This window comes from Cellulomonas sp. plas2 (genome assembly GCF_057221735.1).
Genome location: NZ_CM170155.1, coordinates 1 through 56864 on the forward strand (window position 1 = coordinate 1; position 56864 = coordinate 56864).

Consider the following 56864-nt stretch of genomic DNA (forward strand, 5'->3'; position numbering starts at 1 on the left):
TTGGCACAGGCGGACGAGAGCACGGCGGTGTGGCGGCAGGCCGTCGACCTGCTGGAACGCAGCCAGGACGTCACCCAGCGGCAGCTGGCCTTCGTCCGCCTCGCGCGGCCCCTCGGGCTCCTCGACGGCACCATGCTGCTCGCCGTCCCCAACGAGCTGACGAAGGACTTCCTCGAGACGCGCACCCGCGGCGAGGTGGTCGCGGCGCTCGTGGACGTGCTCGGCCGCGAGGCCCGGATCGCCGTCACGGTCGACGACTCCATGCCCGACGACCCCGCGCCCACCCCCACGCAGACCACCGCCCCCCTCGACGGCGACGACGGCGGTGCGTACGGGAACGGGCGGGCGGACGGCTACGGCGGCGACCGCTACGCGGACGGCTACGACCTGCGCCGGGGCGACGGCTCCCGACCCGACGGTGCCCGTGGCGACGGACCCCGCGCGGACGGACGGGTCGGCACGCGACCCGGTGGGCGGACCGAGACCTACCCCGACGGCCGGACCGCGCTCGACGGCTACGGAAGTCCCGACGGCGACGGCTACCGGGAGCACGACGCGTACCGCGGCGACGCCGCCTTCGACCCCGCCCCCCGCGCGCGTCCGCCGGCGCTGGCCGCCGGGCCCGGCCGGCCCGCGGACAACGGCCGGCTCAACCCCAAGTACACGTTCGAGACGTTCGTGCCGGGGTCGTCCAACCGCTTCGCCCACGCGGCCGCCGTCGCGGTCGCGGAGGCGCCCGCCAAGGCCTACAACCCGCTGTTCATCTACGGGGACTCGGGCCTGGGCAAGACGCACCTGCTGCACGCCATCGGCCACTACGCCCAGGCGCTCTACCCCAGCGTCCGCGTGCGGTTCGTCAACTCCGAGGAGTTCACGAACGACTTCATCAACTCCATCGGCGAGGGCAAGGCCGGCGCGTTCCAGCGCCGCTACCGCGAGGTGGACGTCCTCCTCATCGACGACATCCAGTTCCTGCAGGGCAAGGAACAGACGATGGAGGAGTTCTTCCACACGTTCAACACCCTGCACAACGCGAACAAGCAGGTCGTCATCACCTCCGACCTGCCGCCGAAGCAGCTCAACGGCTTCGAGGACCGCATGCGCTCCCGCTTCGAGTGGGGGCTCATCACGGACGTGCAGCCGCCGGACCTCGAGACGCGCATCGCCATCCTGCGCAAGAAGGCGACGAGCGAGTCCCTGCAGTCGCCCGACGACGTCGTCGAGTACATCGCCTCGCGCATCTCCACCAACATCCGCGAGCTCGAGGGCGCGCTCATCCGGGTGACCGCGTTCGCCAACCTCAACCGCCAGCAGGTGGACCTGTCGCTCGCGGAGATCGTCCTGCGGGACCTCATCAGCGACGAGCAGACGCCGGAGATCACCGCGGCGACGGTCATCGGCCAGACGGCGGCGTACTTCAGCCTGTCCATCGACGAGCTGTGCGGGACCTCCCGCTCGCGGGTCCTCGTCAACGCCCGTCAGATCGCCATGTACCTGTGCCGCGAGCTCACGGACATGTCCCTGCCGAAGATCGGGCAGGCGTTCGGCGGTCGGGACCACACCACGGTCATGCACGCCAACCGCAAGATCCGCGAGCTCATGGCGGAGCGTCGGTCCATCTACAACCAGGTGACCGAGCTGACGAACCGCATCAAGCAGCAGCAGCGCGCCTGAGGCGCGCGCCTCCCCACCCCCGTTGTCCACACCTGTCCACAGGCTCCTGTGGATAGGAGCGACGTATCCGACGACGGCCCGCGTGCCCTCCCCGTGTCGAGCCCTCCTCGTCGACCCCCCGGCCCCGCCGGTGCTCCGGCCTCCGGATCACGCTCTGATCACGGGCGACACCCGACGCCGGCCCTCGACCGGGTGTCCACGCAGGACAGGTCCGACGATCCGGGCACACCGGACAGCCGTCCACAGGTCACCTGCCGGTCACGCGACGTTCGTCCACCGGTCGAAGGACGCATGGGACGACTGCCCACACCTGTGCACCGTGCTGTGGACAGAGGTGGACGACACGCGACGGCCCTGTGGACAGCGCGGTCGGCCGTCGTGGACGCACCAGGACGGCACGAGCGCCGTCCACACCCGTCCACCGCTGCACCCAGGCCGCGCACACCGGCGAACCACACGTCCGCGGCCACTCCGACCTGCACCGACGCCTCGTCGCCCACAAGGTGCACACCCGCGATGACGACGAAGAGACCTCTCTCCACGGGGCGATGGGACACCGGCGAAGGGCGGACGGCGGCAGGGTCGGGGCCGACCGGCGGAGGTCCCGGCTCGCGTAAGGTTCGCCCGGACGACGGCCGGTCTGGCGGAGGGGTGTGGCATGAGGTTCCGGGTGGAACGAGACGTCCTGGCCGAGGCCGTGACGTGGACGGCGCGCAGCCTCCCCACGCGCCCGCCCGTCCCGGTGCTGGCGGGCGTCCGCATCGAGGCCGACACGACCGGCACGTTGCAGCTCTCGTCGTTCGACTACGAGGTCTCCGCCCGCTCCCAGGTGCCCGCCGACGTCAGCGAGGCGGGCACGGTCCTGGTCTCCGGCCGGCTCCTGGCCGAGATCAGCCGCGCGTTGCCCGGCAAGCCCGTCGACGTGGTGCTCGAGGGCACGAAGGTGACGCTCACCTGCGGCGCCTCGCGGTTCACCCTCCTGACGATGCCCGTCGAGGACTACCCCGCGCTGCCGGCCCTGCCCGCGACGAGCGGCACGGTCGACGGCGACGAGCTCACGCACGCGGTGGCCCAGGTCTCCGTCGCGGCGAGCCGGGACGACACGCTGCCGCTGCTCACCGGGGTCCGGGTCGAGATCGAGGGCGAGCGCGTGACGCTGCTGGCCACCGACCGGTACCGCCTGGCCCTGCGCGAGATGACGTGGAAGCCCGCGCGGCCCGACCTGTCGACGGTCGCGCTCGTGCGCGCCCGCACCCTGTCGGACGCGGCGAAGTCCCTCGGCGGCGGCGGGACCGTCACGATCGGACTCTCGTCGGGCGCGGGGGTGGACCTCATCGGCTTCGAGGCCGGCGGCCGGCAGACGACCAGCCTCCTCGTCGACGGCGACTACCCCGCCGTGCGGCGCCTCTTCCCCGACGAGACGCCCATCCACGCGGTGGTGGCGACGCACGCCCTGGCGGAGGCCGCCCGGCGCGTGGCCCTCGTCGCCGAGCGCAACACGCCCATCCGCCTCGCGTTCAGCCAGGGCCAGGTCGTCCTCGACGCCGGCCAGGGCGACGTCGCGCAGGCCTCTGAGGCGCTCGAGGCCACGCTGGTCGGCGACGACATCACCGTGGCGTTCAACCCGCAGTTCCTGCAGGACGGCCTCGGCGCCCTGAGCACGCCCTTCGTGCGGCTCTCCTTCACGCACCCGAACAAGCCCGTGGAGTTCACGGGCCAGGACAGCATCGACGGCGAGGACTCCCAGGAGTACCGGTACCTGCTGGTGCCGATCCGCTTCGCCGGCTGAGCCGCTCGACCCGTCCCGCACGCCCCCCACGGACGCGCCGCCCGCTCGCCGGGCGCCGCACCGCGCGGCACAGTGGGACGGCCACCCACCACTGGAGGACGAACGAGCATGCACATCGGTCTGGTCGGCCTGGGCAAGATGGGCGCGAACATGCGCACGCGCCTGCGCAACGCGGGCATCGAGGTGACGGGGTACGACCGCAACCCCGACGTCACGGACGTGCCCTCCCTCGAGGAGCTCGTCGCGGCTCTGCCGGCCGGTGAGCGCGTCGTCTGGGTGATGGTCCCGGCCGGCAAGGTGACCCACGCCGTGATCGAGGACCTCGCCGGCCTGCTCACCGCGGGCGACGTCGTCGTCGACGGCGGCAACTCCTACTACGTCGACGACGCCCCGCACGCCGAGCTGCTCGGCCGCACGGGTGTCGGCTTCATCGACGCCGGCGTGTCCGGCGGCGTGTGGGGCCTGGAGAACGGGTACGGCCTCATGGTCGGCGGCGAGCCGGAGCTCGTGGAGAAGGCCATGCCGGTCTTCGACGCCCTGCGCCCCGAGGGCCCGCGCGCGGAGGGCTTCGTGCACGCGGGGACCGTCGGCGCCGGCCACTTCGCCAAGATGGTCCACAACGGCATCGAGTACGGCCTCATGCAGGCGTACGCCGAGGGCTACGAGCTGCTGGCGGCGAAGGACCTGGTCACGGACGTGACCGGCACGATGAAGGCCTGGACGCGCGGGACCGTCGTGCGGTCCTGGCTGCTCGACCTCCTGGTCCAGGCGCTCGAGTCCGACCCGGGCCTGGGCGAGATCGACGACTGGGTCGAGGACTCCGGCGAGGGGCGCTGGACCGTGGACGAGGCGATCGACGCCGCCGTGCCGGTCCCCGTCATCTCCGCCGCCCTGTTCGCCCGCTTCTCCTCGCGCCAGGAGCAGTCGCCGGCGATGAAGGCCGTCGCCGCGCTGCGCCAGCAGTTCGGTGGCCACGCCGTGCACGCCGCCAAGCCCGGCGTCACCATGCCGCCGGAGTGACGGCGCCCCGCACGCGCTGAGCCCGCGCACCCGCCCGCACCCCACCCGACCGCCCTCCCCGAGATGTACGTCGCGCACCTGTCCGTCACCGACTTCCGCTCCTGGCCCTCCGTCGAGCTGCCGCTCGACCCCGGGGTGACGGCGCTGGTCGGGCCCAACGGCCAGGGCAAGACGAACCTCGTGGAGGCGGTCGGGTACGTCGCGACGCTCGGCAGCCACCGGGTGCCGACCGACGCCGCGCTGGTCCGGCACGGGACGAGCCGCGCCGTGGTGCGCACCCGCGTGGTGCGGGAGATCGACCCCGGGCAGCCCCGGGCCTCGCTGCTCGAGGTCGAGGTCACGCCGGGCAGGGCGAACCGCGCCCGCATCAACGGCGGGTCGCCGGGCCGCGCGCGCGAGGTGCTCGGCATCCTGCGCTCGGTCCTCTTCGCGCCGGAGGACCTGGCGCTCGTCAAGGGGGACCCGGACGGGCGGCGGCGGTTCCTCGACGAGCTGTCGGTGCAGCTCACGCCGCGGCTGGCCGGCACGGTCACGGACTACGAGCGGGTGCTGCGCCAGCGCTCGGCGCTCCTGAAGTCGGCGGCCGCCGCGTCGCGGTCCTCCCGCGCCGCCCCCGACCTGCGCACCCTCGACGTGTGGGACGCGAAGCTGGCCGCGGCGGGGGCGCAGCTCGTCGTCGCGCGGCGGCGGCTGGTCCGTGCGCTGCAGCCGCTCGCCGCGCACGCCTACGAGCAGGTCAGCTCGGGTCAGGGGGCGTTGGTGCTCGAGTACCGGGCCTCGGTGGACGCCGCGCTCGAGGACGCGGACCAGGGTCGCGACCCCCGGGACGCGGCCGGTGGCGGGAGGGCGGACGGCCCCTCGGGACGGGGCGACGACGCGCCGGGGCTCGACCCCGTGCTCGTCGAGGGCCGGCTGCTCGAGGCCATGGCGCGGCTGCGCGCGAAGGAGGTCGAGCGGGGCGTGTCCCTCGTCGGGCCGCACCGCGACGACCTCGTCCTCACCCTCGGCGGGCTGCCTGCGAAGGGGTACGCCAGCCACGGCGAGTCCTGGTCCGTCGCGCTCGCGCTGCGGCTGGCGTCCTGGCGGCTGCTGTCCGGGCCGGGCTCCGTGCACCGGGAGGGCGTGCCCGTGCCCGACGACGAGGAGGGCTGGGTCTTCGACGACCGGCCCGACGGCGAGCCCGTGCTCGTCCTCGACGACGTCTTCGCCGAGCTCGACGCCCGCCGGCGTGCACGGCTGGCGGCCCTCGTCGCGCCGGCGCGGCAGGTGCTCATCACCGCGGCGGTGGCCGAGGACGTGCCGGCGCCCCTCGTCGGGGCGCGAGTGGACGTCCGCGACGGGACGGTCACGCGTGCCGGGGCGTGACCCGGATCCGGGAGCAGGATCGTCGCCCGGCTCGGCCGCCGGCCCGGCACCGACGTCGGCGGGACGCCCGGTCGCCGGGCCCGGGGCGCCGGTGGGGCTGCTCGTCGAGCTGACGCCGCCCGCCACCGTGGCAGCGGCCGCGCTCAACCGTGCCCGGGCCGCCGCGCGCGCCCGCGGCCTGCGGCCCGGGGACCCGCCGCGCCGCACCGCGCTGGCGATCGCCGAGCGGCAGGCGGAGGCCGCGGCGGGCGGCAGCGGGGCCCACCCCTCGGCCCGCGACCCGCAACCGGTCGCCGCCACGCTCGGGCGTCTGCTCGACGAGGCCGGCTGGCGGCAGGACGTCCTCGTCGGCGGGGTCGTCGGACGCTGGGCGGACATCGTCGGGCCGCAGGTCGCCGAGCACTGCGTGGTCGAGCGGTTCGGCGGCGGGGAGCTCGTCGTGCGGACCGACTCCACCGCCTGGGCCGCGCAGATGCGGCTGCTGGCACCCACGCTGCTGGGCCGGCTGGCGCAGACCGTCGGGGAGGGCGTCGTCGTGGAGGTGACGGTGCTGGGGCCGACCGGACCGGGCTTCGGCCGGGGCCCCCGGTCCGTGCGCGGGCGTGGCCCCCGGGACACCTGGGGCTAGGCCCCGTCCCCAGGCGGCCCCGCAGCCGGGAAAACGCGTACGGGGGGAGTAGACTTCAGAGGTTCACAGCCGCGCGCTGGCACCCTGCCAGAGCCGCGAACACGGACGTCCCGGGGTGATCCGCTCTCCTGATCGACGAGCGGGCCGTCACGGGGCGGACACAACGTCGAGGAGACCCTCCGCCCGTGGCCGACGAGACCACCCCCGCCGACGCGACCGTACCGCAGCCGGCGCCCCCGGTCCCCGGCAGCGACGCCGCCCCCGCCAGCCCCGCCGCCGACGGCGTCGCCGAGGCCGCCCCGGCCGCCCGCGCCCCCCACGACGGCTCCTACGGCGCCGACGCCATCACGGTCCTCGAGGGCCTCGAGGCCGTGCGCAAGCGGCCCGGCATGTACATCGGCTCCACCGGTGAGCGCGGGCTGCACCACCTCGTCTACGAGGTGGTCGACAACTCCGTCGACGAGGCGCTGGCCGGCTACTGCGACACGATCGACGTGACGCTGCTCCCCGACGGCGGCGTGCGCGTGTCCGACAACGGCCGCGGCATCCCCGTCGCGATCCACCCCACCGAGGGCCGGCCGACGGTCGAGGTGGTCATGACGATCCTGCACGCGGGCGGCAAGTTCGGCGGCAGCGGGTACGCCGTCTCCGGCGGCCTGCACGGCGTGGGCATCTCCGTCGTCAACGCGCTGTCGACGAAGGTGCAGACCGTCGTCAGGCGCGACGGCTTCACCTGGGAGCAGGACTTCCGCGACGGCGGGCGCCCCGACGGGGAGCTGCGCCAGGGTGCGGCCACGGAGGAGACGGGCACCACCCAGACGTTCTGGGCCGACCCCGCGATCTTCGAGACCACCGAGTACGACTTCGAGACGCTGCGCTCGCGGTTCCAGCAGATGGCCTTCCTCAACAAGGGCCTGCGCATCACGCTCACGGACGAGCGGCCGGAGCACGCGGACACGGGCGACGAGGTCACGGAGGCGACGGACGAGCAGGAGGCGTCGACCAAGGCCCACACCGTCTCCTACAAGTACGACGGCGGCCTGACGGACTACGTCAAGCACCTCAACTCCGCCAAGAAGGTCGAGGTCGTCCACCCCGACGTCATCGACATCGAGGCGGAGGACACCGCACGCCGCATCTCGGCCGAGATCGCGCTGCAGTGGACCAACGCCTACTCCGAGTCCGTGCACACCTACGCCAACACCATCTCCACCACGGAGGGCGGCACGCACGAGGAGGGCTTCCGCGCGGCCATGACGCGTCTGGTCAACGACTACGCGCGCACGAAGGGCCTGCTCAAGGAGAAGGACGAGAACCTCACGGGCGACGACATCCGCGAGGGGCTCACCGCCGTCATCTCCGTCAAGCTCGGCGAGCCGCAGTTCGAGGGCCAGACGAAGACGAAGCTCGGCAACACGATCGCCAAGACGTTCGTCCAGCGCGTCGTCACCGAGCGGCTCACGGACTGGTTCGACGCCCACCCCACCGAGGCCCGCGACATCATCCGCAAGGCGATCGGCGCGGCGGCCGCACGCATGGCGGCCCGCAAGGCCCGCGAGGCCACGCGCCGCAAGGGCCTCATGGACTCCGCCGGCCTGCCTGGCAAGCTCAAGGACTGCCAGTCCAACAACCCCGCCGAGTGCGAGGTGTTCATCGTCGAGGGCGACTCCGCCGGCGGCTCCGCCGTCCGGGGCCGCAACCCGCGCACGCAGGCGATCCTGGCCATCCGCGGCAAGATCCTCAACGTCGAGCGCGCCCGCCTCGACCGCGCCCTGGGCAACCAGGAGGTCCAGGCGCTCATCGCGGCGTTCGGCACCGGCATCGGCGAGGACTTCGACATCGCCAAGCTGCGGTACCACAAGGTCGTCATCATGGCCGACGCCGACGTCGACGGGAAGCACATCAACACGCTCCTGCTGACGCTGCTGTTCCGCTACATGCCGGGGCTCATCACGGGCGGGTACGTCTACCTCGCGCAGCCGCCGCTGTACCGGATCAAGTGGTCGAACGCGCCGCACGACTACGTGTACTCCGACCGGGAGCGCGACGCGGTGCTGGCCGACGGGCAGGCCAACGGCAAGCGGATCCCCAAGGACAACGCCATCCAGCGCTACAAGGGCCTCGGGGAGATGGACTACTCCGAGCTGTGGGAGACCACGATGGACCCGGAGCGCCGCACCCTGCTGCAGGTGACGCTCGACGAGGCGGCCGCCGCCGACGAGATCTTCTCGGTGCTCATGGGCGAGGACGTCGACTCCCGGCGCTCCTTCATCCAGCGCAACGCCAAGGACGTCCGCTTCCTCGACATCTAGGCGGGCCGCCGGCGGGTGCGGCAGCACCCGGGCGCCGGCCCCGACGACATCCCCCTCGACCCTGACGAAGGACTCCCGTGACGGACACCCCCGACGGCCCCGGCGGCGGCACCCCCGAGAACCCGCTCTGGCAGGTCGGCGCCGACGGCATCGCGCACGGCCGCATCGACCAGGTGGACCTGCAGCTCGAGATGCAGCGGTCCTACCTGGACTACGCGATGTCGGTCATCGTCGGGCGCGCGCTGCCCGACGTGCGCGACGGCCTCAAGCCCGTCCACCGCCGCGTCCTGTACGCGATGTACGACGGCGGGTACCGCCCCGACCGGCAGTTCTCCAAGTGCAGCCGCGTCGTCGGCGACGTCATGGGCAAGTTCCACCCGCACGGCGACGGCGCGATCTACGACGCGCTCGTCCGCCTCGTGCAGGACTGGTCGCTGCGCTACCCGCTCGTCGCCGGCCAGGGGAACTTCGGCTCCCCCGGCGACGACCCGGCCGCCGCCCCGCGGTACACCGAGTGCCGCATGGCGCCGCTGGCCATGGAGATGGTCCGGAACATCGACGAGGACACCGTCGACTTCCAGGACAACTACGACGGCCGCGAGCAGGAGCCCGTCGTCCTGCCGTCCCGGTTCCCGAACCTGCTCGTCAACGGCTCGGCCGGCATCGCCGTCGGCATGGCGACGAACATCCCGCCGCACAACCTGCGCGAGGTCGCCGCGGGCGTGCAGTGGCACCTGGACCACCCGGACGCGAGCAAGGAGGAGCTCCTCGAGGCGCTGCTCGAGCGCATCAAGGGCCCGGACTTCCCCACCGCGGCGACGATCCTCGGCCACCGCGGCATCGAGGAGGCGTACCGCACCGGGCGCGGCTCCATCACCATGCGCGCGGTCGTCGAGGTCGAGGAGATCCAGAACCGGATCTGCCTGGTGGCCACCGAGCTGCCGTACCAGGTCAACCCCGACCGCCTCGCGGAGAAGATCGTCGAGCTCGCGCGCGACGGCCGCGTCCAGGGCATCGCCGACGTGCGCGACGAGACCTCGGGCCGCACCGGTCAGCGTCTCGTCATCGTCCTCAAGCGGGACGCGGTCGCCAAGGTCGTCCTCAACAACCTCTACAAGCACACGCAGCTGCAGGACACCTTCGGCGCCAACATGCTGGCGCTCGTCGACGGCGTGCCGCGCACGCTGAGCATCGACGCGTTCGTGCGGCACTGGGTCACGCACCAGATCGAGGTCATCCGCCGGCGCACGCAGTACCGGCTGGCCGACGCCGAGCGGCGCATCCACATCTACCGCGGCTACCTCAAGGCGCTCGACGCGCTCGACGAGGTCATCGCCCTCATCCGGGCGTCCGCGTCCGCCGACGCCGCGCGCACGGGGCTCATGGAGCTGCTCGACATCGACGAGGAGCAGGCCAACGCCATCCTCCAGATGCAGCTGCGCCAGCTCGCGGCCCTCGAGCGGCAGAACATCCTCGAGCGCTACCAGGAGCTGGAGCGGCTCATCGCGGAGTACAACGCGATCCTCGCCAGCGAGCAGCGCCAGCGGGACATCGTGTCGGAGGAGCTGGCCGAGGTCGTCGACCGCTACGGCGACGAGCGGCGCACCCGCGTGCTCCCCCACGACGGCGAGGTCTCCATCGAGGACCTCATCGCCGAGGAGGAGGTCGTCGTCACCATCACGCGCGGCGGCTACGCCAAGCGCACGCGCACCGACGCCTACCGGGCCCAGCGCCGTGGCGGGAAGGGCGTGCGCGGGGCGCAGCTGCGCCAGGACGACCTCGTCGACCACTTCTTCACCACGACGACCCACCACTGGCTGCTGTTCTTCACCAACCTCGGCCGGGTGTACCGCGCCAAGGCGTACGAGCTGCCCGAGGGCGGCCGCGACGCCAAGGGCCAGCACGTGGCCAACCTCCTGGCGTTCCAGCCGGGCGAGAAGATCGCCCAGGTGCTGGACCTGCGCGGCTACGACCAGGCGCAGTACCTGCTGCTGGCCACGCAGCGCGGCCTGGTGAAGAAGACCCGCCTGTCCGACTACGACACGAACCGCACGGGCGGCGTCATCGCGATCAACCTGCGCGAGGACGAGGAGGGCCGCGCCGACGCGCTCGTCGCCGCCCGCCTGGCCGACCCCGAGCAGGACGTCATCCTCGTCTCCCGCAAGGGCCAGTCCGTGCGCTTCACCGCCTCCGACGAGGCGCTGCGTCCCATGGGCCGCGCCACGTCCGGCGTCACCGGCATGAAGTTCCGGGGCGACGACGAGCTGCTGGCGATGGACGTCGTGCGCGAGGACGCGGACCTGTTCACGGTGACCCAGGGCGGCATCGCCAAGCGGACCGCGCTGACGGTGGAGAACTACCGCCAGCAGGGTCGTGGCGGGCTCGGCGTGCGCGTGGCGAACCTGCCGGAGGCGAACGGCGACCTCGTCGGCGCGCTCGTCGTCGACCCGGAGGACGAGGTCCTCGTCATCATGGAGCACGGCAAGATCGTCCGGTCGGCGGCCGCCGAGGTGAACGCCACGGGCCGCACCACGCAGGGCGTCATCTTCGCGAAGCCCGACCCCGGCGACCGCATCATCGCGGTGGCGCGCAACCCCGAGCGACAGGCGGCCGAGGAGGTCGTCGTCGCGGAGGACCTGGTGCCGGCGGTCGACGTCGAGGTCGTGGAGGCGGACGTCACGCGGGTCGAGGCTGACGGGACCGAGCCTGCCGGTAGCGTGGAGGACGACGGCACGACCGGGCCGGACGCCGCTGACGGGAGGGACGCGTGAGCACACCCACGCCCCCGCAGGGACGTCCGCTGCGCACCTCGGTGGTGCCGCGCCCCGGGACGACCGACGACGCCGGACGGGCCGGCGCCGGTGACGCGAAGGACGGGCCCATGAGCCAGACCAGCACGGGCCCGCGCACGGCCAGCTCCGGCAGCTCGGCGGTCCCGCCGGCCGAGGTGCCCGTCGGCGGGTCGCCGGCCGCGGGTGCCGCGCAGGCCACGGGTCGTCCGGCTGCCGCCTCCGCGCCGCGGCAGGCCGTGCCCGGTCCCCGGCGCGTGCGGCTGGCGATCTCGCGGGTCGACCCGTGGTCCGTCATGAAGCTGTCGTTCCTGCTGTCCTTCGCGGTGGGCATCATCATCGTCGTCGCGACGGCGGTGCTGTGGCTGACGCTGGACGGGCTGGGCGTCTTCGCGCAGGTCGACGAGCTCATCACCACGGTCGTGGGCGACGCGACGACCATCAACGTCCTGGACTACCTGCGCTTCCCGCGGGTGGTGTCGGCGGCGATGCTGGTCGCGGTGATCGACGTCGTGCTGCTGACGGCCATCGCGACGATCGGCGCGTTCCTGTACAACCTCGTGGCGGCGCTCGTCGGCGGGCTGCACGTCACGATGACGGACGACTGACTTCGTCGTCGGCGGCACGGCGCCGGTTTGGGGCGCGTGCACGGGCTGGGGTACTCTCGTCCGGCGCACGCGGCCCCCGGGTCGGACCGTGCCACGGGCCTATAGCTCAGACGGTTAGAGCGCTTCCCTGATAAGGAAGAGGTCACAGGTTCAAGTCCTGTTAGGCCCACGCACTCCCCCCTCCAGGAGGTCCGGTGAAGAGGCTGCTCCTCGTGGCGGCGCTGGGCGCCGTCGCGTACGGCGCGTACCAGCGGTACGCCCAGGACCGCGACGAGCGCGAGCTCTGGGCCGAGGTCACCGACGACGTGTCCTGACGGTCCCGCACACGCGGGACCCCCGGGGCCATGGCGCAATTGGTAGCGCACCTGCTTTGCAAGCAGGGGGTTAGGGGTTCGAGTCCCCTTGGCTCCACTCCTGCCCGTTCTTCAGGCCCGGGCGACCGGTCGTACGCGCCTTGCCGCGTGCCTCCCGCCACGACGGCCCACCCTGGCGTCACGTCCGGGGCGGCGGTCGTCTCCCGGTGACGAGCGGTGCGCCTACACGATCGGGTGGCAGGCGAGTGCACCCGCCTGTCCTGCAGGCGGCGCAGCGCTGCTCCTCCGAGACTGACGGCGATGACTCCTGATGACTGCGACCCTCGACCCGACGACGTCCCGCCCGCGGTGCCATCGATCGACGACGCCGCGCTCGCCGCGTGCGTGGCGGCGATGCGCAGTGCGGTGCTGGTGGCCGACGCCCGTGACGCCGACCTGCCGCTGGTGTTCGTCAACGACGGCTTCGAGCAGCTGACGGGCTACGCCCGCGCATCGGCGCTCGGGCGCAACTGCCGGTTCCTGCAGGGTCCGGGCACGGACCAGGCCGTCGTCGACGCCCTCCGGGTCGGCCTGGCCGAGAGTCGGTACACCCGGGCGCGGCTCCTGAACTACCGCGCGGACGGGTCGACGTTCTGGAACGACCTGCACCTGTCCCCGGTGCACCACGACGACGGGACGCTCCGCTACTGGGTGGGGGTGCAGCACGACGTCACCGCGCAGGTGGCACAGGAGACGGCTCTCGCACGGGCCGCGACGCAGGACCCGCTCACCGGGCTGGCCAACCGGACCGTGCTGGCGGAGCACCTGCGGGGGGAGGTCGCGCGCGCGTCGGCCGCAGGGCGCGCGGTGGCGGTCCTCTTCCTCGACCTCGACGACGACAAGCAGGTCAACGACAGCAGGGGGCACCTGGCCGGCGACCAGCTCCTCGTCGAGATCGGGCGCAGGATGCGCGCGGTGCTGCGGCCGGGCGACCTCGTGGCCCGGTTCGGCGGGGACGAGCTCGTCGTCGTCGTGGGTGACCTCCCGCTGGAGAGCGGCGGGCGCGTGCGCGAGCTGGTCGAGGGGCTGCGGCAGGCGGTGGAGCGACCCGTCCCGCTGCCGGACGGCGACGTGCGCGTCGGCGTCAGCATCGGCGTGGCCGTCCACCCGCACGACGCGGCCGACGGCGACACGCTCCTGGCGGTGGCCGACGCGGCCATGTTCCGCGACAAGCGCAGCCGCTGACGGGTCGCGGACCGGCGTGGCCCGTCCGCAGCCGTCGCCGATCCGCTACGCCTCGCCGGCGTCGTGGACGTACCGCGCGATCTGCACGCGGTTCGTCGCGTCGAGCTTCTCGAACAGGTGCCCCACGTGCGTCTTCACCGTCGCGGTGCCCAGGTGGAGATCGGCGGCGATCTCGGCGTTGGTCAGGCCGCGGGCCACGGCGGAGGCGACCTCGCGCTCACGGGCGGTGAGGGTGTCGAGACGGCGGACCGCCTGCCGGCGCCGCACGTCGTCGCCGCGGGTCTCCGTCGCAGCGGCGATCACCCGCGCCGTCACGGTCGGCGACAGCATCGGGTCGCCCGCCGCGACGCGTCGGACCGCCTCGACGAGGGCCGCCGGGGGCGTGTCCTTGAGCAGGAACCCCGCCGCGCCGTGGCGCAGGGCCGTCAGGACCATCTCGTCCGTGTCGAAGGTCGTCAGGACCAGGACGCGCGTCGGCAGGCCCTCCTCGACGACCCGACGGGTGGCCGCGAGGCCGTCCAGGCGCGGCATCCGGATGTCCATGAGCGCGACGTGCGGGACGAGCCGCCGGACCAGGGCCAGTCCTTCCTGCCCGTCGCCGGCCTCGCCGACGACCTCGATCGTCGGGTCGCCGCCGAGCAGGAGGCGCAGCCCCGTCCGGACGAGAGCGTCGTCGTCGACGACGACGACCCGGACGGTGCCGCCCGGGACGGCGTCCGCGGTCGCGTCCGTGACCCGGCCGGGCACCGGCGGCGTCACGCCGCACCGCCGGGCAGGTGCAGGGCGAGCACGAAGAGGCCGTGCTCGTCGCGGCCCGCCTCCAGCCGGCCGCCGGCGAGCGCCGCGCGCTCCCGCAGGCCCGTGAGGCCCCACCCGGTCGGTGCTGGGAGGTCGGCACCGTGTGCGCCTGCGGTGACGGGTGCCGGGTTGCCGACCCGCACCTCGAGCGCCCCGGAGGGCGTCGTGGTGACGAGCACGTCCACGGGTGCACCGGGCGCGTGCCGACGCGCGTTGGTCAGGCCCTCCTGCACGACGCGGAAGGCGGTCCGGGACGCCGTCACCTGCACCCTCCGAAGGTCGGTGCCCGGGGCGAGGTCCGCGTGCCACGTGACGACCTGCCCGGCGTCCCGCGCGTCCGCCACGAGCGCCGGGAGCTCGGCGAGCGTCGGCTGGGGAGGCTCGGCCGCCTCGTCGGCGCGGCCCGGCTCGACACCTCCCGCCGGCTCGGTGCCACCGCCGCTGCGCAGCACGCCGAGCACCTCGCGCAGCTCCTCCAGCGCGACGTGCGCGTTCTCCTGCACGACCGTGGCGACCTGGGCGGTCTCCTCGCGGCTGAGGTCCGTGCGGTAGGCGAGCGCGCCGGCGTGCAGCCCGACGAGGGAGATGCGGTGCGCGAGCACGTCGTGCATCTCGCGCGCGATCCGGAGGCGCTCGGCCTCGCGCGCCGCCTCCGTCTCGACAGCACGCTGCCGCTCGGCGGTCTCCGCCCGTTCCCGCAGCCGGACGAGCAGCTCGCGGCGCGCCCCGACGAACGATCCGGTCGCCACGAGCGCGCCGACGACGATCAGCGCCAGGCCGGCCGACCCCGCAGCCCCGACCACCGACGCCGCAGGCCCGGTGGTCGCCGGCCGGTACAGGAGCTCGTAGGCCAGGGTCGCGCCCAGGAGCACGGCCGCGACAGCCACGACCTCGCGCCACCGCCGACGGGTCGCCAAGGACACGATCGCGAGCGCCGCCGCGGCGACCGCGGCGCCCGAGACGGCCGTGACCGCGGTGGTCACGCCGGCGACGAGCACCGGGTGGCTGCGCCGCAGCGGGAGCAGCGCCACCATGCCGAGCCCGAGCAGTCCGTCGAGGGCCAGGACGACCCCGACGACGAGGTCGTCCCCGGCCGGCGGCACCTCCCGCGTCCCCCCGGCGGTGATCGTGTCCCAGGCGACCACGACCCAGACGAGCAGGGCGACGAGGACCACCACGACGTACCGCCACGTGCGCGACCAGGCTCCGAGCGCGGGCGGCGGGACGGGGGCCGGCACGGGTGCCGGTGCGGGGAGATGGCTCATGGCGGTCAGGCTAGGGCGGGCCCTCGACGCCGGGGATCAGCCGTGGAGCGGGACCGTCTCCTCCTTTGGTCGCAGGGGTCGCAGGTCAGGGCTGCCTGCCCGCGTGCGCCGACGTCCGCCCCGGCGCAGCATGAGGGGGTGGACACCGATGAGGCGGACGACATCCGGCGCGCGTTCGGCGAGGCCGTGAACATGACGCCGAAGGCGCTCGAGGACTGGCTGGGCACGGACGAGTCGCAGGAGGTCGGGCAGAAGTCCGACGGCGGCGGGGAGTCGACGGGGCACGCCTCCGGCCGGCGCATCGTCGAGCTGCTGCGGACGAAGAAGGCCGACCTGTCCGACGACGACCTCGCGCACATGAAGAAGGCGACGGGTTACGTGCACCGGCACCTCGCGCAGCGGCCGGACGGCGACGTGACCGACACGCACTGGCGCTGGTCGCTCATGAACTGGGGGCACGACCCCCTGCAGGACTGACGAGCGTCGCGTCCGCCTCCGTGCCGCGCCACCGGGCCACCGCCCGCATGAGGTGGTGCAGCCCGATCGCGGCGGCGGTGCCGAGCGCGATGCCGCCGAACGTCAGGTCGCCGGCGACCCACGTGAAGTTCGCGATGCCGATCACCAGGGCCGCGGCGGCGCTCGTGAGGTTCACCGGGTCGGAGAAGTCGACGCGGTGCTGGATCCAGATGCGGGCGCCGAGCAGGCCGATCATCCCGTAGAGGACCGTCGTCGCCCCGCCGAGGACGCCCGCGGGGATGGTCGAGACGACCGCGCCGAACTTCGGCGACAGGCTGAGCAGCAGGGCCGCACCGGCGGCGACCCAGTAGGCCGCGGTCGAGTAGACGCGGGTGGCCGCCATGACGCCGATGTTCTCCGCGTACGTCGTCGTGCCGGAGCCGCCGCCGAGGCCGGCCAGCGTCGTCGCCAGGCCGTCGGCCATGAGCGCGCGCCCGGTCACGGGGTCCAGGTCCTGCCCCGTCATGGCGGCGACGGACTTCACGTGACCGATGTTCTCGGCGACGAGGACGAGCACCACCGGCAGGAACAGGCCGAGCACGGACACGTCGAAGGACGGGGCCGTGAACGAGGGCAGGCCGACCCACGCGGCGTCCGACACGGGCTGCAGGTCCACCTCGCCGCGCAGCAGCGCGACGACGTACCCGACGAGCACCCCGACGAGGATGGCCAGCCGCCCGAGGATGCCGCGGAACAGCACCGTCACCAGCGCCACCACCAGCAGCGTCACCACCGCCGTCACGGGGGCCGCCTGCACGGAGTCCCACGCCGTCGGCGCGAGGTTGAGCCCGATGAGCGCGACGATCGTCCCCGTGACCACGGGCGGCATGAGGACGTCGATCCACCGCACCCCGGCCGCCTGCACGACGAGCCCCACCAGCGCCAGCGCGACGCCGGTGACGACGACCCCGCCGAGTGCAACCGCCGGGCCGCCGGCGTCCTGCGCCGCGGCGATCGGCGCGAGGAACGCGAAGCTCGACCCCAGGTAGCTCGGCACGCGGCCGCGGGTCAGCAGCAGGAACAGCGCGGTGCCGACGGCGGAGAAGAACAGCGTCGTCGCCGGCGGGAAGCCCGTCAGCAGCGGCACGAGGAAGGTCGCGCCGAACATCGCGACGACGTGCTGCATGCCGATGCCGACCGTCCGCGGCCAGCTGAGCCGCTCCTGCGGCGCGACCACCGCCCCGGGCGCGATCCGTCGTCCGTCGCCGTGCAGGCGCCACCCCTGTCCCGCCATCGCGGTGCCCTCCGTCCGTGGGTCGCCGGCGCTCCCGCACGGCGGCGCCAGGCTAGCGGCGGCGCGCGCACCGTAGGCGGGACGACCAGCCCCAGTCGTCCCACTGTCTGGCGCCCCTCTGACCGAGCGGCGGACGCGGTGCTACCGTCGCCCGGTCCGCACCCCAGGGAACCGGAGCCGCACCGTGCCCACGACCGCCACCCTCCGCGCCGCCGGCGCGCTGGTCGGCATGTGTCGTGGCTGCCTGTGCCGCCCCGTGCGCTGAGCCCTCACCGCTCGCGTCCGGTCCCGGGCGGACCTCCCCGGCCCTGCCGAGCGCGACCACGTCACGCCCGTGCGCACGCGCCGGGTGGCGTCCCGGGTCCGACCCTGACCCGCACCCGACCGGTCGAGCAGACCCCGGTCACGCCCCGCCCCGAAAGGCACCACGAGATGACCCTCGCCGTCCTGCCCCGTCGCCGCGCCCTGCGCACCGGCGCCCTCGCCGCCGTCGCCGCCCTCACCCTGGCCGCCTGCGGTGGCGGGGAGACCTCCGGCGCCGCCCAGGCCACCACCACCGCCGACCCCGAGAACCGGCAGAGGGTCACCATCGGCGTGACCGACCAGTCCAAGGACTACTGGCGCACGTTCGAGGACCTCGCCGCCGAGGAGGGCATCGACGTCGAGCTGGTGAACTTCACGGACTACCAGCAGCCCAACCCGCAGCTCTCGCAGGGGCAGCTGGACCTCAACCAGTTCCAGCACCTGCTGTTCCTGGCGAACTACAACGTGGAGGCCGGCGAGGACCTCGTGGCCATCGGCTCCACGGCGATCTACCAGCTCGGCCTGTACACGACGAAGGGCTACGCCTCGCCCGACGAGATCCCCGACGGCGGCCAGGTCGCGATCCCCAACGACCCGACGAACCAGGCCCGGGCGCTGCTCGTCCTGCAGTCGGCGGGCCTCGTCGAGCTGGCGGACGGCGGCAACGCCCTGTCGACGCCGGCGGACGTGCTCGAGGGCTCGCGCGTCGAGGTCGTGCCGGTCGACGCGAACCAGACCCCCGTGCAGCTGCAGTCGCTGGACGCGGCGGTCATCAACAACAACTTCGCCTCCGACGCGGGCATCGACCCGACGACGGCGATCTACTCCGACCTCGACGACCAGTCGGCGGCCGAGCCCTACATCAACGTCTTCGCGGCGCGGGCCGAGGACGCCGACAACCCGCTGTTCGAGCAGGTCGTCGAGATCTACCACAGCCCCGAGGTGGTCCAGGGCCTGCTCGACGAGTCCGCGGGCACCGCCGTCGACGTCGACCTGAGCGCGGACGAGCTCGCCGGGATCCTGTCGGGTCTCGAGGAGGACATCACCGCGGCCCAGGGCTGACGGGCCCGACGAGGACCGACACGACGAGAGGAGCCGGACCATGGGTGCCGCCGTGCAGCTACGCGACGTCACGAAGGAGTTCACCGGCGGCCGCCGCACGGTGCGCGCGGTCGACGGGGTGACGCTCGACATCCGCGCGGGCGAGGTGTTCGGGGTCATCGGGTACTCCGGCGCGGGCAAGAGCACCCTGGTCCGGCTCATCAACGCCCTCGAGGCGCCGACCGCGGGCAGCGTCGTCGTCGACGGGACGGAGCTCGCCGGGCTGCCCGAGCGCCGGCTGCGGCCGGTCCGCGCGGGCATCGGCTTCATCTTCCAGCAGTTCAACCTCCTGTCCTCGCGCACGGTGGCGGGCAACGTCGCGTACCCGCTGCAGGTCGCGCGGTGGCCGAAGGAGAAGCGGGAGGCCCGCGTCGCCGAGCTGCTGGAGTTCGTCGGGCTGACGGACAAGGCGCAGCAGTACCCGAACCAGCTCTCCGGCGGGCAGAAGCAGCGCGTCGGCATCGCGCGGGCGCTCGCGACCTCGCCCTCGCTCCTCCTGGCCGACGAGTCGACCAGCGCGCTCGACCCGGAGACGACCCGCGACGTGCTGGACCTGCTCCGGCGCGTGGACGCCGAGCTCGGCGTGACGATCGTCGTCATCACGCACGAGATGTCGGTCGTCTCCTACCTCTGCGACCGCGTCGCCGTCATGGAGGGCGGCCGCGTCATCGAGCACGGGGACGTCTACGACCTGTTCGCGCGGCCCCGGGAGGTGGTGACCCGGCGGTTCGTCGGCACGGCGCTGCACGACCGGCCGCGGCCGGACGTCGTCGAGCGGCTGCGGGACCGGCACGCCGGACGGATCGTCACGGTCGCCGTGACCGACGACGAGGGGTCGCCCACGCTGCTCACCCGCCTGCTGCGGGAGCACCGCGTCGACGGCTCCATCGTCTTCGGCGGCATCACCGAGGTCGGGGCGCGGCCGCTGGGCTCGGTGACGTGGGACCTCGTCGGGGCACCGGCGGACGTGGACGCGCTGCTCGACGAGCTGCGGCGGTGCACGGAGGTCGTCGACCACGGCCAGGGCCGTGCCACGGGGACGACGGGGGGTGCGCGATGACGAACGGCTCGACCAGCCTGTGGCCGGTGCTGCTGGCCTCGCTCGGCGAGACGCTGTGGATGGTGGCGGTGACGCTGCTGATCGGCGGTCTGCTCGGCCTGGCGCTCGGCATCGCGCTCTACGTCACGCGGCCCGGCAACCTCCTGCCGAACCGGGCCGTGCACGCGGTGCTCAACGTGGCCGTCAACCTCGTCCGGCCGATCCCCTTCATCATCTTCCTGACGGCGGTGCAGCCGCTGACGATCGCGGTGACGGGCACGAGCTACGGCACGCGCGCGGTCATCTTCCCGATGGTCATCATGGCGACCTTCGGCACCTCGCGGATCGTCGAGCAGAATCTCGTGGCGCTCGACCCCGGCGTCGTGGAGGCGGCCCGCGCGATGGGCGCGGGCCCGATGCGGATCATCGGGACCGTCATCGTGCCGGAGACGCTGGGGCCGCTCATCCTCGGGTACACGTTCCTGTTCGTCGCCGTCGTCGACATGTCGGCGATGGCGGGCGCGGTGGCCGGTGGCGGGCTCGGGGACTTCGCGCTGCAGTACGGGTACCAGCGGTTCAACCCCGTGGCCACGTGGGTGGCGGTGGCGGTCATCGTGGCGCTGGTGCACGTCGCGCAAGCGGTCGGCAACACGCTGGCCCGGCGGGTGCTGCGGCGGTAGCGACCGTGCCGGCGGCACACCGGCACCGACGACGACGGCGCCCCGGTCCTGGTGGACCGGGGCGCCGTGGCGTCCGCAGCAGCGGCCGGGACCCGCTCGGTGTCAGCGAGGTGCGGGACCCGGGAGCAGTCGTCAGGCCTGCGAGGTCTTGATCTCGCGCTTGATCTCGCGGGCGACGGTCTGGACCTTGATCTCGCGCTTGATCTCGCGGGCGACGTTCTGGACCTTGATCTCGCGCTTGATCTCGCGGGCGACGTTCTGGACCTTGATCTCGCGCTTGATCTCGCGGGCGACGTTCTGGACCTTGATCTCGCGCTTGATCTCCCGCGCGACCGTCTGGACCTTGATCTCCCGCTTGATCTCCCGCGCGACCGTCTGGACCTTGATCTCCCGCTTGATCTCCCGCTTGATCTCGCGCGCCGGCTCGACGACCTTGATCTCCCGCGCCGCGGAGACCTGCGCGACCGACGTGGCGGGCACCGGGGCGGCCGACGCCGCACCGGCCGTCCCGAAGGCGGTGCCGGCGAGGACGGCGGCGGCGACGGCGAGGCGGGCCGCGCGGCGCTGCCAGGTGCGGGTGGAGGTCATGATCGGTGCTCGCTCTCTGCTGAGGAGGTCTGCCCGGTCACCCGGGCGAACAGCGGTTCAGGTACGTGCCTGCCATCGGCCCCGCGTCACGACCACTTGAGCCCGGAACCGTGCGCTCGCGCCCGGACCGACGGAGCGCGAAGCCCCTGGTCGGGAGGATCTGTAACGATACGGACGTCGTGGTCCGGAGGAAAGAGGACGGATCGGGCGGGTGAAAACACCTGTGACCGGGCGTGTGCGGCGCCCGGTCGTGCCCGGTCGCGACGGTCGGCGCCCCGCGGCACAGTGGTCCCATGACCTCGGACCCCGGCCTCACCCCCGTCCCGCTCGTCCCCGTCGGCTCCTCCGACCTCCGGGTGGCCCCGCTCGCCCTCGGCGGCAACGTCTTCGGCTGGACGGCCGACGAGGAGGCGTCCGTCGCCGTGCTCGACGCCTTCCGCGCGGCCGGCGGGTCCCTCGTCGACACCGCCGACAGCTACTCGGCCTGGGTCGACGGGCACACGGGCGGTGAGAGCGAGCGCGTCATCGGCCGCTGGCTCGCCGACCGCGGCTGCCGCGACGAGGTCGTCGTCGCGACGAAGGTCAGCCAGCACCCGGACTTCCGGGGTCTCGCGCCCGACACGGTCCGTCGTGCGGCCCACGCCTCGCTCGAGCGCCTGGGCGTCGAGCGCATCGACCTGTACTACGCCCACTTCGACGACGAGAGCACGCCGATCGAGGACACGGCCGCCGCCTTCTCGGCCCTCGTCGACGAGGGCGTCGTCCGGTACGTCGCGCTGTCGAACTACGCGCCCGAGCGCATCGACGCCTGGATGGCCGCGGTGCAGGAGCGGGGGCTGCACGTTCCGGTGGCGCTGCAGCCGCACTACAACCTCGTCGAGCGCGACTTCGAGGGGGCCCTGCGGGAGCGGGCGGAGCGGTACGGGCTGGGCGTCCTGCCGTACTTCGGCCTGGCCAAGGGCTTCCTCGCCGGCAAGTACCGCGAGGGCGGCCCCGCGGTGGACAGCCCGCGCGCGGGGCAGGCGGCGGGCTACCTCGACGACCGCGGCCGGCGGGTGCTCGCGGTGCTCGACGAGGTCGCGGAGGCGCACGGCGTGGCCGTCGCGTCCGTGTCGCTCGCGTGGCTGCGCCGGCAGCCGACGGTCGTCGGGCCGATCGCCTCGGCCCGCAGCACCGACCAGCTCGCCGACCTCGTCGCCTCCATGACGCTCGAGCTCACCCCCGCCGAGCTCGAGGCGCTGGACGCCGCATCGCGCCCGACGCCCTGACGCGGGTCAGCGGGCGGTCCCGCGCCGCGAGCCGCGCTGGGTGATCTCGCCGAGGACCTCGGGCAGGTACACGTCCTGGGGCCCCTCCGTGACGGGCCCCTGCTCGAGGACCGACCAGCGCCAGGTCGGGGCGACCGTCCACTGCGTCGTCGCGTCGTGCAGCCGGAGGGACAGCGCCACGGCGTACCGGTAGCCGAACCGGCGCTGGAGCTGCAGCCCGTACTCCTCGCCCTCCGGGCTGCCGTCGGCGGAGAGCTCGACGAGGAGCAGGTTGTGCTCCGGGCCCAGCTTGCCGCGCCGGTGGACGACGAGGTCCGGCGAGCGGTGGTCGGCGAGGCGCTCGGTGCTCTCCAGCGCCATGCCCGACCGCTCGTACTCGGTGTCGATGTCCCAGGACCGCTCGACGAGGGGCCGCAGGTTCCACCCGAGGTGGAAGGCGATCGAGCGCTGGCTCGGCCGGCTGGTCCCCGCCGTGGGGCTGAAGAGCGACCACTCGTTGACGAGCGTGTTGGTCAGGGCGATGCGGAGACGGGACTGCAGGTCCGGGAGCAGCATGCACGGACGGTAACGCCCCAGGTCGGGGGGCGCCTCACGCCGTCGGGCCGGGCAGGAAGGCGCGCAGGGCCTCGAGGCCCTCGGTGGTGACCGGCGGTCGGAGCGCTGGCGGGCGCCCGTCCCAGTCGGCCCGGTCCAGGCGGAACCGCAGGATCCGCGCGGGCATCCCCTCGACCGCCGCGTCGGCCGTCCCGTCGGGCCGGTAGCCCAGCGCCCGGGTGACGCCGAGCGACGCCGCGTTGTCCTCGCGGGCGGAGGTCGTCGCCGTCCGCGCCCCGAGGCCCTCGAACAGCAGGTGCAGGACGAGGTGGCGCATCTGCCGCCCGAGGCCCCGCCCCTGGTGCTCCCGCCCGAGCCAGGAGCCCGTCTCGGCGGCGCCCAGCACGGGGAAGTCGGTCGTCGTCATCGCCTGCACGCCGACGGCCCGGCCTTAATGCAGGACGGCCAGCTCCAGGGACCACCGCGACGGGGTGAGCGCCGCCCGCTGCGCCCACTGGTAGGTGAGCACCGAGCGCGCCACCTCCGCGGGCGTGCCGCGCGTCCACGGGTGGAGGAACGGCATGCGGTCCTCGTCGTGCAGGCCGCGGGACGCCAGGTCCGCGAGGGCGAGGAGCAGCTCGTCGTCGAGGTAGCGCAGCTCGAGGTCGCCGCTGCGGACGCGCACCGCCGACGGCGGCCACAGCGCGGCCCACGACGGGCCGGTCACGGCTGCCGTCACCGGCCGTCACCGCCGACGGGCGTCGCGGCCTCACCGACCCCGCCGCGGCGTACGGCGTCCCGCAGGCGCAGCGGCAGGAGCGCGGCCAGGCCGAGGACCAGGACCGCCATGAGGCCGAGGATGCCCCAGTGCTGCGACCCGGACAGCGACACGCACACCGAGAACGCCAGCGGCGCCAGGGGGCTCGCGGCCCGGCCCGTCGTCGCGTACAGCCCGAAGACCTCGGTCGTGCGGCCGGGCGGGGCCAGCCGGGTCAGCAGGGACCGGCTCGCGGACTGCGCCGGCCCGACGAAGACGCACAGCAGCAGGCCCGCCACCCAGAACGCAGCAGGTCCGGCGTCGTGCAGGAAGAACAGGGCCAGCCCGGTGACGAGCAGCCCGACGAGGGACGCGACGATGACCGCCCGCGGACCGACGCGGTCGTCGAGCGTCCCGCCGGCGAACGTCGCGAGGCCGGCCACGACGTTCGCGGCGATGGCGAACACGACGACCTCCCCGGCCGAGAACCCGAAGGTGCCCGACGCGATGACGGCGCCGAAGGTGAACACCCCCGCGAGCCCGTCGCGGTAGACCGCGCTGGCGACGAGGTACCCGAGCAGGGTGCGGTCGTGCCGCCACAGCTCCCGGACGTCGGCGGCGAGCCGGCGGTAGGACGCGAGCAGCCCGAGCCGCTCCGGCGCGGGACCGGTCCGGGGCTCGTCGCGCACGACGAGCAGCACCGGGACGGCGAACACCGCGAACCACAGGGCCGACACGAGGACGGCCGCGCGGATGTTCCACCCGTCCTCGCCCGTGACGCCGAACCAGCCGACCTCCGGGTTGATGAACCCCACGAAGAGCAGGAGCAGGAGCACGATCCCGCCGAGGTAGCCCGCCCCCCAGCCGATCCCGCTGACCCGCCCGTACGTCGCGGGGGTCGCGACCCTAGTGATCATGCCGTTGTAGGTCACCGACGCGAGCTCGAAGGTGATGTTGGCGAGCGCGAGGATCGTCAGGCCGAGGACGACGTTCGTCGCCAGGGCGTCCGGGTCGGGTCGCACCATGGCGAGCGACAAGCACAGCAGGACCGTCACCGCCGTGAGCAAGCCCAGGCGGCGGGTGCGCCGGCCCGTGCGGTCGACGCGGCTGCCCAGCACGGGTGCGAGCAGCGCGATGAGCACCCCGGCGGCGGTCAGCCCCCAGCCGAGCCAGGAGGAGTGCTCGGCCAGGACGGCCTGGACCGCGGTCCGCGCCGGCCCGTCCGTCACGCCGGCCGCGGACTCCGCGTCCGCGTCGGCGACGAGGGCCGGGTCGACGAAGGCGTCGGACGTGATCCACCGCGTGAAGACGAACGTCGTGATGACGGCGTTGAACGCCGCCGAGCCCCAGTCCCAGGCGGCCCACGCCGCGATGCGCCGCCGGTCACCCGGCGTGCCGGCGACGGCGGCGGGCGTGGCGGTCGACGGCACCGTGCGGCTCACGCGCCAGACCCTAGGCCCCCGGGGCGGCGGTGCCCAGGGGTGGTGCCGCGCGTGGTGCTGCGTGTGGTGCTGCGTGTGGTGCTGCGTGTGGTGCTGCGTTAGTGCCGCGCGCCGGACGGACGAGACCCCCCGGCCCGGGCGGGCAGGGGGGTCTCGTGGACGGCGTGCCGACGGGCGGCGCCGGGGTCAGCCCTTGGTCTCGCCCTCCGGGCGGGTCTCGAGCGCGCCCGTGGGGTCGACCGTCACGGTCGTGCCCGCCGCGGTGCCCTCACCGGTCGGCGTCTCGACGTCCGCGTCCTCCGTCTGGACCGCGGCCGCGGCGTCCGCGGCGCTGCCCGCGGCCTCGTCGGTGCCGGCGGAGCCGCCGGAGGAGCGGCGGCCGGCCTTCTTCGTGGCCTCCTTGGCGGAGCCGGCCACGTCGGCGACCTTCTCGGCCAGGTCCTTGCGGGCCTCCTGGACCTTCTCGCCGAGGTCCTCGGTCACCTCGGCCAGCTTGCCGGCGGCCTGACGGCCCTTGGCGACGGCGCTGCCGGCGGCCTCGCCCACCGCCTCGGCGGCGCCACCGGCCACGTCCTGCGCGTCGGCGGCGCGGTGCTTGGCGGCATCGGCCTTCTCGGCCGGCTCCCACGGCTCGGCCCACGGGTCGCCCGCGGAGCGGCTGCGCACGTAGGCGTAGGCGGCGGCGCCCGTGCCGGCGACGGCGGCGACGACCCAGAAGACCTTGCCGGCGCCGCCCTTCTTCTGCTGCACGACCGCGGTACCGGCGGCGGTGGCCGCGGCGGCCTGCACGGCGGCCCGGCTCGACTCCGCGCGCTCGGCCGCCGCGTCGACGGCGGCGGTCGCGGCGGCCCCGGCCTTCTCCGCCGCCTCGTTGAGCGCGGCGACGAGCTTGGGAAGCAGGTCCGCGACGAGCTTGTCGTGCGCGGTGCCGATGGCGGGGGTCGCCCGCTCGGCGGCCTTCTCCACGCGGGGCGCGGCGGCCTTGACGCTCTCCTTGTAGACCGTCTCGATGCGCGGGGCGAGCCACTCGACGAGCGCCTCGACCTTCGGCGCGGCGTAGTCCTTCGCCTCGGTGGCGTACAGGGCCGCCTTCTCGGCGGCGACCTTGCTCTGCTTGAGCGCCTCGGCGGCACCGACGCCGGCCGTGGTGGCGGCGACGGCGGCGGTGGCCCTGCTGTGCTTGATCGCGTCGGCCGCGGTGGCCGACAGGCCTGCGGCCCGCTGCTTGATCAGCTCGCTGTCCAGCTCGACGGGGGGACGGCGGATGCTGAAGCTCATGGTCTGCCTCCGGTGGCGGTCGTGGCGTGGCCACTCACTCTGCCACCGACGGCGCACGCGCGCAGCGGTTCCGGGCGACGAGCCACCTGTGCGTCCCCCGCACCGCCGCCGCCCTGGTCACCCCTCGCGCGCGCCTCCCCTCGGCCCCTCCAGATCCTGCACGCGAGGCCCTGCGTGCCAGGATGGACCCATGTTCGCGACCCTGCACACGTCCGCCGGCGACATCCGCGTCGAGCTGTTCGAGAACCACGCGCCGAAGACCGTCCAGAACTTCGTCGGCCTGGCCACCGGCACCCAGGAGTGGACCGACCCCCGCACGCGCGAGAAGCGGACGGACGCGCTGTACAGCGACGTCGTGTTCCACCGCGTCATCCCGAACTTCATGATCCAGGGCGGCGACCCCCTCGGCACCGGCACCGGTGGCCCCGGCTACCAGTTCGACGACGAGATCCACCCCGAGCTGCAGTTCGACCAGCCCTACCTGCTCGCCATGGCCAACGCCGGCAAGCGCCCGCACCCGGTCACCGGCCGCCCCGCCGGCACCAACGGCTCGCAGTTCTTCATCACCGTCGCCGCCACGGGCTGGCTCAACGGCAAGCACACCATCTTCGGCAAGGTCGCCGACGAGGAGAGCAAGAAGGTCGTCGACGCCATCGCCGCCACGCCGACGCGTCCCGGGGACCGGCCCGTCACCGACGTCGTGCTGACGTCGGTCGACGTCGAGTCCTGAGCACCGCCGCGGCCGGGTCGGGGACGGACCGCCGCCCGTGACGCACGTGCCGCCGCCCCCCGCCCCACCCCCGCCGCCGGGGCCGCCGATCGACCCCGGCCCGGCGGCGGGGGGCCCGGCCGCGGTCCCGGTCTGCCCCCGCCACCCCGACCGCGTCTCGTACGTCCGCTGCCAGCGCTGCGGCCGCCCGACGTGCCCGGACTGCCAGCGCCCGGCGGCGGTCGGGATCCAGTGCGTGGACTGCGTCGCGCAGGCCGCGCGGACGGCACCCCAGGTGCGGACGGCCTTCGGCGGCCGGCTGCGCGACGGGCGGCCGGTGGTGACGCTCGTGCTCATCGCCCTGTGCGTGGGCTCGTACGGGCTGCAGTGGCTCGTGCCCGGGTGGACGGGGCGGTGGGCCTTCGCACCGGTGGTCGGCGCCGCGGAGCCCTGGCGGTTCCTCACCGCCGCCTTCCTGCACTCGCCGACGAGCATCCTGCACCTGGCGTTCAACATGGTGGCGCTCTGGGCGGTGGGGCCGTTCCTCGAGCAGTCGCTCGGGCGCGCGCGCTACCTGCTGCTCTACGGCCTGAGCGCGGTCGGCTCGTCCGTCGCGGTGCTGCTGCTCGCGACCCCCACCGACTCCTGGTTCACGCCGGTGGTGGGCGCGTCGGGGGCGGTGTTCGGGCTGTTCGGCGCGGTGCTCGTGGTGCTGCGCAGGCTGGGCCGGTCGGCGCGCGGCATCGTCGGCGTCCTCGTCGTGAACCTCGTGCTCGGGTTCGTCGTGCCGAGCATCTCCTGGCAGGGGCACCTCGGCGGGCTCGTCACGGGCGCGGCGGTCGGCGCCGCGCTGGCGTACGCGCCCCGCGCCCGACGACGGGCCGTCGCGGTGGCCACCGGCGTCGGGACGCTCGTGGTCCTGGTCGTGGCGGCCGTCGTCACCTACGCGGCGGTCGGCCTCGTCTGACGTCGCGTGCGACCCCTGCGGCGACAGACGCCTCGTCGTCCACAGCCCTCCGGGTCGTCCACAGGGCGGTCCACCGCTGGGGACGAATGACACCGGTGTGATTTCCACAGGCATGTCCACCGCTGGGGAGAACGACACCGGTGTCATTCGTGCCGCGCCAGGCGGGCGGTCAGCGCCAGCGCGTCGTCATCCCGAAGCCGACCAGCATGATCGCGAAGCCCACCCCGAGGTTCCAGCGGCCGATCGACGGGATCGGGTACTGGGAGTTCGACAGGTAGGTCGTCACCACCCATACGAGCCCGACGAGCATGAGCCCGAGCATCACGGGCACCCACCAGGCGGGGTTGGGCTTGCGGGCCGCCGTCGTGCCGGTGGGCGGCGGCGTGAAGGCCGGCTTCTTGCGGGACCTCGACTCGGGCACGGACGCACTCCTCGTTCGGCGGGTGGCGGGCGCCGATGTGGGTGGTGGACCCGCGCCGGCCTGCTCTGACCTAGCGTAGTGCGGGCCCGCCGCTGCCCCCGGGGAGGAGGCCTCCGTGACCACGTCGCCGCGCCGCCTGCGCCCCGCGCTGTCCATCGGGGTCGTCGCGGCGCTCAGCGCGGTGCTGTTCGCCGCCAACGCCCGGGTCGCGGACGGCTCCGCCACCCGGCAGCCGCAGGACCTCGCGGGGCTGCTCGAGGCGGAGTCCGACCGGGTCACGGGGCTCGCGGGCCGTGTCGACGCGCTGCGCGCGGAGGTCGACGCCCTGAGCGAGGGCATCGCGGCGGCCGAGGGGGCGCCGGCACCCACCCCGGCGCCCGCCCTGCTCGTCGCGGGCGGCACCGTGCCCGTGTCGGGCCCGGGGCTGACGGTCCAGCTCGACGACGCACCGCCGGACCAGCCCGGCGTCGACGCGGACATCCTCGTCGTGCACCAGCAGGACCTCCAGGCCGTCATCAACGCGCTCTGGGCCGGCGGGGCCGAGGCGATGACGCTCATGGGCCAGCGCGTCGTCTCGACCACGGCCTTCGAGTGCGTCGGGAACGTCCTGCGCCTGCACGGGCGCGTGTTCTCCCCGCCCTACACCGTGCAGGCCGTGGGGGACCCGGAGTCGCTGCGGGCCGCGCTCGGGCGCTCGCGGGAGGTCCGCCTCTACCAGGAGGCGGTCGACGAGTACGGGCTCGGCTGGTCCGTGGCGGCGGAGGACCGGCTGCGGCTGCCCGCCTACACGGGCGTGACCGACCTGGGCACCGCGCGCGTGCCCGACGACGTCGACGCGCTCGCGGTGGCGCCGTGACGGGCGCGACGGCGACCACGGCGACGGGACCGGCGGTCCCGGTGACGCCGCGTCGGGGCGGTCGGGCGGCCGGGGCGGCCTGGGGTGCCGTGGGGGTGCTCGGCGAGCTGCTCATCACCGCCGGTGTGCTGCTGCTGGCCTTCCTGGCGTGGCAGCTGTGGTGGACGGACGTGGTCGGCAACCGCGAGCAGGCGTCCGTCGTCGCGGGCCTGGAGCGGGAGGAGCCGCCGACCGCGGCCCCGGCTGACGGCACCGGCGACGAGGAGGGCGCGGCGCCCGCGCCCGCGCCGGTGGTGGCGCCGCCGCGGTACGACGAGCCGCCCGTCGACGAGGAGCCCGCCCACGCGACGACCTTCGCCACGCTGCAGGTGCCACGGTGGGCCGGCGAGCCCGAGCGGCCCGTGAGCCAGGGCACCGACCGGGAGACGGTGCTCGACGTGCTCGGCATCGGGCACTACGAGGGCACGGCCATGCCGGGCGGCGTCGGGAACTTCGCCGTGGCGGCGCACCGGACCACCTACGCCAAGCCGTTCCACCGCATCGAGGAGCTGGCCGTCGGAGACCCCCTCGTCGTGCGGACCGACGACACCTGGTACGTGTACCGCGTCACCTCGTGGGACGTGGTGACACCGGCGGACGTCGACGTCATCGCGCCGGTGCCGGGGGACCCGTCGGCGGAGCCGACCGAGCGGACCATCACGCTGACGACGTGCCACCCCATGTACTCCGCGCGCGAGCGCTACGTCGTGCACGGCGTGCTCGACCACTGGGCGCCCGTCGCGGACGGGACACCGGCCGAGCTGCTGCCCGACGCCTGAGGCCCCGTGCCGGCGTGGTGCCCTGGCACGGACAGGCCAGGCATCATGGGGGACGGCGCGCGGAGACCCGCGCGGAGGTGCACGGGGACGGGCACGGGGACGAGCACGGGGACGAGCACGCGGACAGGCGCGGAGGTGGTGGACGTGTACGGATGGCTGTGGCGGCACCTGCCGGGGCCCGTGGTCGTGCGCGCGCTGCTGCTGCTGGTCCTCGCGGCGGCCGTGCTGGCCGCGCTGTTCACGTGGGTGTTCCCCGCGGTCGCGCCCCTCATGCCCTTCAACGACACCACGGTGGGTGAGCCATGACCAAGATCCTCGTGGTCGACAACTACGACTCCTTCGTCTACACGATCGTCGGCTACCTGCAGCAGCTCGGCGCCGAGACCGTCGTCGTGCGCAACGACGCGGTGCCGCCGGTCGAGGACCGCGCGGCGTTCGACGGCGTGCTCGTCTCGCCCGGACCGGGCAACCCGCAGGAGGCCGGCCAGAGCCTGCAGGTGATCCGGGACTGCGCCGAGCGTGCGACGCCGATGCTCGGGGTCTGCCTCGGCCACCAGGCCCTCGGCGAGGCCTTCGGCGGGACGGTGACGCACGCGCCGGAGCTCATGCACGGCAAGACGAGCCGGGTCGAGCACGCGGGAGCCGGCGTGCTCGCCGGGCTGCCCACGCCGTTCACCGCCACGCGGTACCACTCGCTCGCCGTCGTGGACGGCACCGTGCCCGACGAGCTCGAGGTCACCGCGCGGGCCAACGGCATCATCATGGGGCTGCAGCACCGGGAGCTCCCGCTGCACGGCGTGCAGTTCCACCCCGAGTCCGTGCTGACCGAGGGCGGCCACCGCCTGCTGGCCAACTGGCTCGGGGTCTGCGGCAGCCGCGACGCCGTCGAGCGCGCCGAGGGCCTGCACCCGCTCGTGCGCCTGTAGGCGGTCGCCGACCCGTCGTCGGGCGGCAGCGCGCAGGAGGCCCCGGACCGTGCGGTCCGGGGCCTCCTCACGTCAACGGTCCCGCGCGTCAGTCGTCGTCGTTCCCGCCACCGTTGCCGCCACCGTTGCCGCCACCGTTCCCGCCACCGTTGCCGCCGCCGTTCCCGTTGCCGCCGCCCGTCGCGGTGGGGGACGGCGAGGCGCCCGCCCCCGAGGAGACCGTCACCTGCACCGTCGACCCGGCCCGGACGGTCGTGCCGCCCGCGGGGTTGGTGGAGACGACCGCGCCGGCGGGCTGCTGCTCGGACGGCGCGTCCACCCGCTCGGGGACGAGCCCGAGCGCGTCCAGCGCGGCGGCGACGTCGTCGTAGCCCTTGCCGACGAGGTCGGTGGGCACCGTCGCGGTGGTCGGGGCCGTCGCGACCTCGAGGGTGATCGTCGTCTGCTGGCGCACGAGCCCGCCAGCCGGCAGGTCCTGGGACACGACCGTGCCAGGAGCGGCGTCGCCGGTCTCGACGTTGGTCGTGGCCGGGCGCAGGTTGAGGTCGGTGAGGAGCGCGATCGCCTCGTCGACGTTCTTCGTCGTCACGTCCGGCACCTGCACGTTGCCGGTGGACACGAAGAGCGTCACCGTCTGCCCGTCCGCGGCCGGCGCGTTGGCGGCGGGGTCGGTCTTCGTGACCTGGCCCGCCGGGAAGTCGGGGTTGTCCTCGGTCTGCCGGTCGTCGGACACGACGAGGCCCTCCGCCTCGAGGATCCGCGTCGCCTCCTGCTCCGAGCGGCCGGACACGTCCGGCACGACCACCTCGGCCGGTCCGGTCGACACGGTGAGCGTGACCTCGCTGCCCAGCTCGGCCTGCTGCCCCTCCTCGGGGTCGCTGCTGATGACCTGGCCCTCCGGGACGCTGTCCGAGGCCGCCTCGGCGTGCCGGTCCTCCAGCCCCACCGCGTCCAGCGCGGCCACGGCGTCCGCCTCGGCGAGCCCGACCACCGGCGGCACCGCGACCGTCTCCGGCCCGGCGTCGCGCTGGTTGAGCAGGAGGGCGACGATGCCCGCCAGCGCGAGCAGACCGACGAGCACGAGGGCGACGACGAGACCCCGGCGGCTGCGCGGCGGCTCGTCGGCGACCACGGGGGTGGCGGCCGTCGTCGGGCCGGTGGGCGGTCCCGCGGTGCGCGGCGCCCACGCGGGCGCGGTCGGCGGGAGGGCGGCCGTCGTCGCCGCGGCCGGTGCGGGTGCCAGGACGGCGGTCGCGTCCCCCGCCGCCGGCAGGGCCAGCGCCGCGGCGACCGACGGCGCGGTCACGGACCCGCCGCGGACCGCCTGCTCGAGGTCGGCGCGGAACTCCGCCGCCGAGGAGTAGCGGTTCGTCCGGTCCTTGGCCAGCGCCTTGAGCGTGATCCGGTCAAGGGTCTCGGGCACGTCCCCTGCGAGGGCGCTCGGCACGGGCGGCTGCTCGTGCACGTGCTGCACCGCCACCGAGACCGGGGAGTCGCCCTGGAACGGCGGCCGGCCGGTGAGCAGCTCGAACAGCAGGCAGCCCGTGGAGTACAGGTCCGAGCGGGCGTCGACGCTCTCCCCGCGGGCCTGCTCGGGGGACAGGTACTGGGCCGTGCCGATGACGGCCTGCGTCTGCGTCATGGTGGCCGAGGAGTCGGCCAGCGCCCGCGCGATGCCGAAGTCCATGACCTTGACCGCACCCGTGGGCGTCAGCATGACGTTCGCGGGCTTGATGTCGCGGTGGACGATCCCGGCGTGGTGGGAGTACTCGAGCGCCGACAGGACGCCCGTGGTGATCTCCACGGCCTCCTCGATGGGCACGGCGTGCCCGTCGCGCAGGATGTCGCGGACGGTGTGGCCCTCGACGTACTCCATGACGATGAAGGGCACGTGGCTCGTGGCGCCCGTGCGCTCGGTGACGAGGTCCTCGCCCGTGTCGTACACGGCGACGATCGCGGGGTGGTTGAGCGCCGCGGCGGCCTGCGCCTCGCGCCGGAACCGCGCCTGGAAGGAGGGGTCACGCGCGAGGTCCGAGCGCAGGATCTTGATGGCGACCGTGCGGCCCAGCCGGCGGTCGTGCCCGATGTGCACCTCCGCCATGCCGCCGCGGCCGATGGTCTCACCGACCTCGTAGCGGCCCGCGAGGATGCGCGATCCGTCGTCCATCAGAGGAGATCCTTCGTTCGTTCCGAGTGCCCGGCCGGGGTCGTGGCCCCCGGCCCGGCGTCCTGGCCGATCATCGCACCCGCGCCGACGGCGGCACCGCCGGCGGCACCGCCCACGGGTCCGCCGGTGCGGTCCGTCAGCAGCAGGCCCAGCAGCACGAGGAGCCCGGCGACGACCAGCGCGAGGACCCACCGGCCCGCCGCGCTGCGGCGCCGCGGCCGGCGTCGGACCGTGGGCTGGACGGCCGTGCGCGGGCCGCTCGCCCGTGGTGGTGGCGACCCCGCGGCGGTCCCGCCCGCCGTCCGCGGCCCGCCGGGCCGGACGGGTGGTGGGACGGACGGGGGCACGGACGACGGGGGCGACGACGGCTGGACGGGCGCCGCCGTACCTGCTGCGCCCGGTGCTGACCGGGGCGCGAACGACGGCGGCGCACCCACGACGCCGGTGCGCGGCCAGACGGGCGTGCGGGAGGTCGTCAGCGCGGTGCCGGCCTCCTCGAGCAGCCGCGCGAGCTCGGCGCCGGACCGCGGGCGCGCCGACGGTTCCTTCGACAGCAGCCGCAGGACGAGCGCGGCCAGCGCGACGGGCACCGCCGGCGGCAGCGGCGGGACGGGCGAGTTCACGTGAGCCACCGCGATGTCCACGGTCGTCGGGCCCGTGAAGGGCCGCTTCCCCGCCAGGGCCTCGTACGCGACGACGCCGAGCGCGTACAGGTCCGACAGCGGCGTGGCGGGCCGCCCGACGGCCTGCTCGGGCGACAGGTACTGGGCCGTCCCCATGACCATGCCCGTGGCCGTCATCGCCTGCTGCCCGTCCGAGCGGGAGACGCCGAAGTCGGTGATCTTCACGCGCCCGTCGGCGGTGACGAGGATGTTGCCCGGCTTCACGTCGCGGTGCACGACGCCCGCCCGGTGCGCGGCGTCCAGTCCCCGCGCGGTCTGCGCGAGGACCGGCAGCAGCCGCGCCGGCGGCAGCACGGGCTCGCGCTCGAGGATGTCGCTCAGCGGCTCGCCCTCGACGAGCTCCTGCACGAGGTAGGCGGACCCGTCCTGCTCGCCGTAGTCGTACATCTGCGCGACGTTCTCGTGGCGCAGGTCGGCGCTGTTGCGGGCCTCGGCCTGGAAGCGCTGGAGGAAGGCCGGGTCGCCCGCGAACTCCTCGCGCAGCACCTTGACCGCGACCGGCCGGTGCAACGACTCGTCCTCCCCCGCCCATACCTCGCCCATGCCGCCGGTCGCGATCGGCCGCACGAGGCGGTAGCGGCCGCCCAGCACCACGCCCTCCCCGGTCCTCACGAGCCCAGCACCGCCTGCATGACGGCCCGGGCGATCGGCGCGGCCACGCGGCCACCCGTCGCCTCCGAGCCCAGGTCCCCGCCGTTCTGCACGAAGACCGCGACGGCGACCCGGGGGTCGTCGGCCGGGGCGAAGCCCGTGAACCACGCGTGCGGGGCGGCCTCCGCGGTGGTCTGGGCGGTGCCGGTCTTCCCGGCCACCTGGACGCCGCCGATCTGCGCCGACGTCCCCGACCCGCCCTCGACGACGCCGACCATCATCCGCGTGAGCGACTCGGCGGTGGTGCCGGAGACGGCCTCGGACCGCACGGACGGCTCGGTCCGCGACACCACGGACAGGTCCGCGGCGCGCACGGTGTCGACGAGGGTCGGCTCCATGAGCACCCCGTCGTTCGCGATGGCGGCGGCCACCAGGGCCATCTGCAGCGGGCTCGCGGTGACGCTGCCCTGGCCGATCGCGGCGAGCGCGGTCTGCGCGCCGTCGAGGTCGTCGGGGAACGTGCTGCCGGCGGCGTTCGGCAGGATCGCCGGCGGGTCGGCGTCGAACCCGAACCGCTGCGCCTGCTCCTCCAGCGCCTCCGCGCCGAGCTCGATGCCGAGGCCGGCGAACGCGGTGTTGCAGGAGACGCGCAGCGCGTCGGCCAGGCTGATCGGGTCGGCACCGCAGCCGCCACCGCCGAAGTTGCCGAGGGTGGAGGAGCTCAGCGGCAGCTCGAGCTCCGTCGGCGCGGGCAGCTCGCTCTCCGGCGTCCAGCGCCCGTCCTCGAGCGCTGCGGCGGCCGTCACGAGCTTGAACGTCGACCCGGGCGGGTAGTTCTCCTGGGTCGCCTTCGAGCGCAGGGGGTTGCCGGGAGCGGCGACGAGCTCGTCGAAGGCCTGGGACGCGGCGGCGGTGTCGTGGACGGCCAGCGTGTTGGGGTCGTAGCCGGGGGTGGACACGAGCGCGAGGATCCGGCCCGTGGCCGGCTCGATGGCCACGACGGCGCCCTGCTGCTGGCCGAGCGCGTCCCGTGCCGCCTGCTGCGCGGCGGGCAGGAGCGTGGTCTCGACCGTCGCCCCCTCCGGCCGCTGCCCGGTGAGCACGTCGCGCAGGCGGGAGAAGAACAGCCGGTCGGACCGGCCCGTGAGCACGTCGTCCTGCGTGTCCTCCAGCCCCCAGCCGGCGCCGTTGGCGATGGAGTAGAAGCCCGTGACGGCCGACCACAGCGGCCCGTCGGCGTACACGCGCTGGTAGCCGAAGGCGTCGTCGACCGGCGTGGAGGACGCGACCGCCTCCCCCGCGACGACGATCGAGCCCCGGGCGTTGCCGAACTCGCGGTAGATGGTGCGGACGTTGCGCGGGTCGTTGTTGAGCGAGCCCGCCTGCACGTACTGCACCGCGGTGACGCTGCCGAGCAGGGCCAGGAACATGACGAGGACGACGGACGCCAGGCGGCGCAGGGGCGTGTTCACCGCGGCACCCCCCGGACCACCTCGGTGGGCTGGTCGTCGTCCCCGGGCCCGCCGGCGCGCGCGACGCCCGGCCCGACGGGGGTGCCGCCGACGACGGGCGTGCCGTGCGCGGGCGTCCCGGTCGCGCCGGGCCCGCCGGTGGGCGTGCCGCCGCCGGGCGTGACCGTGCGGACCGCCGGGGCGGGACGGCGGGCCTCGTCGGAGATGCGCAGGAGCAGGGCGACGACCACCCAGTTCGCGACGAGCGACGAGCCGCCGTAGGCGAGGAACGGCGTCGTGAGACCGGTCAGCGGGATGAGGCGCGTGACGCCGCCGACGACGACGAAGCACTGCACGGCGATGACGAACGACAGCCCGCCGGCCAGGAGCTTGCCGAAGCCGTCGCGCACCCCGATCGCGGTGCGCAGCCCGCGCTGCACGAGGACGAGGTAGCAGGCGAGCACCGCCATGAGACCGGTCAGCCCCAGCTCCTCGCCCAGGGAGGCGACGATGAAGTCCGACTCGGCGTAGGGGACCAGATCGGGGCGGCCCTCGCCCCACCCGGTGCCGAACAGGCCGCCGCTCGCCATGCCCCACAGCCCCTGCACGAGCTGGCCGGACCCCCCGGGCGAGCGCGCGTAGACCTCGTCGTCGAGCGCGTGCAGCCACACGTCGAACCGCGCGGCGACGTGCCCGAAGGTCGACGCGGCCGCCGCGGCCCCCCCGGCGAACAGGGCCAGGCCGATCACCACCCAGCTCACGCGCTCGGTGGCGAGGTAGAGCATCGCGACGAACATCCCGAAGAACAGCAGCGACGTCCCCAGGTCCCGCTCGAGGACGAGCACGCCGAGCGAGACGAGCCAGACGAGGAGGATCGGGCCGAGGTCCCGGGCCCGCGGGAGCTGCAGCCCCAGCAGCTTGGGGCCGGCGAGCGCGAGCGTGTCGCGGTTGCTGACGAGGTAGCCCGCGAAGAAGACGGCCAGCGCGATCTTCCCGAACTCGGCGGGCTGCAGGCCGACGCCGCCGACGCGCACCCAGATCCGGGCGCCGTTGATCGTGGCCCCGATGAACGGCAGCAGCGGCAGCACGAGCAGGACGAGGCCCGCCAGCATCGCCACGTAGGTGTAGCGCCGCAACGTGCGGTGGTCGCGCAGCCAGACGAGCACGGCCGCGGCCAGCACCATCGACAGCGCGGTCCACGTGAGCTGTCGGACCGAGAAGCCCGTCTCCTCCGCGAGGTCGATGCGGTAGATCATCGCCAGGCCGATGCCGTTGAGGCCGACCGCCAGCGGCAGGATCACGGGGTCCGCGTAGGGCGCGCGCCAGCGCAGCACCCCGTGCAGCGCGAGCGACAGCACGGTCAGCCCGATGGCGTAGCCGAGCCAGTTGGTGGGGACCGCGTCGGCCGTCCCCAGCCCGACGAGGGCGTACGCGCCGACGCCCAGCGCGAGGGCGAGGACGAGCAGCCCGAGCTCGGTGGTGCGCCCGGCACGGACCTGGTGGGAGGCGATGGTGGCCACGGTCACGGCCCCCCGGTGGTCGCGCCGTCGGCGCCGGGGGTCGGCAGCGGCTCGCCGGCGGCGCCGGGGACGGGCTCGGGGGTGGCGGTCGCCGTGGCCGAGGCCGACGGGGACGGGAACGGGGACGGGGACAGCGCCTCCTGCCGGGCCTCGTCCTGCGCCACCTGCTCCTCGAGGTTGTCCACCACCCCGCGGGCGGCGGCCAGCGAGGCCGCGGCGATGGTGTCCTCGAGCTGCTCGCGCTGGTAGACGGGCAGGTCCTGCACCTGCACCGAGGACCGCTCGACGACCGACGAGAGCCGCAGGGGCCCGAGGTCGTCGGGCAGCCCGCGGAAGACGGCGACGCGGCCGTCCGAGGCGCCGACGAAGTACTGCGTCTGCGTCCAGGCGTAGGCGCCGGCGAGGCCGCCGGCGACGAGCAGCACGAGCACCACGGCGAGGAGCGGCCCGCGCCACCGGCGCCGGCGCGGTGCCTCGTCCTCGTCGTCGCCGGCCCTCGTCGCGCCGGCGGCCCCGGCGGCCCCGCCGCCCGCCGCCCGTGCGATCGCCACCTCGTGCGCGAGCGCCGCGGCCCGGGCCGCCGGGCTGGCGGCGGCCGAGGTCGGCGAGTGGCGGGTGGTGGCGGCGGCGCCCACGACCGCCGAGCGCTGCGAGGGCGCCGCGCCGTCGGGGAGGGCGTCGAGGTCGACCACGTCCGCGACGACGACGGTCACGTTGTCCCCGCCGCCGGCCCGCAGGGCGAGCTGGACGAGCCGGTCGGCGCACTCCTCGACGTCGGGCACCGTCGCCAGCGTCTCGGCCATCGTCTCCGCGGACACGAACCCCGACAGCCCGTCGGAGCACAGCAGCCAGCGGTCGCCCGGCCGCGCCTCGCGCACGGACAGGTCCGGCGTCGTGTCCGCGTCGAAGTCGCCGAGCACGCGCATGACGACCGACCGCTGCGGGTGCGTCTCCGCCTCCTCGGCGGTGATGCGGCCCGTGTCGACGAGGTGCTGGACGTACGTGTGGTCGGCCGTGACCTGCGTGAGCACGCCCCCGCGCAGCAGGTACCCGCGCGAGTCGCCGAGGTGCAGCATCGCCAGCTTGTTGCCCGTCCGCAGGATCGCCGTGACGGTGGTGCCCATGCCGGCCAGCGTCGGGTCGGCGTCGGAGCGGGCGATGATCTCCTCGCGCGCGACCTCCAGGGCGTCCTCGAGCTCGTGCAGCGCGTCGTCGGGACCGTGCGCCTCGTCGTCGAGGGGGACGAGCGCCGCGACCGCGACCGAGGAGGCGACGTCGCCGCCCGCGTGCCCGCCCATGCCGTCCGCGACGACGAGCAGGTGCGGCCCGGCGTAGGCGGAGTCCTGGTTGTTGGCGCGCACGAGGCCCACGTCGGAGCGGGCGGCGTAGCGCAGGGCGACGGCCACCGGGCTACCTCTGCAGCTCGATGATGCTCTGGCCGACCCGGACCGGTGTGCCCGTCGGCAGCGGCACGGGCTCGACGACGCGCTGCTCGTCGACGAAGGTGCCGTTGGTGGAGCCGAGGTCCTCGACCCACCAGCCGCCGTCCTGCGGGAAGATCCGGGCGTGCCGTGAGGAGGAGTAGTCGTCGTCGAGGACGAGCGTGCAGCTGGGGGACCGGCCGACGAGCACCGACGACGTGCTCAGCGGCATGGTCGTTCCGCGCAGCGGGCCCTCGATCACCACGAGCCGCGACGGGCCCGAGGAGCGGCCGTTGCGCCGCTCGGGACGGGCCTCCGCACGAGGCTCGGGCGCCGCACCCGTGCCGCCGGCCGCCCCGGCCGTGGCCGCGGCGCCGCGCGGGGCCTCCCGCCGGCCGCGCCCGGGCAGGCCGCGCTGCACGATGCGCGTGCCGTACAGGTCGCGGCGCAGCACGCCGATCGCGGCCAGCACCAGCAGCCACAGCAGCGCGAGGTACCCCAGCCGCAGCAGCGCGACGGTCAGCTCACTCATGCGCCGCCGTCACGCGTCGGCGTCCTCGTCCGCACCCGTGGAGAACAGGATGCGCGTCCGGCCGATCGTGAGCGTGTTCCCGTCCAGCAGCGTCGCGGCGGGGACCTGGTGGCCCTCGACGAGGAGCCCGTTGGTGGATCCCAGGTCGGTGGCGATGACGCCGTCGGGCGTCACCCGGATCTCGAGGTGCTTGCGGCTGACCCCGGGGTCGTCGACGACGATGTCCGCCTCCGAGCCCCGGCCGATGACGGTGACGGGCCCGGTGAGGATGTAGCGCTGGCCGTCGATGTCGACGAGCGGGTGCCGCGGGCTGGGCGACGCGGTCGTCGCCGGGGCCACCGCACCCCGCACGGAGGAGGAGGACACGGTGAAGCGGCCGGCCTCGAGGTCGACGTCCTCCGTGAAGCGCACGCTCACGGGCCCGACGAAGGCGTACTGCTGGCTGGCCGCGTGGTCCGTGGCCGTCGCCGCGAGCTCGTCCGCCATGGCCTCGGCCCCCCACGACTCGACGAGGTCGTAGTCCGGCGTCGACAGCGTGATGTCGTACTCGTTCGGCGCGACGGTGCGGTCCCGGCCGACGACCATCGCCCGGTCGTCCATCTCGCGGCGCAGCGCGTCGACGAGCTGGACCGGCTTGAGCTCGCCGCGGAAGGAGCGGACGTTGTTCATGGCGCGTTCCACGCCCTTCTCGATCCTGTCGAGGATGCCCATCCGACCTCCCTCCGTCCGTCGCGTCGGTGCCGCCGGTGGTCGGGGCACGCGTCCGCGTCGTCGATCGTAGCCACCGGCCCGGTCGGGAGGGGTCCGGGCCGTGGCACACGGCCGGGTGAGCGGGGCTGGGGACGGCCCGACGGCGTCCCCCGCAGGTGCGGAGCCCGTGACCTGCCCGTGACGAGCCACGTGGCGACCCCGGCGGGTGTCCGGACCACCCGCGGGACCGTGCTAGCGTTCTACGTCGCGCGCGAGTGGCGAAATGGCAGACGCGCTGGCTTCAGGTGCCAGTGCCCGTAAGGGCGTGGGGGTTCAAGTCCCCCCTCGCGCACAGAGCAGAAGGGCCGGACCTCGGGGTCCGGCCCTTCTCGCGTTCCTCGGGACGACCGCCCGGCCGTGACCACATCGTGACGCACCCGATGCCGGAGAAGTGTGCTTTGTGGCTTGCCTGTGCGAGATGGGACAGCTTCCATGTGAGGTGCCCGGCACGGTGGCTCGAACAGGACGTGGTCGCCGCAGAGGGCTCAGGGGCGTACCCGTCCCCACGTCGACGTGGAGGTACTCGCATGAGCAGCATCAGCAGGGGCCGGGGGCTCGCGGCCACGATGGCCGGCGCGGCCGCCCTGGCCGCGGTCCTGGCGGCGTGCACGCCGCCCCCCTCGGAGGGCGGCGGCGGCGAGGGCGGTGGCGGCGGCGAGGTCGCGGAGGGCTGCGAGGACTACGCCCCGTTCATCGAGATGGGCGACCTCCAGGACACCGAGGTCTCCGTCTACACCACCATCACCGGCGACGAGGCGACCGCGCAGGAGGCGTCGTACGAGGAGTACGAGCGCTGCACCGGCACCGACATCGTCTACGAGGCCAACGACGAGTTCGAGGCCCAGATCGCCGTGCGGATCCAGTCCGGCAGCGCGCCCGACATCGCGTACATCCCGCAGCCCGGCCTGCTGCAGCGCCTCGTCAACGACTTCCCCGACGCCATCCTCCCGGCGTCCGACGAGGTCGCGGCCAACGTCGACGAGTTCTTCACCGAGGAGTGGCGCGAGTACGGCACGGTCGACGGCACGCTGTACGGCTCGCCCCTCGGCGCCAACGCGAAGTCCTTCGTCTGGTACTCCCCGAGCATGTTCGCCGAGGCGGGCTACGAGATCCCCACGACCTGGGACGAGCTCATCGCCCTGTCCGACCGGATCGTGGCCGAGCACCCCGACACCAAGCCGTGGTGCGTCGGCATCGCCTCGGGTGACGCGACGGGCTGGCCGGCCACCGACTGGCTCGAGGACGTGGTCCTGCGCACCGCCGGCCCGGACGTCTACGACCAGTGGTACACGCACGAGATCCCCTTCGACGACCCGCAGGTCGTCGAGGCGCTGGACACCGCGGGCGAGATCCTGCGCAACCCGGACTACGTCAACGGCGGTCTCGGCGACGTCTCGAGCATCGCGACGACCGCGTGGGACGCGGGCGGCTTCCCGATCCTCGACGGCTCCTGCTGGATGCACCGCGCCGCCAACTTCTACGGCGTGAACTGGCAGCAGGCGCAGGAGGGCGTCGAGATCGCCGAGGACGGCGACGTCTTCGCCTTCTACCTGCCGGGCGCCACGGCCGACGAGAAGCCGATGCTCGGTGGCGGCGAGTTCGTCGTCTCCTTCGAGGAGCGTCCCGAGGTCCAGGCCTTCCACGCCTTCCTCGCCAGCGACGTGTGGGCCAACGACAAGGCCGAGGTCAGCAACGCCGGCTGGGTCTCCGCCAACAGCGGCCTGGACGTCGAGCTGCTGCAGTCGCCGATCGACCGGCTCGCCAGCGAGATCCTCGCGAGCGACGAGTACACGTTCCGGTTCGACGCGTCCGACCTCATGCCCGGGCCGGTGGGTGCCGGCTCGTTCTGGACCGGCATGACGAACTGGCTCAGCGACCCGAGCACGAGCTCGGAGCAGGTGCTCTCCGACATCGAGGGCTCCTGGCCCGCCAGCTGACGCACCGTTGGCGGCGGGGGTCGGGACGTCCCGGCCCCCGCCGTCCGACGGGGTCCTGATCGTCGGGGACGCGGCGGCACGCCGTCGCGTCCCCCGGAGCGCGGAGGCGTGCATGGTCGAGAACATCGGGTTGTGGGTCGGCTACTTCTGGGGCATCACCAAGGACTTCCTGCTGGACGCCGAGACGCCGGGGCACAAGCTCGCGCTCATGCTCGTGGCGATCCTGCTGTTCGTCGCGGTCATGGGCGCGGTCCTCCTGGCCGTCGACCGGCCGAAGCGCGTGCCGTCGTGGGCGGTCACCGCCGCCTTCGCCGGGCCGGCGCTGCTCGCGCTCGCGTTCGGGCTGGTCTACCCCGCGCTGCGCACCACCTACGGGTCCTTCTTCAACCGCAACGGCACGGAGTTCGTCGGGCTGGACAACTACGTCACGGCCTTCACGCAGGAGTCCTTCCAGGTGGTCCTGCGCAACACGGCGCTGTGGGTGCTGCTGGTGCCGACGCTGGCCACGTTCATCGGGCTCGTCTACGCGGTCGTCGTCGACCGGACGCGGTTCGAGAAGGTCGCCAAGGCCCTGATCTTCCTGCCGATGGCGATCTCGCTGGTCGGGGCCTCGATCATCTGGCGCTTCGTCTACGAGTACCGGGACGCCTCGCGGGCGCAGACGGGCCTGGCCAACCAGCTGCTCGTCTGGCTGGGGCTCGACCCGTACCAGTTCCTCGTCGACCAGCCGCTGAACAACGTCTTCCTCATCGCGGTGCTCATCTGGATCCAGGCGGGCTTCGCGATGACCATCCTGTCCGCGGCGATCAAGGCGATCCCCGACGACATCGTCGAGGCCGCCACGCTCGACGGGCTCAAGGGCCTGGAGATGTTCCGGTACATCACCGTGCCGAGCATCCGGCCCGCCCTCGTCGTGGTCGTCACGACCATCGCCATGACGACGCTCAAGGTCTTCGACATCGTCCGGACGATGACGGGCGGCAACTTCGGCACGTCCGTCGTCGCCAACGAGTTCTACGCCCAGAGCTTCGTGCAGGGGAACGCCGGGATGGGCGCGGCGCTGGCCGTGATCCTCTTCCTCATCGTCATCCCCGTCGTGGTCTACAACGTCCGTCAGCTGCGCCTCTCGGAGGAGATCCGATGACCACGAACCCGGCACCCCCGCAGGCCTTCGGCGCGGCGACGACGGGCGAGGCGAGCGGCGGCCGCGCCCCGGGGCTGCGCGCCGGCATCGGGCGCCGCGCCGACCGCGCGCGCCGGCGGCTCAGCTCGCCCTGGGCCTCGGGCATCGCGATCGCGATCGCCGTGCTGTGGACCGTGCCGACCTTCGGGCTGCTCGTGACGTCGTTCCGGCCGGTCCAGGACATCCGGGCCAACGGCTGGTGGAACTTCTTCGGCGCCCCCCGCGTGACGCTCGACAACTACCAGCAGGTGCTCTTCGAGGGCGACCAGCCGCTCGCGCAGTACGTCCTGAACTCCGTCGTGGTGACGATCCCCGCGGTGGTCATCCCCATCAGCATCGCGCTGCTCGCGGCCTACGCCTTCGCGTGGATCGAGTTCAAGGGCCGCAACATCCTCTTCGTGGCGGTCTTCGCGCTCCAGATCATCCCCATCCAGATCACGATGATCCCGCTGCTCACGCAGTACGTGCGGTGGGACCTCGCGGGGTCGTTCTGGGCGGTGTGGCTGTCGCACTCGATCTTCGCGCTGCCGCTGGCGATCTTCCTGCTGCACAACTTCATGAAGGACATCCCGCCGTCGCTGGTGGAGGCGGCCCGTGTCGACGGCGCGGGGCACGTGCAGATCTTCTTCCGCGTGCTCATGCCCCTGCTGGTCCCGGCGGTCGCGGCGTTCGCGATCTTCCAGTTCCTCTGGGTGTGGAACGACCTGCTCGTCTCGCTCGTCTTCGGCTCCCAGCGCCAGGTCTCGCCGCTCACCGTGCGCCTCGCGACCCTCGCCGGCGACCGTGGCGAGACGTGGCACCTGCTGTCCTCCGGTGCGTTCGTCGCCATGCTGGTCCCGGTCGTCGTGTTCCTCGCGCTGCAGCGCTACTTCGTCCGAGGGCTGCTCGCGGGGTCGGTCAAGGGCTGACGCCGCCCGTACCGGCCGTCGTCGCACCTCGTTGTCGCACCTCGTCGGCGTGCCGCGCGGGACCCCCCGCGCGGCGCGTCCGGCAGGATCGACGCCATGCGCACCGAGACGCTGCGGCTGCACGACGACCGCGACGACGTCACGCTCACCACCTACGTCCTCGACGACTCCCCGGAGCTCCTGGCCGGGGCCCCGCGCCCCGCGGTGCTGGTGCTGCCGGGCGGCGCGTACCTCGGGTGCTCCGACCGCGAGGGCGAGCCCGTCGCGCTCGCGTTCGCCGCCCTGGGGTACCACGCGTTCGTCCTGCGCTACTCGACGTACGGCGCCGTCCCCTCCGGCGTCGACCCCGCGACGGTCGTCGAGCCGAAGGACCACTGCCGGCACCCGGGCCCCCTGCGGGACGTGGCGCTGGCGGTGCTGCGCATCAAGGAGCGGGCGGCGGGGTGGCACCTCGACCCCGACCGCCTGGCGCTGTGCGGGTTCTCCGCCGGCGGGCACAACGCGGCGATGTACGGCACGCACTGGCACCGCCCGCTGCTGACGGAGGCCCTCGGGGTGGACGCGGCCGCGCTGCGGCCGGCCGCGCTGGTGCTCGGCTACGCGCTGACGGACTACGTGCGCCTCGAGGAGTGGGTGGAGCCCGCCGACGAGGGGGTCCGGCAGGTGATGCGCGCGGCCCACGTCGCGCTGCTCGGGACGGCCACGCCGGACGCCGCCACGGAGCTCGCGCTGAGCCCGGCGAGGCACGTCGATCCGTCGACCCCGCCCAGCTTCGTCTGGCACACCGCTGCGGACGCCCTGGTCCCCGCGCGGCACTCCCTGGCGTTCGCCGCCGCGCTCGCGGCCGCCGGCGTGCCGTTCGAGCTGCACGTCCACGAGCGCGGCGGCCACGGCCTCGCGCTCGCCACGGCCGCGACGGCGGGCAGCGCGACCCAGGTCGACGACGTCGCCGCGGGCTGGTTCGGCGCGTGCGCGCGGTGGCTGGAGCAGCGCCTGGCCCTGCCGGTGCCCTGACGTGCCCGACGAGCCGCGCCCGGACGAGCCGCGCCCGGACGAGCCGCGCCCGGACGAGGCGCGCCCGGACGAGCAGCCCCCCAGAGGCGACGGCCCGCCCGTCACCCCCGACGGCCGTTACCTCGTGGTGCGCGGCCGGCTGTGGCGGCGCTCGGACCCCGCGCTCGACGAGGGGCGACGCGCGGAGCTCACGCACGAGCTCATGGCGGCCCGCCGGGCCAAGGGTGCCGCGATGCGCGCGGGCGATCCCGCGGCACGGGAGGCGGCCCGCGCCAGGGTCGACGCCGCCAAGGTCGCGCTGGGGGAGCGCGGTCCGGTGTGGTGGGACGACGGCGCTCCCGACCTCACGCAGCACCTGGCCCGCACGACGGTCTACGCCGAGTGGTACGCGGGCCTCGCCCCCGGCGGCTGACGGCGTCCCTCAGCCGGTCGACGTCCGCGGGCCCTCGTCGCCCGGGTCCCCGCCCGCCCCGTCGGGCCACGAGGGCCGCGCCCGCGGGCGGGGCGCGTCCAGCCCCAGCCGCATCCCGACGACACGCACGACGAAGCACGCGGCCGCCGCCCCGACGGCGGCCGGCGCGCCCAGCACCTCCTCGACCCCGCCGCGCGCGGCCAGCACGGCCAGCGTCGCCCCGACGAGGGCCGGGATCGCGTACAGCTCGTTCGTCAGGACGCTCGGCACCCGGCGCAGCAGCACGTCGCGCAGGGTGCCGCCGCCGACGGCGGTCGTCGCCCCGAGGATGACCGCCTGCGCGGGCCCGGCGCCGAGCTCGAGGGCCCGCGCGGCGCCGGCCACGGCGAAGAGGCTGAGGCCGGCGGCGTCGAGCACCGCGATGGTCCCCGCGAGCCGGTGCAGGTGGTGCCCGAACCAGAACGCCAGCAGCCCGCCCGCGGCGGCGACCGCGAGGTAGCGCCAGTCGCCGAAAGTGGCCGGCGGCAGGGCCCCGAGCAGGATGTCCCGCACGATCCCGCCGCCGAGCCCGGTGATGACCCCGAGCGTGACGACGCCGACGATGTCGACGTGCGCCACCCGCACCGCGGTCAGGGCGCCGTTGAGCGCGAACGCGAAGGTGCCGACGAGGTCGAGCACCAGCAGCAGGGTGAGGGTGTCGTCCACGGGGGACGGTCTACCGCACGGCGAGGACCCGCACGCCTCAGATCCGCCGCAGCGTCTCGTCGTCCTCCACGCCGTCGTACCAGCGCTCGAGGACCGCTCGGAAGGCGGGCTCGTCGGGCGCGGCCTGCGCGAACAGCGTCATGGCGCTGCGCACCTTGACCGCGTCGACGGTCCCGAGGACGGCGACCGGGTCGGCGGAGGGTGTCGCGAGCAGCAGGTCCGTCGTCTCGCGCAGGCGCGGGCCGAGCACGGGGTGCGCGAGGTACGCGCGGGCCTCGTCGACCCCGGCCAGGGCGTAGCGGCGCGACATCTCGCTCTGCCCCAGCCCTGCCACCTGCGGCAGGACGAACCAGATCCAGTGGCTGGTCTTCCTGCCGCGGCGCAGCTCGGCCAGGGCGCGGTCGTACGTGCCCTCCGCGTCCTGGGCGTCGACGAACCGCTGCAGCGGGTTCCCGGCGCTCACGGGGAGAGGTCCGGCCGGTCGAGGTGGATGTCCTCCATCCCCCGACCCTGTGCCGTGGTCCGGGCCGTGTCCACCGCGGCGCGAGCCCAGGACCGCGTCGGACCGGAGGACCGACCGCCGGGTAACGATTCGGCAAGCGCTCTTCCGACTAGTTCGTCTATGGGTTAGCGTAACCAGCGCCACCCGGTTGAGGGGGGCGTCCGACGCCGCTGTCGGACCGAGCCGTCCGACGGCGTCGTCGGACCCGCAGAGAGGCGGAGGGTGCATGAGCGCCGTCACCAGCAGGACCAGCAGCACGTCCCGGACCCGAGGCCGCCGCACGCGTGCCCGCGCGGGTGCGGCGGTCGCCGCCCTCTCGGTGCTCGCGCTGACCGCGGCGTGCGGCTCCGGTGGCGGCGGCGAGGGCTCGTCGGACGGCGGCGGCACGACCGAGCTGACGATGGCCGTCTGGGGCGGTGACACCGACAAGGCCGCGTACCAGGCGCGCATCGACATGCTCGAGGAGGAGCACCCCGACATCCAGGTCACCCTGCAGCTGATCCCGTCGGACCAGTACGCGCAGAAGGTGCAGACCATGATCGCCGGCGGCGACGGCCCCGACATCATGCAGGTGGCGGAGAACGTCAACGTCTACTCCTCGAAGAGCCAGATCCTCCCGCTCGACGAGTACGTCGCCGAGGCCGGCCTCGACCTGGAGGAGCGGTTCGGCCCCGTCGGCACGCTCTACTCCTACGAGGACAGCGTCTACGCGATCCCCGACCGCTCCGGCGCGATGATCACGTACTACAACAAGGACCTCTTGGACGCGGCGGGCGTCGCCTACCCCACGGCCGACTGGACCTGGGAGGACGCGCGCGACGCCATGCAGAAGCTGACCGTGCCGGGCCAGCAGTGGGGCTACGGCGGCGCGGGCTGGTGGGCGCAGTGGTGGAGCCTGGCGTACCAGAACGGCGGCGCGATCATCGACGGGTCCGGCGCGCCGACGGCTGACTCGCCCGAGGTCGTCGAGGCCCTCCAGTGGGCCAACGACCTCACGTTCAAGGACCACGTCTCGCCCACGCCCGCCGAGTACGCGGACATGGGGCCGGACATGGGCGGCGACCCGGCGTTCGTCGCCGGCAAGGTCGCGATGAACACGACCGGCTTCTGGGCCATCGGCGGCCTCAAGGACGCCGGCTTCAACTGGGACATCGCGCCGTTCTGGGGCGGGGAGGAGAAGGCCGTGACGGCCTTCGGCTCCGGCCTGGCGATCTCCCGCGACAGCGACGCGCCGGACAGGGCGTTCGAGGCGATCGACTTCCTCACGGACGCGAAGGCGCAGGAGGTCATCATCGACATGGCCCAGGACGTGCCCGCGAACCTCGAGGTGCAGAACTCCGACGCGTTCCTCAACCCGGAGTGGGCGACGACGCCCATCAACATGGCGGCCTTCGGCGAGTCGGCCGACCACATCTACCGGGCGCCGTTCATCCCGGAGTGGAACGAGATGCAGCAGGCCTTCACGGACAACCTCGAGACGTTCTGGAACACGGGCGGCGACGCGAAGAGCGCGCTGACCGCGGTGCAGTCGCAGCTCGAGTCCGTCGTGCGGACCGACGGCTGATGACCGCCACCCTCGGCGAGGCCCTCGGGGCGGTGCGCGACGCGCGCCGCCCCGGGGCGGCCGGCCGCCGTCCCCGTCGTGGCGCGCCCCGGCAGCGGCTGACCCGCCGCGGCCGCCAGGAGGCCGCGTGGTTCTGGCTGTTCATCTCCCCGTGGGTGATCGGGTTCCTGGCGTTCCTGCTGGGCCCCATGATCGCGTCGGTCTGGTACTCCCTCACCGACTGGGACTCCTTCACCGCCCCCGAGTTCGTCGGGCTGGACAACTACGTCCGGGCGCTGACGGAGGACCCGATCTTCTGGAAGGCGCTCTGGAACACCCTGTACTACGCGGCCGTCTCCGTGCCGCTGGGCATGGCCATCGGCCTGTACCTGGCGAACCTGCTCAACAAGCAGGTCCGGTTCCGCAAGCTGTGGCGCACGCTCATCTACCTGCCCACGCTGGTGCCGCTGGTGGCCACCGCGATGGTCTTCAAGATGGTGCTCGCGCCGTCGGGGCCCCTGAACGACCTGCTCGGCGTGTTCGGGATCTCCGGTCCGCAGTGGCTGCTCGACCCGAACTGGGTCAAGCCGGCGCTCGTCGTGCTGTCCGTGTGGGGCGCCGGCGGTGCCACGGTGCTGCTGCTGTCCGCGATGAACGGCATCCCGCGGGAGTTCTACGAGGCCGCGGAGATCGACGGCGCGGGGCCGGTCCGGCAGTTCTGGGCGATCACGTTCCCGCAGATCACGCCCGTGCTGTTCTTCAACCTGGTGATGGGCCTCATCGGCGCGTTCCAGATCTTCTCGCAGGTGTACATCCTCACCGGCGGCGGGCCGAACAACTCGAGCCAGACCGTGGTGCCGCTGCTGTTCCGCGAGGCGTTCGAGTTCTACCACTTCGGCTACGCGTCGGCGATCGCCTGGCTGCTGTTCGTCGTCATCATCGGCTTCACCGCCATCGCGTTCGGCACGTCGAGGAAATGGGTCTTCTACGAGACGGAGGTGCGGTGATGGCCGCCACCAGCCAGCTGCCCGGGCTGTCCAGCACGGGTCCCGGCCTCGCCGGTGCCGCCGCCTCCACCGGGGGCGAGCCGCGCGGCCGGGTGCCCGCGCCGATCCTGCGGGCGTTCCGCGCCCGGCCGTCCACCTACGCCGTGCTGCTCGTGGTGTCCGCGCTGCTGTTCACGCCGTTCGTGCTCATGGTCTCGATCGCGCTGTCGAGCGACCGGACGACGGCCGCCGGCGCGTTCACGATCCTCCCCGGCGAGTGGAACTGGCAGAACTTCGTCGACGTGTTCACCACGGACCTGCCCACGGGCCGGTTCCTGCTGAATTCGGTCATCATCGCGACCTTCTCCGCGCTCGGGCAGGTCCTGTCGAGCTCGCTCGTCGGGTACGCCTTCGCGCGGCTGCGCGCCCCGGGCAAGAACGCCGTCTTCGTCGTCGTCATCGCCACGATGATGATCCCCGCGCAGATCACGATGATCCCGCAGTTCGTGCTCTTCAAGGAGCTCGGCTGGGTGAACACGTTCCTGCCGCTCATCGTGCCGAACTTCTTCACCAACGCCTTCAACGTGTTCCTCGTGCGGCAGTTCGTCACGCGGCTGAGCAACGAGATCGACGAGGCCGCCCAGGTCGACGGGCTCGGCTACTTCGGCATCTACCGGCGGATGATCCTGCCGATGCTCACCCCCGTGCTCATCGCGATCGGGATCTTCACGCTGACCGCCACGTGGGGCGACTTCATGGGGCCGCTCATCTACCTCAACAACGAGGAGGACATGCCCCTGGCGCTCGGCCTGCAGTACATGACGTCGACGACGAACGACCTGCAGACCCCGCCGTGGAACCTCGTCATGGTCGGCTCCATCGTGCTGACGCTGCCGATGATCGCCGTGTACTACCTCGGCCAGAAGTACCTGTACGAGATGAACCTCAACGGCGGGAGCGCAGGGGTCAAGTGAGCACCGACGTCCTTCCCGACGACCTCCTCGCCGAGGACCTGTCGTCGGACGGCGGGCAGGCGTGCGCCGGCGCGGTCCCGTCCGGCGCGGTCCCGTCCGTCGCGCTCACCGCCGCGGGCCTCGTCGTCGACGGCGAGCCGCAGGTCCTGCTGTGCGCGTCCCTCTTCCCGTTCCGGCTGCCGCGCGAGGAGTGGGCGGCGCGGCTCGCGCAGGTGCGGGCCTCGGGCTACCGGGCCGTCGACGTGTACGTGCCGTGGAACTTCCACGAGCTCGCGCCGGGCCGCTGGGACTTCTCGGGGCGGCGGGACGTGGGGGCGTTCCTCGACCTTGCCGCCGACGCCGGGCTCGCCGTCGTCGCCCGTCCCGGCCCGTACATCTGCTCGGAGTGGGACGGCGGGGCGCTGCCGGCGTGGCTGACCCTCGAGGACGGGCTGCGGCTGCGGCAGGCCGAGCCGCGGTTCCTGGCGCACGTGCGCCGGTGGTGCGAGCAGGTGCTGCCCCTCCTCGCGGCGCGGCAGCACGGGCGCGGCGGCTCCGTCGTGGCGGTGCAGCTGGAGAACGAGCTCGACTTCTTCGACACGGACGACCGCGCCGCGTACGTCGGGGCGCTGCGGGACCTCGCGCGGGAGCACGGCGTCGTCGTCCCGCTGGTCGCGTGCGCCGGGCAGGGGGACCTCGTCGGCGCCACGGGTGACGTCGAGGGCGTCGTGCCGGCGTTCAACTTCTACCCGTCCGACCGCTCGCCCGCGGTCGAGGCGGAGGTGCGCGCCTACGCGGACCTCGTCGCCGCGCGCGGGCTGCCGCTGCTGGTCACCGAGACGAACCGCGACCACCGCACGCTGCGGCGGCTGCTCGTCAGCGGCGCCCGGCTGGTGGCGCCCTACCTGCAGGCGTCGGGGTACGACTTCGGCTGGATGCCGTCGGTGGGCAACTGGGGCGACCCGGGCGGCCTCATGACGCACGACTACGACTTCGGCGGGTACGTCTCGCCGGTCGGCGAGCTGCGCCCGGGCCATGCGGCGGCGCGGGTCCTGGCGGCGGTCGTGGAGGCGTACGGGCCGGCGCTCGCGGCCGCGACGACGCACCCGTCGGACCTGCCGGTGGTCGTCGACGGCCCGACGGCGTCCTCCCCCTCGGCGCTGCACCTCGTCGGGGGCGGCTCCCTCGTCGGGCTGCCCAACCTGTCCGACGACGAGGTCGTCGCGCACGTCGGGCCGGTGGCCGGCCTGCCCGTCGCCGCGGTGCGGCTGCCCGCCGCGTCCTGCCCGCTGGTGACCGTCGGGCGTCCGCTCGACGCGCACGGGCTGCCGGGCACGCTCCTGCTGGCGACCGCCGACGTCGTCGCGCTCGGGCCGGACGGGGTCGTGCTGGCCTCGGCCGTGCCGGCCGTCGTCGGGCTGGGCACGTCCGCCGTTCGGGCCGGCGACGAGCGGCCCGCGGTGGAGGGCGCGCGGGTGCTCGGCACGTCGGACGCCGCCGGGTCGGGGGTGCTCGTCGAGCTGCCCGCCGGTGAGCGGGGCGTCCGCCACGAGGCGCGCGTCACGGTCGGGGCGACGACGTGGCCGCTCGTCGTCGTGCACCCGGACGACGTCGGCCCCGGCGGCGTGGCGGAGACGGGGACGGCGGTGCCGGGGGCGGGGGTGGTCGACGTCGGGAGGCAGGACGTCGACGCCGAGCCCCGGCGCCTGACGGCCGCGCGCCGGCTCGTGCCGCCGCCGCCGCCCGCGCCCGTGCGGCACACCCGGGCACCGCGGTCGGAGGAGGTCGGCGTCCACCGCGGCCGGGTCCACCTGCGGACCCGGCTCGTGCGGGACGGTGCGGACGCCCTGCTGCTCGAGGGTGCGGGCGACCTCGTCGACCTGTCCCTCGACGGCCGCGCGCTGCCGACCCTCGCCCGGTTCGGGGCGACGGCGGTGGTCGACCTGCACGGCGAGGCGGACGCGGTCGACCTGGCGGCGACCGTCGAGACGTGGGGGCACCCGAACTTCGACGACGCGCGGCTGCCGGGCCTGCGGCTCGGCTCGCTGCGCGGGCTGGGCGACGTGTGGCGCGTCGTCGGGCGCACGGACGTCTCCGCGCTGTGGACCGTGCACGGCGACGCGCAGTGGGCCGGCGACCCGGCGCCGCTGCGGACGCTCGGCGGCTGGAGCAGCACGCGGGTCGGCCGCGAGGTCGTCTACCGGCGGGCGCTGCCCGTCGCGCCGGACGCCAACCACGCGCTGCGGCTGGACGGCGTGCCCGGCGCGGTCGTCGTGCGGGTCGACGGGCACGAGCGGGTCGTGCACGCCGTCGACCCCTGGCTGCACCTGGCCCCGGGCGAGGGCGCGACCGTCGAGGTCGTCCTGCCGCACACGCCCGGTGCGCTGGGCGGGGCCGAGCTGCTGCGGCTGGCGCCGGTCGAGGGCTGGGACGTCGTGCCGGAGGACGACGAGGCGATCGTGGCCGCCGTGCGGGCAGCGGTACCGGCCGCCCCGCCGGAGGGACCGGGCGCGGACGTGTTCCCGGTCCGCCCCGGGCCCGGCGAGGAGGTCTGGCTGGAGCTGGACGTGCCGACCGGCACGGGCTGGTCGTTCCGCCCCGAGGGCGAGCAGGTGCGCCTCACCGTCGTCGCCGGCGACGAGGGCCTCGGCCGGGTCTGGCTCGACGACGCCGCCCGGCCGCGGCTCACCGGGGGTGACGGGGGCCGGATCTGGCTCCCCGCGGCATGGAACACCGGTACTGTCCGGCTCATGGTGCGAGGGACCGCAGGGGGGCCGTCGCCGGTGCTGCACGCGCTGGTCGCGTCGCCGGTGCCACCGCCGTCCGGCCCGTGATCACCTCGCGCCGCACGGCTCGGGACATCCGCAGCGACTCCCGGCTGGCGGTGCTGCACGCCCTGCTGTCCGCGGGCGAGGCCAGCCGCAACGACCTCGCCCGCGCGACGGGGCTCAGCACCGCCACCGTCGCCACGGTCGTGTCCGAGCTGCTCGCGGAGGGCCTCGTCGTCGGCGCGGGACGGGACCGCAGCGGCGTGGGCCGCCCCAGCACGAGCCTGCGGATCGACGGGTCGCGCGGCGCCATCCTCGGCGTCGACGTCGCGGAGACGTACGTGCGGACGGTCGTGTTCGACGCCGCCCTGGCTCCCGTCGGCCGGTTCGAGGTGCCGCTCGACGAGCACGAGAACCTGCCCGGCTACGTCGTGGACGGCGTCGGCCGGAGCATCGACGGCGCCCTCGGGGAGGCCGGGGTCGAGCGGTCGCGCGTCCTCGGCGTCGGGGTCTCCCTGCCGGGGCAGGTGCTGCCCAACGCGGGCGTGTCGGTCTTCGCACCGAACTGGGACTGGCGGGGCGTGCGGATCCTGGACCTGCTCCGGGCACGCGTCGACCTGCCGCTGGTCCTCGACAACCCGCTGAAGGCCATCGCGACCGCCGAGCTGTGGTTCGGCGCGGGGCGGTCGGTGCGCAGCCTGGTGACGATCAACCTGGGCACGGGCGTCGGGGCCGGCATCGTCCTCGACGGGCGCATCCTGCGCGGGGTGTCCAACAACGCGGGCGAGTGGGGGCACTCCCTGCTGGTCCTCGACGGGCGGGAGTGCCGGTGCGGCCGGCGCGGCTGCGTCGAGGCGTACGTGGGGGCGCGGGGCATCCAGCAGACGCTGGCGGAGATCGACCCGGAGCACCCGCTGCTCGCGCTCGGGCACCAGCGCGACTTCATCTCCGCCGTCGCCGCGGGCCTCGACGAGGACGCGTCCGGCCCGCTGGCCGAGCTCCTGCGACGCACGGGCCGCTACCTCGGCGCGGGCGTCGCGGACCTCGTCGCCATCCTCAACCCCGAGCGGGTGACGCTCACGGGGTGGACCGCCTGGACGCTCGGCGAGCACCTCATGGCCCCGACGAACGCCGAGCTGGCCGTGCAGGCCCCGCTCGGCTCGGCCAGCGACGTGACGCTCGACGTGTCCACGGTCCGCGGCGGCTCGGTCGCCCGCGGCATGGCGACCTTCGCCTTCGAGCGCTTCCTGGGCGACCTCGGCCTGCTCAGCGTCGACCGCTGACGCGCCGGCGCGGCCCGGCGTGCGCGCCCGCCCCCTGCGTGCGTCGGACGCGGCCCGGACCGGGGGACGTCAGGTGGTGGCCCCCGGTCCGGCGGCCCTGCGCCGACGTCGGGCGGCGGACCGGGGCGGCGTCCGGCGCATGTGGTCGCGCGCGCGGGTGAGGATCTCCGCGAGCGTCTCGACGTCCTGACGGGTCAGCGGCGCGAGGAGCAGGTCGTCGACGACGCCGACGTGGCCGGGCAGGACGTCGGCGAGGACCGCCCGTCCGGAGTCGGTGATGGACACGGTGACGCTGCGCTCGTCGTCGGGCGCCGGGGCGCGGGTGACGAGGCCGCGCCGCTCCAACGTCTGGGCCTGGTAGGTGAGCCCGCTGCGGCTGTAGACGACCCCGTCGGCGAGGTCGGTCATCCGCCGGCTGCCCCCCGGTGCGTCCCCGAGCGTGGCCAGGAGCTGGAACTGCACGTAGCTCAGCCCCGCCACCTCGCCGAGCTGCTGCTCCACGGCGTGCCGCAGCAGGCTGCTGGCCTCGATGAGGGCGAAGTAGGCGCCGAGCTCGGTGGCGTCGAGCGACCGTGCGGTGGAGGTCATGGCACGAGCGTATCGAAGCTTCGGCTTCGAACCACTTGCTACGGATTCGAAGCACGAGTACGGTGGCTGCAGGCGCTTCGAACTAGAAGCACCATATCGCTCACGACGAGGGAGAAGACCATGAAGGCAGTGCGTTTCCACGAGACCGGCGGCCCCGAGGTCCTGCGCTACGAGGACGCCCCCCAGCCCGTTCCCGGTACCGGGCAGGTCCGCGTCCGGGTCGCCGCGTCGGCCTACAACCCGGCGGACGGCGGCATGCGGGGCGGCTTCCTGCCGATCCCGATCACCCTCCCGCACGTGCCGGGCTACGACGTGGCGGGCACCGTCGACGCGCTCGGCGACGGCGTCGACGGGCTCGCGGTGGGCGAGGCCGTCGTCGGGTTCCTCCCGATGGCGTCGGACGGGGCGGCGGCTGAGTACGTCGTGGCGCCGGCCGAGGCGCTCGTCCCGGCGCCGACGCGGATCCCCCTCGTCGACGCGGCCGGGCTCCCCTCGGTCGCCCTCACGGCCTGGCAGGCACTGTTCGAGGCCGGCGGGCTGGAGGCGGGTCAGCGCCTGCTGGTCAACGGGGCGGGCGGACCCGTCGGCGGGTACGCCGTCCAGCTCGCCGCGCACGCGGGGGCGCACGTCGTCGCGACGGGCAGCCCCCGCAGCGCCGCCGCCGTGCGCGCGGCGGGTGCCGACGAGGTCGTCGACCACACGACGACGTCGCTCCTCGAGGCGGTGGCCGAGCCCGTCGACGTGCTGCTGAACCTCGCCCCGATCGGCGCGGACGACTTCACGGCGCTGGTGGCGCTGGTCCGCGACGGCGGCGTCGTCGTCTCCACGACCCCGATGGTCCCGACGCCCGGCGACGAGGCGCGCGGGGTCCGGGCCGAGACCGTCTTCGTCCACCCCGACGCGGAGGTGCTGTCCCGGCTGGTCGCCCGGGTCGACGCCGGGGAGCTGCGGGTCCAGGTGGCCCGGCGCGTGCCGCTCGCGGAGCTGCCGGCCCTGCACGCGGAGGCGGAGGCCGGCGGGGTGCACGGCAAGGTCGTCGTCGTGGCACCCGGCGCGTGAGCGACCGCACCGACCCGGCCGCGGCGCACGCACCGCGGCCGGGTCAGCCCGCCCGACGCATGGGGACGTGCGGGATGCCGTCCTCGTGGAACGCGGGCCCGTCGACGACGAACCCGAAGCGCGCGTACCAGTCGGCCAGGTGGGCCTGGGCGTCGAGCACGACGTCGACGCCCGGGGCCCGCTGGGTGCACCGCGCGACACCGAGCCGCATCAGCCGCGAGGCGACGCCCCGCGACCGCGCGGACGCCGCCGTGGCCACCCGGCCGATGCGCTGCGTGCCGTCCGGGTCCCGCAGGACGCGCAGGGTGCCGAGCACCTCGTCGCCGGCCGCGGTCCACAGCAGCTCCGCGTCCGCCTCGGCGTCCCGTCCGTCCAGCTCGGGGTACGCGCACTCCTGCTCGACGACGAAGACGTCCACCCGCAGCCGCAGGAGCCGGTAGAGCGTGCGGGCGTCGACGTCGTCGAGCGTCGCGCGGTGGTCGGTCAGGGGCGCGTCGAGGGGCAGGTCGGGTCCGGGCACGCCCCGGGACGGTACCCGCGCGGCCTCCGCGACGGATCCGCCGCTCAGCCGACGGCGACCCCACGGTCCGCGAGCATCTCGCGAGCCAGCGGCACGACCCGGGTGCCGTAGAGCTCCACCGCGCGCATGAGCCGGCTGTGCGGCATCGGCCCGCTGGAGTACTTG

54 protein-coding genes and 3 tRNA genes (1 of these 57 running past the window's edge) are annotated in these 56864 nt (G+C 74.3%); 35 read left to right on the top strand and 22 right to left on the bottom strand.

Annotated features, from left to right (window positions below):
* The 12 genes from dnaA (at window position 1) to AC2TDM_RS00060 (ending at window position 13723) form a co-directional block, all read left to right on the top strand.
* Complete coding sequence (dnaA, locus tag AC2TDM_RS00005) at window positions 1–1674, top strand: chromosomal replication initiator protein DnaA (RefSeq protein WP_484635405.1); 1674 nt, start codon at window positions 1–3, stop codon at window positions 1672–1674.
* 658 nt (window positions 1675–2332) lie between these two features.
* The gene (gene dnaN, locus AC2TDM_RS00010) at window positions 2333–3463 is read left to right on the top strand and encodes a DNA polymerase III subunit beta (protein WP_484635406.1); all 1131 of its coding nucleotides are present in this window, start codon (window positions 2333–2335) and stop codon (window positions 3461–3463) included.
* 108 nt (window positions 3464–3571) lie between these two features.
* On the top strand, window positions 3572–4483 hold the full coding sequence (gene gnd / locus AC2TDM_RS00015; protein ID WP_484635407.1) for a phosphogluconate dehydrogenase (NAD(+)-dependent, decarboxylating): 912 nt from the start codon (window positions 3572–3574) through the stop codon (window positions 4481–4483).
* A gap of 63 nt (window positions 4484–4546) precedes the next feature.
* The gene (gene recF, locus AC2TDM_RS00020; protein ID WP_484635408.1) at window positions 4547–5848 is read left to right on the top strand and encodes a DNA replication/repair protein RecF; all 1302 of its coding nucleotides are present in this window, start codon (window positions 4547–4549) and stop codon (window positions 5846–5848) included.
* Window positions 5835–6476, top strand: coding sequence for a DciA family protein (locus AC2TDM_RS00025; protein WP_484635409.1), 642 nt, complete (start codon window positions 5835–5837; stop codon window positions 6474–6476). The genes recF and AC2TDM_RS00025 overlap by 14 nt, the downstream gene beginning before the upstream one ends.
* A gap of 344 nt (window positions 6477–6820) precedes the next feature.
* Entirely contained in the window at window positions 6821–8788 is a 1968-nt protein-coding gene (gene gyrB / locus AC2TDM_RS00030) for a DNA topoisomerase (ATP-hydrolyzing) subunit B (protein WP_484636490.1), read from the top strand.
* A gap of 149 nt (window positions 8789–8937) precedes the next feature.
* The gene (gyrA, locus tag AC2TDM_RS00035; RefSeq protein WP_484636491.1) at window positions 8938–11559 is read left to right on the top strand and encodes a DNA gyrase subunit A; all 2622 of its coding nucleotides are present in this window, start codon (window positions 8938–8940) and stop codon (window positions 11557–11559) included.
* A complete protein-coding gene (locus AC2TDM_RS00040) occupies window positions 11556–12185 on the top strand; it encodes a DUF3566 domain-containing protein (protein WP_484635410.1) in 630 nt (209 codons plus the stop codon). Before gyrA ends, AC2TDM_RS00040 begins: the two co-directional genes overlap by 4 nt.
* Window positions 12186–12280: 95 nt before the next feature.
* Window positions 12281–12354: transfer RNA gene (locus tag AC2TDM_RS00045), tRNA-Ile, on the top strand.
* Between the two features lie 25 nt (window positions 12355–12379).
* A complete protein-coding gene (locus AC2TDM_RS00050; RefSeq protein WP_217644270.1) occupies window positions 12380–12499 on the top strand; it encodes a DLW-39 family protein in 120 nt (39 codons plus the stop codon).
* Window positions 12500–12523: 24 nt separating this feature from the next.
* Window positions 12524–12596: transfer RNA gene (locus AC2TDM_RS00055), tRNA-Ala, on the top strand.
* A 251-nt stretch (window positions 12597–12847) separates the two neighbouring features.
* The gene (locus tag AC2TDM_RS00060) at window positions 12848–13723 is read left to right on the top strand and encodes a diguanylate cyclase domain-containing protein (protein ID WP_484635411.1); all 876 of its coding nucleotides are present in this window, start codon (window positions 12848–12850) and stop codon (window positions 13721–13723) included.
* Between the two features lie 45 nt (window positions 13724–13768).
* On the opposite strand, the gene AC2TDM_RS00065 is transcribed toward AC2TDM_RS00060, so the two are convergent.
* Window positions 13769–14482 (bottom strand): response regulator, encoded by a 714-nt coding sequence (locus AC2TDM_RS00065; protein ID WP_484635412.1) that lies wholly within the window; start codon window positions 14480–14482, stop codon window positions 13769–13771.
* Window positions 14479–15786: a sensor histidine kinase gene (locus tag AC2TDM_RS00070; RefSeq protein ID WP_484635413.1), complete on the bottom strand. Its 1308-nt coding sequence runs from the start codon at window positions 15784–15786 to the stop codon at window positions 14479–14481. The genes AC2TDM_RS00065 and AC2TDM_RS00070 overlap by 4 nt, the downstream gene beginning before the upstream one ends.
* A gap of 138 nt (window positions 15787–15924) precedes the next feature.
* On the opposite strand from AC2TDM_RS00070, the gene AC2TDM_RS00075 reads away from it, so the two are divergent.
* Complete coding sequence (locus tag AC2TDM_RS00075; protein ID WP_484635414.1) at window positions 15925–16263, top strand: DUF3140 domain-containing protein; 339 nt, start codon at window positions 15925–15927, stop codon at window positions 16261–16263.
* Here the strand turns inward: AC2TDM_RS00075 and AC2TDM_RS00080 are convergent.
* Complete coding sequence (locus AC2TDM_RS00080) at window positions 16229–17536, bottom strand: uracil-xanthine permease family protein (RefSeq protein ID WP_484635415.1); 1308 nt, start codon at window positions 17534–17536, stop codon at window positions 16229–16231. The genes AC2TDM_RS00075 and AC2TDM_RS00080 overlap by 35 nt on opposite strands.
* 432 nt (window positions 17537–17968) lie before the next feature.
* Between AC2TDM_RS00080 and AC2TDM_RS00085 the strand changes: the two genes are divergently transcribed.
* From AC2TDM_RS00085 to AC2TDM_RS00095, 3 genes are read left to right on the top strand one after another with little or no spacing between them, the layout of a single operon-like run.
* Window positions 17969–18901, top strand: a complete 933-nt coding sequence (locus tag AC2TDM_RS00085; protein ID WP_484635416.1) for a MetQ/NlpA family ABC transporter substrate-binding protein — start codon at window positions 17969–17971, stop codon at window positions 18899–18901.
* Between the two features lie 40 nt (window positions 18902–18941).
* The gene (locus tag AC2TDM_RS00090) at window positions 18942–20000 is read left to right on the top strand and encodes a methionine ABC transporter ATP-binding protein (protein ID WP_484635417.1); all 1059 of its coding nucleotides are present in this window, start codon (window positions 18942–18944) and stop codon (window positions 19998–20000) included.
* Entirely contained in the window at window positions 19997–20659 is a 663-nt protein-coding gene (locus AC2TDM_RS00095; RefSeq protein ID WP_484635418.1) for a methionine ABC transporter permease, read from the top strand. The genes AC2TDM_RS00090 and AC2TDM_RS00095 overlap by 4 nt, the downstream gene beginning before the upstream one ends.
* Before the next feature lie 132 nt (window positions 20660–20791).
* Here the strand turns inward: AC2TDM_RS00095 and AC2TDM_RS00100 are convergent, their stop codons facing one another.
* Window positions 20792–21247, bottom strand: a complete 456-nt coding sequence (locus AC2TDM_RS00100; protein WP_484635419.1) for a hypothetical protein — start codon at window positions 21245–21247, stop codon at window positions 20792–20794.
* A 293-nt stretch (window positions 21248–21540) separates the two neighbouring features.
* Between AC2TDM_RS00100 and AC2TDM_RS00105 the strand changes: the two genes are divergently transcribed.
* The gene (locus AC2TDM_RS00105; protein ID WP_484635420.1) at window positions 21541–22515 is read left to right on the top strand and encodes an aldo/keto reductase; all 975 of its coding nucleotides are present in this window, start codon (window positions 21541–21543) and stop codon (window positions 22513–22515) included.
* 6 nt (window positions 22516–22521) lie between these two features.
* Here the strand turns inward: AC2TDM_RS00105 and AC2TDM_RS00110 are convergent, their stop codons facing one another.
* The 5 genes from AC2TDM_RS00110 to AC2TDM_RS00130 all read right to left on the bottom strand — a co-directional run bounded on the left by AC2TDM_RS00110 (window position 22522) and on the right by AC2TDM_RS00130 (window position 26526).
* Complete coding sequence (locus tag AC2TDM_RS00110; RefSeq protein ID WP_090034307.1) at window positions 22522–23070, bottom strand: hypothetical protein; 549 nt, start codon at window positions 23068–23070, stop codon at window positions 22522–22524.
* A 34-nt stretch (window positions 23071–23104) separates the two neighbouring features.
* Window positions 23105–23476: a GNAT family N-acetyltransferase gene (locus AC2TDM_RS00115; protein ID WP_484635421.1), complete on the bottom strand. Its 372-nt coding sequence runs from the start codon at window positions 23474–23476 to the stop codon at window positions 23105–23107.
* Between the two features lie 24 nt (window positions 23477–23500).
* The gene (locus tag AC2TDM_RS00120) at window positions 23501–23788 is read right to left on the bottom strand and encodes a hypothetical protein (RefSeq protein WP_484635422.1); all 288 of its coding nucleotides are present in this window, start codon (window positions 23786–23788) and stop codon (window positions 23501–23503) included.
* Complete coding sequence (locus tag AC2TDM_RS00125; RefSeq protein WP_484635423.1) at window positions 23785–25248, bottom strand: MFS transporter; 1464 nt, start codon at window positions 25246–25248, stop codon at window positions 23785–23787. Before AC2TDM_RS00125 ends, AC2TDM_RS00120 begins: the two co-directional genes overlap by 4 nt.
* A 186-nt stretch (window positions 25249–25434) precedes the next feature.
* Window positions 25435–26526 carry a hypothetical protein gene (locus tag AC2TDM_RS00130; RefSeq protein ID WP_175499573.1) on the bottom strand — a complete coding sequence of 364 codons (1092 nt, stop codon included), beginning with the start codon at window positions 26524–26526 and terminating at the stop codon, window positions 25435–25437.
* 190 nt (window positions 26527–26716) lie between these two features.
* Between AC2TDM_RS00130 and AC2TDM_RS00135 the strand changes: the two genes are divergently transcribed.
* Complete coding sequence (locus AC2TDM_RS00135; protein ID WP_090034306.1) at window positions 26717–27256, top strand: peptidylprolyl isomerase; 540 nt, start codon at window positions 26717–26719, stop codon at window positions 27254–27256.
* 235 nt (window positions 27257–27491) lie between these two features.
* Complete coding sequence (locus AC2TDM_RS00140; RefSeq protein ID WP_239079008.1) at window positions 27492–28202, top strand: rhomboid family intramembrane serine protease; 711 nt, start codon at window positions 27492–27494, stop codon at window positions 28200–28202.
* Window positions 28203–28371: 169 nt separating this feature from the next.
* On the opposite strand, the gene AC2TDM_RS00145 is transcribed toward AC2TDM_RS00140, so the two are convergent.
* Window positions 28372–28623 (bottom strand): cell division protein CrgA, encoded by a 252-nt coding sequence (locus AC2TDM_RS00145; protein ID WP_090034304.1) that lies wholly within the window; start codon window positions 28621–28623, stop codon window positions 28372–28374.
* A 115-nt stretch (window positions 28624–28738) separates the two neighbouring features.
* On the opposite strand from AC2TDM_RS00145, the gene AC2TDM_RS00150 reads away from it, so the two are divergent.
* The 4 genes from AC2TDM_RS00150 (at window position 28739) to AC2TDM_RS00165 (ending at window position 31223) form a co-directional block, all read left to right on the top strand.
* Window positions 28739–29479: a DUF881 domain-containing protein gene (locus tag AC2TDM_RS00150; protein ID WP_090034303.1), complete on the top strand. Its 741-nt coding sequence runs from the start codon at window positions 28739–28741 to the stop codon at window positions 29477–29479.
* Window positions 29476–30297, top strand: a complete 822-nt coding sequence (locus tag AC2TDM_RS00155) for a class E sortase (RefSeq protein ID WP_484635424.1) — start codon at window positions 29476–29478, stop codon at window positions 30295–30297. Before AC2TDM_RS00150 ends, AC2TDM_RS00155 begins: the two co-directional genes overlap by 4 nt.
* 144 nt (window positions 30298–30441) lie before the next feature.
* Entirely contained in the window at window positions 30442–30603 is a 162-nt protein-coding gene (locus tag AC2TDM_RS00160) for a hypothetical protein (RefSeq protein WP_484635425.1), read from the top strand.
* Window positions 30600–31223, top strand: a complete 624-nt coding sequence (locus AC2TDM_RS00165) for an aminodeoxychorismate/anthranilate synthase component II (protein WP_090034299.1) — start codon at window positions 30600–30602, stop codon at window positions 31221–31223. Before AC2TDM_RS00160 ends, AC2TDM_RS00165 begins: the two co-directional genes overlap by 4 nt.
* An 88-nt stretch (window positions 31224–31311) precedes the next feature.
* On the opposite strand, the gene pknB is transcribed toward AC2TDM_RS00165, so the two are convergent.
* Genes pknB through AC2TDM_RS00200 form a run of 7 tightly spaced genes read right to left on the bottom strand, consistent with a single transcriptional unit; the run spans window position 31312 to window position 40299 of the window.
* The gene (gene pknB, locus AC2TDM_RS00170; protein ID WP_484635426.1) at window positions 31312–33390 is read right to left on the bottom strand and encodes a Stk1 family PASTA domain-containing Ser/Thr kinase; all 2079 of its coding nucleotides are present in this window, start codon (window positions 33388–33390) and stop codon (window positions 31312–31314) included.
* Window positions 33390–34685, bottom strand: a complete 1296-nt coding sequence (locus AC2TDM_RS00175; RefSeq protein WP_484635427.1) for a serine/threonine-protein kinase — start codon at window positions 34683–34685, stop codon at window positions 33390–33392. Before AC2TDM_RS00175 ends, pknB begins: the two co-directional genes overlap by 1 nt.
* Window positions 34682–36136: a peptidoglycan D,D-transpeptidase FtsI family protein gene (locus tag AC2TDM_RS00180; protein ID WP_484635428.1), complete on the bottom strand. Its 1455-nt coding sequence runs from the start codon at window positions 36134–36136 to the stop codon at window positions 34682–34684. The genes AC2TDM_RS00175 and AC2TDM_RS00180 overlap by 4 nt, the downstream gene beginning before the upstream one ends.
* Window positions 36133–37635 (bottom strand): FtsW/RodA/SpoVE family cell cycle protein, encoded by a 1503-nt coding sequence (locus AC2TDM_RS00185; RefSeq protein WP_484636492.1) that lies wholly within the window; start codon window positions 37633–37635, stop codon window positions 36133–36135. Before AC2TDM_RS00185 ends, AC2TDM_RS00180 begins: the two co-directional genes overlap by 4 nt.
* 2 nt (window positions 37636–37637) lie before the next feature.
* Window positions 37638–39041: a PP2C family protein-serine/threonine phosphatase gene (locus tag AC2TDM_RS00190; RefSeq protein WP_484635429.1), complete on the bottom strand. Its 1404-nt coding sequence runs from the start codon at window positions 39039–39041 to the stop codon at window positions 37638–37640.
* Between the two features lie 4 nt (window positions 39042–39045).
* The gene (locus AC2TDM_RS00195; RefSeq protein WP_484635430.1) at window positions 39046–39588 is read right to left on the bottom strand and encodes an FHA domain-containing protein FhaB/FipA; all 543 of its coding nucleotides are present in this window, start codon (window positions 39586–39588) and stop codon (window positions 39046–39048) included.
* Between the two features lie 9 nt (window positions 39589–39597).
* Window positions 39598–40299: an FHA domain-containing protein gene (locus tag AC2TDM_RS00200; RefSeq protein ID WP_090034293.1), complete on the bottom strand. Its 702-nt coding sequence runs from the start codon at window positions 40297–40299 to the stop codon at window positions 39598–39600.
* Between the two features lie 248 nt (window positions 40300–40547).
* Between AC2TDM_RS00200 and AC2TDM_RS00205 the strand changes: the two genes are divergently transcribed.
* The 6 genes from AC2TDM_RS00205 to AC2TDM_RS00230 all read left to right on the top strand — a co-directional run bounded on the left by AC2TDM_RS00205 (window position 40548) and on the right by AC2TDM_RS00230 (window position 45792).
* Window positions 40548–40630: transfer RNA gene (locus tag AC2TDM_RS00205), tRNA-Leu, on the top strand.
* 235 nt (window positions 40631–40865) lie between these two features.
* A complete protein-coding gene (locus tag AC2TDM_RS00210; protein ID WP_484635431.1) occupies window positions 40866–42275 on the top strand; it encodes an ABC transporter substrate-binding protein in 1410 nt (469 codons plus the stop codon).
* A gap of 112 nt (window positions 42276–42387) precedes the next feature.
* Entirely contained in the window at window positions 42388–43419 is a 1032-nt protein-coding gene (locus AC2TDM_RS00215; RefSeq protein WP_239079010.1) for a carbohydrate ABC transporter permease, read from the top strand.
* Entirely contained in the window at window positions 43416–44366 is a 951-nt protein-coding gene (locus tag AC2TDM_RS00220; protein WP_484635432.1) for a carbohydrate ABC transporter permease, read from the top strand. Before AC2TDM_RS00215 ends, AC2TDM_RS00220 begins: the two co-directional genes overlap by 4 nt.
* A 96-nt stretch (window positions 44367–44462) precedes the next feature.
* Window positions 44463–45380 (top strand): alpha/beta hydrolase, encoded by a 918-nt coding sequence (locus AC2TDM_RS00225; protein ID WP_484635433.1) that lies wholly within the window; start codon window positions 44463–44465, stop codon window positions 45378–45380.
* Between the two features lies 1 nt (window position 45381).
* Window positions 45382–45792, top strand: coding sequence for a hypothetical protein (locus tag AC2TDM_RS00230; protein ID WP_203708973.1), 411 nt, complete (start codon window positions 45382–45384; stop codon window positions 45790–45792).
* Window positions 45793–45801: 9 nt separating this feature from the next.
* Here AC2TDM_RS00230 and AC2TDM_RS00235 read toward each other — a convergent pair whose 3' ends face one another.
* On the bottom strand, window positions 45802–46497 hold the full coding sequence (locus AC2TDM_RS00235) for a trimeric intracellular cation channel family protein (protein ID WP_484635434.1): 696 nt from the start codon (window positions 46495–46497) through the stop codon (window positions 45802–45804).
* 37 nt (window positions 46498–46534) lie between these two features.
* Entirely contained in the window at window positions 46535–46960 is a 426-nt protein-coding gene (locus AC2TDM_RS00240) for a DUF1810 domain-containing protein (RefSeq protein WP_484635435.1), read from the bottom strand.
* A gap of 265 nt (window positions 46961–47225) precedes the next feature.
* Between AC2TDM_RS00240 and AC2TDM_RS00245 the strand changes: the two genes are divergently transcribed.
* Genes AC2TDM_RS00245 through AC2TDM_RS00265 form a run of 5 tightly spaced genes read left to right on the top strand, consistent with a single transcriptional unit; the run spans window position 47226 to window position 54532 of the window.
* Window positions 47226–48563, top strand: coding sequence for an ABC transporter substrate-binding protein (locus AC2TDM_RS00245; RefSeq protein ID WP_484635436.1), 1338 nt, complete (start codon window positions 47226–47228; stop codon window positions 48561–48563).
* Window positions 48563–49549 (top strand): carbohydrate ABC transporter permease, encoded by a 987-nt coding sequence (locus AC2TDM_RS00250; RefSeq protein ID WP_484635437.1) that lies wholly within the window; start codon window positions 48563–48565, stop codon window positions 49547–49549. The genes AC2TDM_RS00245 and AC2TDM_RS00250 overlap by 1 nt, the downstream gene beginning before the upstream one ends.
* Complete coding sequence (locus tag AC2TDM_RS00255) at window positions 49549–50502, top strand: carbohydrate ABC transporter permease (RefSeq protein ID WP_090034282.1); 954 nt, start codon at window positions 49549–49551, stop codon at window positions 50500–50502. Before AC2TDM_RS00250 ends, AC2TDM_RS00255 begins: the two co-directional genes overlap by 1 nt.
* Window positions 50499–53315: a beta-galactosidase gene (locus AC2TDM_RS00260; protein WP_484635438.1), complete on the top strand. Its 2817-nt coding sequence runs from the start codon at window positions 50499–50501 to the stop codon at window positions 53313–53315. The genes AC2TDM_RS00255 and AC2TDM_RS00260 overlap by 4 nt, the downstream gene beginning before the upstream one ends.
* Window positions 53312–54532, top strand: a complete 1221-nt coding sequence (locus AC2TDM_RS00265; RefSeq protein ID WP_484635439.1) for an ROK family protein — start codon at window positions 53312–53314, stop codon at window positions 54530–54532. Before AC2TDM_RS00260 ends, AC2TDM_RS00265 begins: the two co-directional genes overlap by 4 nt.
* Before the next feature lie 69 nt (window positions 54533–54601).
* Here the strand turns inward: AC2TDM_RS00265 and AC2TDM_RS00270 are convergent, their stop codons facing one another.
* Window positions 54602–55120 carry a MarR family winged helix-turn-helix transcriptional regulator gene (locus AC2TDM_RS00270; protein ID WP_484635440.1) on the bottom strand — a complete coding sequence of 173 codons (519 nt, stop codon included), beginning with the start codon at window positions 55118–55120 and terminating at the stop codon, window positions 54602–54604.
* A 120-nt stretch (window positions 55121–55240) separates the two neighbouring features.
* Here AC2TDM_RS00270 and AC2TDM_RS00275 point away from each other — a divergent pair, with 120 nt between their 5' ends.
* Window positions 55241–56179 (top strand): NADP-dependent oxidoreductase, encoded by a 939-nt coding sequence (locus tag AC2TDM_RS00275; RefSeq protein WP_484635441.1) that lies wholly within the window; start codon window positions 55241–55243, stop codon window positions 56177–56179.
* 43 nt (window positions 56180–56222) lie between these two features.
* On the opposite strand, the gene AC2TDM_RS00280 is transcribed toward AC2TDM_RS00275, so the two are convergent.
* Window positions 56223–56699, bottom strand: a complete 477-nt coding sequence (locus AC2TDM_RS00280) for a GNAT family N-acetyltransferase (RefSeq protein WP_484635442.1) — start codon at window positions 56697–56699, stop codon at window positions 56223–56225.
* Between the two features lie 44 nt (window positions 56700–56743).
* Window positions 56744–56864: the final stretch of an LLM class flavin-dependent oxidoreductase gene (locus tag AC2TDM_RS00285; RefSeq protein WP_484635443.1), read on the bottom strand. 953 nt of this gene lie beyond the right edge of the window; 121 of the gene's 1074 nt are visible here — the last part of the coding sequence; its start codon lies off the right edge, out of view; it ends in the stop codon at window positions 56744–56746.

Coding starts and splice junctions, on each gene's coding strand:
- pknB (WP_484635426.1), bottom strand. CDS start 33,390: ATGGACGACGGATCGCGCATCCTCGCGGGCCGCTACGAGGTCGGTGAG.
- AC2TDM_RS00115 (WP_484635421.1), bottom strand. CDS start 23,476: ATGACGACGACCGACTTCCCCGTGCTGGGCGCCGCCGAGACGGGCTCC.
- AC2TDM_RS00215 (WP_239079010.1), top strand. CDS start 42,388: ATGGTCGAGAACATCGGGTTGTGGGTCGGCTACTTCTGGGGCATCACC.
- recF (WP_484635408.1), top strand. CDS start 4,547: ATGTACGTCGCGCACCTGTCCGTCACCGACTTCCGCTCCTGGCCCTCC.
- AC2TDM_RS00095 (WP_484635418.1), top strand. CDS start 19,997: ATGACGAACGGCTCGACCAGCCTGTGGCCGGTGCTGCTGGCCTCGCTC.
- AC2TDM_RS00255 (WP_090034282.1), top strand. CDS start 49,549: ATGGCCGCCACCAGCCAGCTGCCCGGGCTGTCCAGCACGGGTCCCGGC.
- AC2TDM_RS00195 (WP_484635430.1), bottom strand. CDS start 39,588: ATGAGTGAGCTGACCGTCGCGCTGCTGCGGCTGGGGTACCTCGCGCTG.
- AC2TDM_RS00085 (WP_484635416.1), top strand. CDS start 17,969: ATGACCCTCGCCGTCCTGCCCCGTCGCCGCGCCCTGCGCACCGGCGCC.
- AC2TDM_RS00200 (WP_090034293.1), bottom strand. CDS start 40,299: ATGGGCATCCTCGACAGGATCGAGAAGGGCGTGGAACGCGCCATGAAC.
- AC2TDM_RS00270 (WP_484635440.1), bottom strand. CDS start 55,120: ATGACCTCCACCGCACGGTCGCTCGACGCCACCGAGCTCGGCGCCTAC.
- AC2TDM_RS00130 (WP_175499573.1), bottom strand. CDS start 26,526: ATGAGCTTCAGCATCCGCCGTCCCCCCGTCGAGCTGGACAGCGAGCTG.
- AC2TDM_RS00210 (WP_484635431.1), top strand. CDS start 40,866: ATGAGCAGCATCAGCAGGGGCCGGGGGCTCGCGGCCACGATGGCCGGC.
- AC2TDM_RS00225 (WP_484635433.1), top strand. CDS start 44,463: ATGCGCACCGAGACGCTGCGGCTGCACGACGACCGCGACGACGTCACG.
- AC2TDM_RS00090 (WP_484635417.1), top strand. CDS start 18,942: ATGGGTGCCGCCGTGCAGCTACGCGACGTCACGAAGGAGTTCACCGGC.
- AC2TDM_RS00110 (WP_090034307.1), bottom strand. CDS start 23,070: ATGCTGCTCCCGGACCTGCAGTCCCGTCTCCGCATCGCCCTGACCAAC.
- AC2TDM_RS00250 (WP_484635437.1), top strand. CDS start 48,563: ATGACCGCCACCCTCGGCGAGGCCCTCGGGGCGGTGCGCGACGCGCGC.
- AC2TDM_RS00165 (WP_090034299.1), top strand. CDS start 30,600: ATGACCAAGATCCTCGTGGTCGACAACTACGACTCCTTCGTCTACACG.
- AC2TDM_RS00245 (WP_484635436.1), top strand. CDS start 47,226: ATGAGCGCCGTCACCAGCAGGACCAGCAGCACGTCCCGGACCCGAGGC.
- AC2TDM_RS00105 (WP_484635420.1), top strand. CDS start 21,541: ATGACCTCGGACCCCGGCCTCACCCCCGTCCCGCTCGTCCCCGTCGGC.
- AC2TDM_RS00080 (WP_484635415.1), bottom strand. CDS start 17,536: ATGGCGGGACAGGGGTGGCGCCTGCACGGCGACGGACGACGGATCGCG.
- AC2TDM_RS00135 (WP_090034306.1), top strand. CDS start 26,717: ATGTTCGCGACCCTGCACACGTCCGCCGGCGACATCCGCGTCGAGCTG.
- dnaN (WP_484635406.1), top strand. CDS start 2,333: ATGAGGTTCCGGGTGGAACGAGACGTCCTGGCCGAGGCCGTGACGTGG.
- AC2TDM_RS00220 (WP_484635432.1), top strand. CDS start 43,416: ATGACCACGAACCCGGCACCCCCGCAGGCCTTCGGCGCGGCGACGACG.
- AC2TDM_RS00100 (WP_484635419.1), bottom strand. CDS start 21,247: ATGACCTCCACCCGCACCTGGCAGCGCCGCGCGGCCCGCCTCGCCGTC.
- AC2TDM_RS00070 (WP_484635413.1), bottom strand. CDS start 15,786: ATGAGCCATCTCCCCGCACCGGCACCCGTGCCGGCCCCCGTCCCGCCG.
- gnd (WP_484635407.1), top strand. CDS start 3,572: ATGCACATCGGTCTGGTCGGCCTGGGCAAGATGGGCGCGAACATGCGC.
- AC2TDM_RS00275 (WP_484635441.1), top strand. CDS start 55,241: ATGAAGGCAGTGCGTTTCCACGAGACCGGCGGCCCCGAGGTCCTGCGC.